Genomic DNA, 56,946 nt, shown 5'->3' on the forward strand with positions numbered 1-56,946 from the left:
AAGCAATATCCGTCAATCATGACGGGGTCATGCATGTATCTATCTCATGCACTGGCTTTTAACACACTGTTGAGTTCTCAAGAAACGGACGCGTATTTCCTCACTCCAAGCCGTTCAGGCTTTTCGCTCGGAGGCGTTCATTTCGTTGTGTCTTAATTCTTTCAGCCGTTCAAGTCCCTGTCAAATTGACCCGACTTGCTCGACCTGCTGGAATTAATCCGCGCCCCGCTTCCGGGACAACCCCTCTAACTTACCAGCCCCTCCGGAGTGATACGAACACCGAAGGACGGGCCTGAAGGAAGTGGGATCCGCCGGGCATCTCCGGAGTTCGAGGAACCCCTTGACCGCCCTGCGCGAAGCAACTCTAGCAGCCCGCAGCGCCCACTTCTGCCTCTTAGGTAACCCCTAGACCCTTCCCTCACCACGCAACGCTCAAACCTTCCCAAGAACCCCCTGGTCGGCACCCGCGCTATCAAGCCGACAGCAAGTCATCCGCAATCGTCACCCGGTACGAAGTAGCTACGAGCAGACTGCGCTCTCGGAGGTGTCCGCTATGACCCGCTCGGAGTTCGACGACATCCGTGCCTTCCTCGCCGATGAGGCGACCCATGCCGGAGACCTGCTGAGAATCGCCAGAACCCTGATCGACGATCTCGAGCACGCCCGCCTGCGCGAGGCCGTGCTCCGCACCCACTACCTGCGCCTCCTCACGGCCGCGCGGGCGACGGTGGCGGCGGACGCACTGGGCGCGCCAGACCCCCTGGCGTTCGTCAAGCACGAGCTGGGCGAGCGCGGCCAGCTGCCGGAGGACGGCGAGGCCGCTCAGCGCATCCTGTCAGACGCCCGGACGGCGGCGGCGCTGCTCGAGTGCCTGGAGAGCGCCACCCCGCAGCGCCCGCGCGGAGTGCGTCTGCACCGCCGCTGCGTCACCATGAGGCGGACACTCCCGCGTTAGCCTTGCGGACACTCCCGCGTTAGCCGCTGACTTGATGACGACTCAGGGCATACTCCGCCTTGGCCACCCGGCTGTAAGACTGCGCATATGTGGCAGCGGGGGTTGAACTGGGCGGCAGTCGCACTGGTCGGGATCTTCGGCCTCATGTGGGTCGGCGTCGTGGTCTACGCCGATCAAGGCTCATCCCTGCCGATCCGGATCGTGCAAGTGGTCTTCGGGCTCGTGCTCTTCGGCTGGGCCGGCTACAAGGCGTTCTCGATGGTCAGCAGGACCTACGACGAAGAAGGCTCGAACCGGTAGCCCCCCGGGGGCTCGGTACGGTGACGCCCGGAGCACGCAGGATCTGCTGCGGCTCGGCGCGGCCGTGGGTCTCGACGAAGCCCACGACCACGTCCTTGCCGCGTTCGCGGGCGCGGGCGCGGTACGCCTCGCCCAGCACAGCGTTCGTCTTGCCCACTCCGGGCGCCGTAGCCAGGCAGACGCGGAGCATCCCGCAGGTTACGGCTGGTACGGCGGCGCGACCCCCCAGCCCCAGTGCGGCACGGGAGCTTCAAGCGGAGGCGTGGCGTCCGGCTGGGAGTTGTGCCTGGCCAATCTGGTGCCCCACTCGATGTAACTCGCGAAAGCCGCCCTGAACTCGGGGTCGTCCGGCAGGCCCACCTCGTCGGCCGCATCCATGAGCAGGTTCACCCACCTGCGGCGCTGCGGCTCGGTGATGGCCTTGCCAAGGTGGTGGCGGAGCATGTTCGGATAACCGCCGCGCTCCTTGGTGTAGCGGTCCGGCCCGCCGAACACCTCGCTGAGCCACATGGCCACGTGTTTCGGATGATCCGGGTCCATGTGCGCGAAGAGCGGGCCGACCACCTCATCCTTGACGACGGTGCGGTAGAAGACCTCGGTCAGCCGCTCGAACGCCTCGCTGCCGCCTGCCCACTCGTACAACGTCGGCACTGATTTGTCAGTCATGTAATGATGTAATCATTGATGCCGCGAGCAGGGCAAGGTCCGGAAACGCCGAAGTCCCGGCTACCGGATGATCCGGTGGCCGGGACTTCGGCGGTTAGTAGCGGGGACAGGATTTGAACCTGCGACCTCTGGGTTATGAGCCCAGCGAGCTACCGAACTGCTCCACCCCGCGTCGGTGTGTCTTCAATAACTATACAGGCTCCCAACCCGTGCTTGGTACGCCACGTGATCCTTGCCGGGAGATACACAGAAGCCCGGGTTCCGTTTCGGAACCCGGGCTTCTGGGAGTGGTAGCGGGGGCAGGATTTGAACCTGCGACCTCTGGGTTATGAGCCCAGCGAGCTACCGAACTGCTCCACCCCGCGTCGCGTTGTGTCTAAAGACTATCGGCGGCGTGGGGTGGGCGCAAACTGAATGGCTAGGACGTGCCTCCCGCCTGCGATCCCGTAGGCGTCGGCGACGGCGAGACCGAGGTGGAGGGCGTGGCCGGCGGCGAGGCGGACGGGGTGGCCGAGGGCGTCGTCGAAGGCGTCGCCGATGGCGTCGGCTGCTGGACGTTGCTCCCCTCGAGCGCCTTCAGCGCCTCCTCCAGCCGCTTCTGCGCCTCACCGTAGGCGTCCCAGTTGGGCGGGCTGGCCTGCAGGGCCTTCTGCGCGTCCTCGTACGCCTTCTTGGCGTTGGCGATCGCCGTGTTGAGCGCCGAGTTGGCCTGGTTGGGGACGGTCGCCTGCTGATCAGTTGGCGGTTTCTGCTGCTCCTGCGGGCCGCCGAAGACCTCGCGGAGCGCCCCGTCCAAGGTCGGCGCGACGCCGATCTTGCTGCCGTAGGACACCAGGACCCGCTGCAGGATCGGGTACGGCTCCTGCCCGCCGCCCGCGGTCGTCTGGACGTACACCGGCTCGATGTAGACCAGGCCGCCCGCGTACGGCAGCGTCAGCAGGTTTCCATAGCGCAGCGACGAGCTGCCCACGCCCATGACGTTGAGCTGGCCGGCGAGGCGGCTCTGGAAGGCGTTCTGGATCTGCCCGGGGCCTGGGATGGGCGGGTTGGACGGCATGCGCAGGATGCGCAGCCGGCCGTACCCGGAGCCGTTCGACGAGTCGACCGCCATGAACGCCGACAGGTTGGCCCCGCCCTGGCGCGGCACGAACGTGGTCGTCAGCGAGAACGTCGGCGTGGCGCCCGGCCCCGGCATCGTGGTGGTGAGGTAGTAGGGCGGCTGCTTGATGTTCTTGTCGCCCTGCGTCGGGTCGCCCGGGACGTTCCAGAAGTCCGTGCCGTTGTAGAAGGCGGCCGGGTCGGTGACGTGGTAGCGCGACAGGGTGTAGCGCTGCACCTTGAACAGGTCTTCCGGGTAGCGGACGTGGTTGCGCAGATCGGCGCTCATCTCCGAGGCCGGGCGGATGACGCCGGGGAAGGCCTTGCTCCAGGTCTTCAGCATCGGGTCGTTGGTGTCCCAGCCGTAGAGCTTGACCGTGCCGTCGTAGGCGTCGACCGTCGCCTTGACGGAGTTGCGAATGTAGTTGATCTTGTCGGTCGGCTGCTGGGCGATCACGCGGCGGTCCGTGGACGTGTCGCGCGTCATGTCGCCGAAGCTCTCGCTCTGCGAGTACGGGTAGTCGTTGGACGTGGTGTAGCCGTCGATGATCCAGGTGATGCGCCCGTCGACGATCGCCGGATAGGGGTTGCCGTCGAGCGTGAGGAAGGGCGCGACCTTCTGCACCCTGTCACGCGGGTTGCGGACGTAAAGGATCTTGGAGTTGTCGTTGATGTCGCCCGACAGGAGGATGTTCGCCTCGCCGTACTTGGCGGCGTAGAAGAGCCTGTTGACGAACGACCCGACCTGGACCCCGCCGCCGGTGTAGGTGGTGTTCTCCTGGCCCGTTCCGGTCGTCTTCGGGTAGTCGAGCTCCTGCGGGTTCTTCGGGTTTCCGCCCGCGATGACGTAATCGTCCCCGGCCGGGGCCTCGCCGAAGTAGACGCGTGGCTCCCGCAGCTTGGTGGTGGTCGCCAGCGGGCCGGTGACCGGCATGTCCTTGGCGTCGTACGCGGGCTGGCCGCTGGTGTCGACCTGGTTGCCCGGCGCGGCGACGAAGCCGTAGCCGTGGGTGTAGACCAGGGCCCGGTTGATCCAGTTGTTCTGGCCCTCGGGCGGGCCGGTCAGCTCGCGGACGCCGACGACGTGGTCGATCAGCTTGCCGGTGCTGTCGGGGTAGCGGTCGACGTCGAGCGTGTCGCCGAAGCTGTAGAAGCCGCGGATGCGCTGCGTCTGCTCGTACGTCGACGAGACCAGCGCCGGGTCGAGCAGGCGGACGCCCGAGACCGAGGTGTCCCCGTCCTTCTGGACCTTGGCGGGGTCGGACTCGGCCTGGTAGGTCTCCACCTCGGTCTTGTCGACGTTGTACGCCTCCCGTGTGGCCTCGATGTTGCGCTGGATGTAGGCGGCCTCCTTGCCCTGCTGGTTGGGCTTGACCTGGAACTGCTCGACCAGCGCCGGGTAGACGCCGCCGATCAGGATGGCCGAGAGCACGAGCAGGCCGGCCGAGACGCCGGGGAGCATGCCGCCGGGGCGCACGACGCCGGCGAAGAACAGGGCGGCGCAGATCAGCGCGATGATCGCGAGGATGGTCTTGGCCGGCAGGACGGCGTTGACGTCGGTGTAGGAGGCGCCGTTGACGAAGCCGCGGTCGGAGAAGACCAGGCCGAAGCGGTCGAACCAGTAGGCGACGGCCTTGAGCAGCAGGAAGACGCCGAGCAGCACCGACAGGTGGGTGCGCGCCGCCCTCGAGGCGTGCACGCCGGGCGACTGCAGCCGGAACCCGCCGTACAGGTAGTGCGTGATCGCCGCCAGCACGATCGAGATGATCACGGCGGTGAATAGGAAGTTCAGCACCATCCGGATGAACGGGTAGTCGAACATGTAGAACGAGATGTCGAGCCCGAACAGCTTGTCCTGCTTGCCGAACGACGCCCCGTTGACGAACTCGAGCCACGTCTGCCACTGCCCGGCGAACGAGGAGCCGGAGAAGAGCGCGAGCAGGCCCATGCCGACAATGAAGATCAGCTTGCGGTGGGGGTCGAGCGCCATGCGGTAGCGGTCGGCGCCGCTGCCACCGCCGAACATCGCCGGCCCGAACATCGGGCGCATCCGGAAGGCCAGCAGCATGTTGCCACCCGCGATGCCGACCATCAGCACCGCTCCGACCAAGAACAGCACGATCTGGGTCAGCAGCACACCGGTGAAGACCGACGTGTAGTTCGTCGCGTCGAACCACAGATAGTCGGTATAAAACCCAGAAAATAGGAAAAACAACGCCACGATCGCCACAAGGGCGATCGCCACAGGCAGAAGAAGTCGGGGTCGGCGGGGCAAGCGCATCGCCCTACCGGCTCCTGGGGTCCGGAAGCTCAAGGCCAACCCCTCGTCGTGATGAAAAAACGGTCCGTGTCTGGCAACCTACACCGCTGTGCCAGCCCTACGGCTAACGCACGGCAAGCACCGAAAGTTTCACCCGGCCTCACACGCGGGCACGTTTCCCTTGCCCGTGCGCAGCGCGTCGAGCGCCAGCACCGCGTCATGCATCGTCTCGGCCTTGACCAGCCGGAGCCCGTCGGGCACGGCTTTCATGGCCTCGGCGCAGTTGTCGGCGGGGGTGAGGAAGACGGTCGCGCCGGAGTTCTTGGCGCCCACCATCTTCTGGGCGATGCCGCCGATCGCGCCGACCTGACCCGACGGCTCGATCGTGCCGGTGCCGGCGATCTTCTTGCCGCCGGTGAGCTCACCTGGCGTGAGCTTGTCGAAGATGCCGAGCGAGAACATCAGCCCCGCGCTCGGCCCGCCGACGTCGCCGACGTTGATGTCGACGTCGAACGGGAACTTGTACTTCGCCTGCATGAGCACGCCCACGAGGGGCTGTCCCTTGGGGCCCGCCACCGTCGGCACGGTGACGTCGAGCTTCTTGCCGGCCCTGGTGACGTTGAAGAGCACGTTATCGCCGGGCTTGTGCGCCTTGACCGCGTCGCCCACGACGTCGACGTTCTTGGCCGGTTTGCCGTCGACGGCATTGATCTCGTCGTCCTTGGCGAGCTTGCCGTCGGCGGGCTTGCCCTTCTCCGTGGAGACCACCGTCACGACGGTGCTGTAGGGGATCTTGAGCTCGTTGAGCGCGGCGGCGGTGGCGGAGTCCTGGGAGTTGGTCATCTCGACCGTGTTCTCCTCTTCGACCTCTTTGGGGTCGCGGTTGGGAGCGAAGATGGTCTCCTGCGGGACCACCGCGACAGTCGGGTCGATCCAGCCGCGCAACGCCGTCAGCAGGTCGATCTGGGCGGCCGGACCGCCCTGGTAGGCCACCGTGACGAGACTGAGCGCACCGCCGGTGGGATAGGTCTGCCGCCCCTTGATCGTGATCACGGGCTTCTTGTCGACCTCACCGATCGTGTTCTCCGTCGGGCCGGGGCTCAGCACGACGTACGGGACCGGACTGAACGCGCCCACCACGCCGAGCGCGAGCACCAGGAAACCCGCGATCAGCAGGGTCAGGGCGCGTCGTGACATGTCGATGAGCTTATTCGCCGGCGCCGACCCATTCGGTCTCGCCGTCGGCGAACACCTGATGTTTCCAGATCGGGACCTGTGCCTTCAGGTCGTCGATCAGCCGGCGTGAGGCCTTGAACGCCTCGTCCCTGTGGGGCGCGGCCACCGCGACGACGACGGCCGCCTCGCCCAGCTCCAGGTCGCCCACGCGGTGCACGGCGGCCAGAGCCGTCACGGGGAAGTCGGCGGCGATCTTCTCGGCCACCCGCCGCAGCTCCGCCTCCGCTGAGGGGTGCGCCGAGTAGGAGAGCTTGGTCACCGGCTTTCCGTGGTCCTGCTCGCGTACGGTGCCCACGAAAAGGGTGGTGCCGCCGGCGGCGTGGTCGCCCACGGCGGCCAGCACCTCGTCGACGGAGAGCGGCGTGTCACGAATGCCGAGCAACCGGATGACGTCCACGGAAAGGGAGCCTACCCAATGAGAAACCCGTTCGTTCGGCTGCCGCTCATAGGCGTCGCTTCTTACGCACCTGCCGGACGATCGCGGCGGTGCCGATGACGGCGACGGTGGCGCCCGCGGCGGTGAGCGTGGCCTCCTTGACGGGCAGCCGCCGGCCGACCACGGTCGTCCTCTTCTCGCGCAGCTCGAGCAGCTGGGTGAACGCGGCCTCGTTGGTCCACAACGGCTTCCAGCCCGCCTCGCGCAGCGAGGCGCAGTCGACGACCCACGGATAGACGACGTAGTGCAGGTCCGTCGCGGGCGCCGGGGTGACGCCGAGCCGGTGGAGCCGCTGCGCCGTGCCGAAGGTCAGCCCCGCGGGCAGCTCGAGGCTGCGGATGCCGGACAGCTCCTCGATCTGCTCGTGCTCCAGCCATCCGTCGGAGCCGACGGCCACCACGCCGGTGACCGCGCCGCGCGCCGCCAGCTCCAGCGCCGAGATCAGGTCGTCGATGTGGCAGAACTGCCAGTGCGGGCTGCAGCCCTTGACGGTCAGGAGCCTGGGCGACTCGAAGTGGCGGGTGATGACCGTGTCGACTCCCGGGCCGACCACGGCGGCCGGGCGGAGCACGGTGACCTCCAGGCCGGGGTGGGCGCGCAGCGACCTGCGTACCAGGGACTCGATCTCCAGGTAGTCGCCGACGACGCCGGTGTCGGGCTCGGCCGCCACCGGGGCGCCCTCGGGCAGGGGGACCTGGTTGTCGGGCGCGGCGCCGTACACCATCGCGCTTGTGACCAGCACCACTCTGCGCACGCGCGCCGCGGCGCTGGCCGTCAGGACCGTCTGGGCGGCCCGGAGGTTGTACGCGCGCCGCTCACCTGGGTCGGAGTCGACGGCGTAGTCACCGGCCAGATGGACCAGGACGTCGATGTCGGAGATCCGGTTCGCCAAGAGCGGATCCCGTACGTCGAGCACTCTCCACGTGGCTTCCCGAACGTCGCCGCGCTGCTCGTCGATGGCCACCACCCTGCGGAAATCCGCGGAGGATACGAGCCTCGCGAGCAGCTCGCGGCCCAGGCCGGAAGCCGCTCCCGTGACGGCTACTACGGGTTGGCGCGGGCGTTTCGAGGTAGGCACCAGGTCCTCACTTTGCACTGATCCGCCGTAGGACGACTAACGTGGCGGATGTGGACTCCTCCATCCTGCACGAGGTAGAGCGGTGACTGACCTGCCAGGTCGCGAAAACGACCCTAACGAGAACCCGTTCGCCATGTTCGGCAACCCTGAGCAGATGGCTCAGGCGATGCGCCAGTTCGCCGACATGCTGTCGGCGCCGCAGGGTTCAGGCCCTGTCAACTGGGACATGGCCAAGAACATCGCCCGCCACGCCGTGGTCGCCCAGGGCGACCCGAGCGTCATGGAAGGCGAACGCCGCCAGATCGCCGAGGCGCTGAGCCTCGCCGACCTCTGGCTCAACGAGGCGACGACGCTGCCGAGCGGCGTGTCCAATCCGCAGGCCTGGAGCCGGTCCGAGTGGATCGAGAACACCGTCCCGATCTGGCGAAAGCTCTGCGAGCCGATCGCGGAGCGCATGGTCCAGACCATGGGCGGCGCTCTCGGCGGCTCCGGGCTGCCTCCGGAGGCCCAGCAGATGGCCGGGCCGCTGCTCGGCATGCTCAAGCAGATGGGCGGCATGATGGTCGGCCAGCAGATCGGGCAGGCGCTCGGCTCGCTGGCCCGTGAGGTGGTCGGCACCACCGACATCGGCCTGCCGCTCTCCGACACGGCCGCGCTGCTGCCGGGGGGCATCGCCTCCTTCAGCGAGGGCCTGGAGATCCCGTCCGACGAGATCAGGCTCTATCTGGCGCTGCGCGAGGCCGCGCACCACCGGCTGTTCCAGCACGTACCGTGGCTGCGCTCCCACCTGCTGGGCGCGGTCGAGGAGTACGCCAAGGGCATAACGGTCGACACCTCGGCGCTCGAAGAGCAGATCCGCGGTCTCGACATCAACAACCCCGAGGCGATCCAGGAGGCGCTGAGCGGGGGCAACCTGCTCAAGCCCGAGGAGACCGAGCGGCAGAAGGCTGCGCTGTCGCGGCTGGAGACGATGCTGGCCCTGGTCGAGGGGTGGGTGGCCACCGTGGTCGACCGGGCGGCCGAGGGCAAGCTGCCCTCCGCCGTGGCGCTGGCCGAGACCGTACGCCGGCGGCGCGCGACCGGTGGGCCGGCCGAGCTCACGTTCGGGACGCTCGTGGGCCTGGAGCTGCGGCCCCGGCGGCTGCGCGAGGCGGCGGCGCTGTGGCGCGCGCTGGAGAACGCGCGCGGGCTCGACGGGCGCGACGCGCTGTGGGGCCACCCCGATCTCATGCCGACGGCCGACGATCTCGACGACCCGGACGCCTTCGTGCTCGGCGAGACTGCCTGGGACATCTCCGAGCTGGAGAAGAAGCCGGACGACAAGGGCGACGAGAGTTGAGCCTGCATGCCGACGCGGTGGCGGTGCTGTCCGCGTGGGACGCGCCGACGCCCGAGGAAGAGGCGTTGCGGGCGGAGTTCCTGGAGCATTTGCGCTCCTATGACGACGCGATGCTGCGGGAGTGCGTACCCGGGCATCTGACGGCCACGACGGCGGTGCTGTCGCACGACGGCTCGCAGGTGCTGCTCACGCTGCATCCGAAGGCCAAGATGTGGCTGCCCATGGGTGGCCACTGTGAGATTTCCGACATGTTGCTCACAGAGGTTGCTCTGCGGGAGGCGTGGGAGGAGTCCGGAATTTCCGGGCTCGAGCTGCTGCCCGGCCCGCTCGCGGTGGACAAGCACGTCGTGTGGTGCCATCCACCGCACAGCTGGCATCTCGACGTCGAATACGCGGCCGTGGCACCTCCCGGCGCCGAGGCCGTGATCAGCGAGGAGTCGCTGGACCTGCGCTGGTTCCCGGTCGACGGCATTCCCGAGCCCTCCGACGAGGCGACGCGGCGATTGGCCGCACGTGGACAGGCGAAGCTCCGGTCGGGCTCACGCGCCCTCGGTTAGAGTCCGTTGCGTCGTTCCAATAGGGGGTGGCGTGGAGACTTCTGCCGTCGGCGGCACGATCGTGACACCTGGGCGCAAACGGGTGAAGTTCCCCGGGACGGCGTTGACCTGGCTGGCGGTGACCCCGTTCGCCGCCTGGGCCGTGGCCAGGGTGGCCGGGCTGGAGCGGGGGTCGCTGCCCACGCAGATCATGACCGCCACGCCGTACGCCGCGGCGGGGTCGCTGGTCCCCCTCCTGATCGCCGCGGTCGGGCGCAAACGCGCCGCGACCGCGGTCGCGCTGCTGGCCACGACCGCGCTCGGCTTCAGCGTGCTGCCCAGGGCGCTGGGCGGCGCCGAGACGACGACCGGCAGGCCCCTCCGGGTCATGACGATCAACATGCTGTTCGGCAGGGCCGACGCGGTGACGATCATGAAGCTGGTACGCGAGTTCAACCCCGACGTGCTGAGCACGCAGGAGCTGACGCCTGGGGCGGTCTCCGACCTGGACGCGGCCGGCCTCGAAGAGGTGATGCCGCACCGCGTCCTGCTGCCCGAGTGGAGCGCCGGGGGTAGCGGGCTCTACTCCAGACATCCGCTGGAGCCGCTGAGGGGCGTGATGCCGCCGGTCGGGCATCAGATGCCCGCCGCGCTGATCTCTCTTCCCGGCGGGAAGCCGGTCGAGTTCATCGACGCGCATCCCTTTCCGCCGCTGGGGGGCTACGTCACCGAGTGGAATGAGGCTCTCGCGGCCTTCCCGTCCGCCTCGCCCGACCGGATCCGGATCATCGCGGGCGACTTCAACGCTTCCCTGGACCACGCCGCCCTGCGCGGGCTGCTGGCCCGCGGCTACAAGGACGCGGCCGACACGGTGGGGGCCGGGCTGATACCGACGTGGCCGGCGAACAAGCGGGTGCCGCCGATCATCACGATCGACCATGTGCTGGTGGACCGGCGGGTGGGGGTGAAGGAGGTCAGCGTGCGGGACGTGCCCAGGACCGACCATCGCGCCGTGCTGGCCGAACTCACCGTGCCGTGACCAGGGCTCTCGTGTTCTCCCAGCCTTCGAGGCCGGGGTCGAGGCGTTCGACGTCTTCGCGGGTGCGCAGGCGGTGCCAGCCCGGGGTGGTGGCGACTCTGCGGGGGCCGGGGGCCTGAGCGCGCAAAGTGGTCACGATGTCCGCGTCGTCGAGGTCGGGGTCGGCCCAGGCGGGGGCGGGGAGCGCGCAGGCCATGGCCACCGCGCCGCCGTTCTCGGCCGGGCAGATCGTGATCTCGGCCCTGCCCAGCTCCCTGAAGAGCTTGCCGACGAGCAGGGGTGGCAGGTCGGGCGCGTCGGCGCTGATCACGGCCGCCTGGTCGGCGTTGAGGCGCTGGAGGATGATTTTTAGCGGTTCATCGTCTTTTATCGTGATCACTTCGGTGCCGGGCCAGACGATCTCCTCCAGCTCCGGGATACTGGTGATCAGGACGGGAGTGACGAGCTCCAGCCCCGCGACCATCTCATAGGTGTCCTCTGCCACCGCTTCGAGGAACTCACGGGGATCCACGCCCGGGGGCGCCGCCTGTGCCATGCGCTGTCGTACGAGAACCGCGGCGATGCGCGTCAACACTCCTCCGGTGCCGTATGGGCCGCGGCCGAGAATCCCTCCAGAAACCCGCGCGCGCGTTCTGCCTTGGGATACTGTTCTACCAGCGCCCAGAACTTGGCCCCGTGGCTGGGCACCAGCAGGTGCACCAGCTCATGGATGATCACATAGTTGATGACCCATTCGGGCAGGCCCTTGAGCCGGGTCGAGATCCTGATCGTGCCGTTCTCCGGGGTGCACGAGCCCCAGCGGTGCTGCTGGTTGTCGACCCATCGCACGCTCACCGGCTCCGGCATGCCGTCCAAATATCTCGCCGACAGCTCCTTGGCCCGCTCGAGCAGCGCCTCGTCGGTGGGCCTTCGCCGGCGTTCCTTCTCGGCCAGCCGATCCAGCATCCGGCTCACCCACTCATCCGCGTCTTCACCGCTCAGCCAGGCGGGCAGGAGCACGATCGTCTTGTCGCCGTCGCGGTAGGCGGAGACCGTACGCCGGCGACGAGAACTGCGACGAACCTCGACTGTCTCGGGGGGCACATATGCACGGTAGCCGACCCCGGCGAAATTCCACAGAGGGTGGACGTTGTTTCTGCTGGTCAGATGATTAAGAGCGGGTGAATTTGGGCAAGCGCGGTTTCCCGATCTGCGGCCTGACCTGGATCGACCTGCTGGAGGATGTGATCACGGGCATGTTGGGGATTCCCGCATCAGCACGGCTTCCTGCTGTTGATGGCCTTGGTTCTGAGGTGCTTTGGCGGGCCTTGTGGGGGTTGGCACGTTCTAGGCGATCTTCACTGCGATGGCGCCCGCTTCCGCATTGGGCGATTTCTCGGGAAAGATTGATTTACCAGAACTTTATCTCTGAGCATCGCTTCCTGGGCTCCTCGCGCGCCCGTGGAGCGCCCGTCTCGACCCGTCTGTGACCGACCTGAGCGGGCTCGCCCTCTCAACGGCGGATACGCCCGATCATTAAGCCCCTGACCTGCTTGTCCGGGCCATCTCTGTCCACAGGCACCGGCCGGGGTCCTTGGTTATCCACAGCCACCGCTGAACCGGCTCGGGATCTTGCTCGAGCATGGAAACCTTCCCGCCATGAGGCCACGTGTGAAGCCCGCCCTCCGGCGCATCATCCGCGACGAGTACACCCTCCAATACGGCGTGCACCCCCTCAGAGCCGTCATGCTGAGCGGCCTGACCCCGGCCGTCCGACAGTGGGTGGAGAGGCTCGACGGCACTCGTGAGCTGGAGTGCGTCCTGGCGGAGGCGGCCGCCGCTGGCTTGGACGAGATCAGCGCTCGCTCGTTGCTGGAGCAGCTCGCCGCACAGGGCGCTCTTCATGACGCCGCCACCAGCCCCACGCCGCTCGCCGATCTCTCGCTGGCCGAGAGAGACCGCCTGAGACCGGACATCGACGCCCTCGACCTCGCCTCCACCGCCCCGGACGGCGCGATCGCCCGTTTCGGCCGCCGCAGGGAGCAGCGGGTGCGCGTCTATGGGGCAGGCCGGGTGGGCGCGCAGGTGGTCGCCCTCCTCGCCGCCGCCGGGGTCGGCAACATCCGCGTGTTCGACCCAGGCACAGCCCGGCCGTGCGACATCACACCCGGCGGGCTGACGTGGGCGGAGGTCGGTCTCTCGCGGGAGGTTGGCGCGGTGGCGGTCGTCAGGAGGCTCACGACAGGCGGGAACACGCCGGTGGAGGCGGCGGGCCCACCGCAAGCCGCCGGCTCCCGGGGCACCGCGCCTCCGCCGGCCGCGCCACCTGGCCGATCACCGCAGACCGCACGGGTCACCAACCAGCCACCAGCGCCGCGCTCCGGCCGTCCAGCACCGTCCTCGCGCTCTGGCAACCCGGGACAAGCCACACGCTCCGGCAACCCGGGACAAGCCGCATGCTCCGGCACTCCCAGCCAAGCGGTGCCCTCCGGCACTCCCAGCCAGGCGGTGCCCTCCGGCGGCACGGCGCAGGCGGCGCGCTCAACCCCCGCCCCGTATCAGCGCTCCACCGCAGCCACCGCGGCAGCCGCCACGGGTGCCGCGGCCCCTCCCACGAGCGCCGTGACGTCCGCCACAAGTGTGGAGGCTTGCCACACCACCGCCGGGTCATCGCAGCAGGTGCGCGCCTCTGAGAGGCGGGCGGCCCGGTCGGGTGGGCCGCCTGTCGCGACGCCCGCCCGGCAGCGGCCCGAGGCTGGCGGCGGCAATGGCGGCTGTTGCGGCGGCGGCGGTGGCGGTGGCGGCGGTGGCGGTGGCGGCGGCGGCGGTGGCGGCGGCGGCGGCGGCGGCAATGGCGGCTGTTGCGGTGGCGGCGGTGACGGTGGTGCGGGGGCGAGGCCGTCGGTCAACGCCTTGGCCGGAGGTCCGTATCTTGGGGACAAGTCGGATCGACCCGATCTCGTCATACTCACGCCCGTCACACCCCTCGACGGAGTACTGGTCAACGAGCTGATCTCGCTCGACATCCCGCATCTTCTGGCGTCGGCGTTCGAAGGGCACGGTACCGTGGGGCCGCTGGTGATGCCGAGGAAGACGGCGTGCCTGCACTGCCTGGACCTGACGCGCCGGGACGGTGATCCCGGATGGCCGATCGTGACCGCCAGGCTGGGTGGTTATCCGCCGGGCGAGATCGCCTGTGACGCCACGCTGGCGACGCTGGTGGCGGCCGAGGCGACCGGCCATGCGCTCGCCTACCTCGACGGCAAGGAGTCTGCTGTGACCAACGGCACAATGGAAGTTACGCCTGATTGGCGCTGGAAAAGGCGGTCGTGGAAGGCACATCCGCAATGTCGTTGTATGCGAAACAATCCGTATTCGCTAAGAATGGTCATGTCTCCTAACCGCGACTGACGTGCTCAGAGGATGACCATGAAGGGGGGAAGCGGTATCTCGCCGAGGTTCCGCGCATCAGTGTGAGCGATCTTCCGCGTCGTGCTGTCACGCGCTCCGCCAAGCTGGCCGCCCTTCCGCTCGGCTTCGCCGGCCGCGCCGCCCTCGGGCTGGGCAAGCGGCTCGGGGGCAAGTCCGCCGAGATCGTGGCGCAGGAGGTCCAGCAGCGTACGGCCGAGCAGATCTTCAAGGTGCTCGGCGAGCTCAAGGGCGGCGCGATGAAGCTCGGGCAGGCCCTGTCCATCTTCGAGGCGGCACTGCCGCAGGAGATCGTCGGCCCCTACCGCGCCACGCTGACCAAGCTGCAGGACGCCGCTCCCCCGCTGCCCGTGTCCACCGTCCACAAGGTACTCACCGAGCAGCTCGGCGACGACTGGCGGGAGAACTTCCTGTCGTTCGACGACCAGCCGACGGCCGCCGCGTCGATCGGCCAGGTGCACAAGGCCGTGTGGCATGACGGCAGGGAGGTGGCCGTCAAGATCCAGTATCCGGGGGCGGGCAAGGCGCTGCTCGGCGACTTCGCGCAGCTGGCGCGGCTGGGCAAGCTGTTCGGCGCGCTGCTGCCCGGTCTCGACATGAAGGCCGTGCTGGCGGAGCTGCGGGAACGGATCGCCGAGGAGCTGGACTACCTGCGGGAGGCGGAGGCCCAGCACGCGTTCGCGCTCGAATTCGACGGCGATCCCGACTTCCATGTCCCCGACGTGGTCGCGGCCAACGAAATGGTGCTGGTCAGCGAGTGGATGGACGGCATCCCGCTCTCCCGCATCATTGCCGACGGCACCAAAGAGGAGCGCGATCACGCCGGCTTACTCTTCGTCCGCTTCCTCTTCTGCTCCCCCGCGCGGGTGGGCATGCTGCACGCCGATCCGCACCCCGGCAACTTCCGGATGCTGCCCGACGGGCGGCTCGGCGTGCTGGACTTCGGCGCGGTCAACCGACTGCCCGACGGCTATCCCAAGATGTTCGGCCAGCTGACGCGCATCTTCAACGAGGGCGACATGGACACCGTCATGGCCGGGCTGCGCCGGGAAGGCTTCATCCGCGACGACATAGAGATCGATCCTGACGCGCTGCGAGCCTTTCTGGCGCCGTACGTGGAGCCGACGGCGGTGGAGGAGTTCACGTTCAGCCGGGAGTGGCTGCAGGCTCAGGCGGCGAGCGTCACGGACCTGCGCCCCACGAACGTGGTCCGCCAGCTGAACCTCCCGCCTTCGTACGTGCTCATACACCGCGTCCATGCCGCGGGGATCGGCGTCCTGTGCCAGCTGGGCACCACGGCCCGCTTCCGCGATGAGGTGATCCGCTGGGTCCCCGGCTTCTCCGACGACCCCGACGACGAGGCCCTGGCCGTCAATTAGCCTGTCCGCGGATCACCCTGTCGTTGGCGAGCCCACCAGTGGCTCGTTGCCGGACACAGGGATTTTACTGACGCCGTATTGATTTTCGACTGCACTGTGTAATGATACGAGTGCAAGCCGTTACCGAACCGAGGGGATCCGGATGCGTCGATCCGCGCGCCTGCCCATCGCCGCCGCACCGCGGGCAGCAGGCATGGTCATGGCCGCCTCCGCCGTCGCGAGGGCGCGGGTGTCGCAGCAGGTATCGCGGGCGTGGGATCCGTACGTATGGGCTCCCGCTCGGTTCGATTTAGCGATGCCCGTAGCCGATATAGGTCCGTGATCCGACAGCCCGAAGCGTGACACCGCGTGGCCGGTGGGAGGCGGTGACGTCTCGTGACCGACTCACGGCCGTGACATCCCGAGGCCGATCCCCAGGCGGTGGCACCCCAAGGCCGGTCCCAGGTGGTGGCCTCCCGACGCCGGTCCCAGGTGGTGACCTGCCGACGCCGGTCTCAGGCGGTGACAGCCCCGGGACGGTCGGAGATGCACAGCTTCTGTGGCCTGTTCAGGGCTGTGGCACTCCGAGGCCGATCCGAGATGGTGACTCCACCCGTGGCCGGTTGCGGGTGAAATGCCCGTGCACGCGCGAGTGCTCGTGCACGGTGGGCCCACCGGCGCCGATGGTCAGCGCACTCCCCTCCAGGGTGCTGAACAGGCGCCGGTGGGCTCACAAACAGATGTGACAAGCCGCAGCCCGGCCGACCGTTGTGGGGCGGGCGTTCAGCTGAGGCTTGAGAGCAGGGTTTGGGCGCCGGTGGTGAGGACGCGTTCACCCTCCTCCCGCGAGTCGTGTGACCAGGCGAACTCGCATGGCCGCGTCGAGAAGGGCGAACAGCCCGAGCGCCTGCAGCAGCCAGATCGTGGGCACGATCTGACGCACGTGCGCCGGGTTCTTTCGGGCTGCTTACGTCTCCCGGCGCGCTCTCACCATGTCTGGCGAGAAGGCGGATCATAACGAGCGTTGTCGCTCGATGTCGCCGAGGGAGAAGAGGCTCCAGACATGCGCGTCCACAGGGTCATGGCGGCGGCCGGGTTCGTCTGCGCCGTGCTGCTCGTGGTGAACTCCGGCCGCCGCGCCGGGTTCCTGCCGGAGACGGCGTTCACGCACGCCATCGCGCCGTTCGCGGCGCTGACGGGCTTGCTCGCGATCACAGGCGTCTACCTGCTCGTCCGGAATACGGCTGGTGGTCTCGGACTCGTCGGGTACGTGCTCAACTCGGCCGGTCTGGCCGGAGCGTTCGCGATCGAGTACATCCTGCACTTCGTCTTCCCCTACCTCGGTGGGGGCACGGTGAACGGGTTGCTGGCCGGGGGCACCGGGCGGGCGTTCCTGGTCACGTCGGTGGTCCTGCTGGCTGGGGTGCTGACGTTCGGCGCGGCGGCGATCAGGAGCGGGGCCATGCCCGTCCTCGGCGTGGTGCTCTATGCGGTGGGGATGGTTCCCGGGTCGCTGCGGAGCGTGGTGCCGCTGCCGGTGTATCTGATCGGGCTGGTGGTGGCAGGGGCCGGGGTCGCCTGGATGTCGGCTCGGCTGTGGGCCGTCGAAGAGGAAGTCGTCGCGAGTTCACCGCGAACGGGCGTACGTCCGACGGCTTGATGCGGGACGTACGCCTCCGGAAGAGGTGGCCCTACGAGCCGAGGAGCGAGCGCGGCAGTCGGTCTCTCGGAGAACGGGCTTGCACATGGAAGAGCCGGGCGCTGGGAGCGCCCGGCTCTTGTGGAGGATCGCGGGAGATCCTGCGCCGGCGGCAGGATCTCCCGGATCAGATCTGGCGGCTCAGGGCCTCGCGGAGGCGGTCGTGCGCCCGCTTGACCTCGCGCCGCGCTCGCTGCACGCGACTGACGCGCAGGATGAGGCGTTGGTGCTCCGCCTCGCGGTGGAGCGTTTGTATTCGGTCATTTACCAGGTCATGGATGAGATCCTGCACGGCTCGGCTCCTGGTGATCTGAGTGCTCATTGGTCTGTTCGCTTTCTGGTGGTAGATGCGGTGGTCAGGCAGCGACCGGGTGCTTGCGGGGACGCCCGCGCGGACGCTTGCGGGGAACGATCGTTCCCCTGAGGATCAGTTCGCCGCCCCAGACTCCCCACGGCTCCTCGCGCTCGAGCGCGCGGGCCAGGCAGGCCTTCTGGATGGGGCAGCCGCCGCAGAGCGCCTTCGCGAACTCCACGTCGTCCGGCGACTCGGCGAACCACAGGTCAGGGTCGGTACGGCAGGGGATCTTGGCTTCGTCGATCAGGTCCATGATCGTCTTCGCCCCCATCTGCTTCTCCTTTTGATCGATCTTTTTGATCTTGGTCGGGCACCTCGTGGGTGGTCGGGATCACGGACAAATAAGTAAGGCCGCGGATCCGTCTGCGGATCCGCGGCCTGGGGGGCTCTATGTGCCGGTCAGGTTATGACCGGTACATCCCTCCAGGGTTGCGGACCCAACAGTCCACCCTTGGTGAGCTGGTTGGCCGGCAGTTCGATACGTGCGGTGTAGGCAGGGGCAGCTTGCACAGCGGCACCGAAGTGGACGCGCGGGTTGTAGGCAGCCGCCTGGCTACGGGCAGACCTCTCCTGCCGCAGCTTGGTGGGACCGTCGACGAGCCTCACCGAGTCACGGCATGCGGAAGCGAGCCACTGCGTGGCCGGCATCTTGATGCTCATCACTGGTGACTCACCTCCACTCTCGAGATCGTCGGAACTGTGCGTCCCGACTCGCTTGACCATGACCCTAAACCGGGAACCCAGGAACCGGCAACATATTTTCTACCTGCGATTTTGTAACAAGTGGCCGCGTCTGACGGCCGTCGCAGGCGGTGACTTCGTGCCTACTTCGTCAGGCGGATCATGGCCTCTTGAACGACCGAGACCACGAGCTCGCCCGACGCGGTGAACATCTCACCGCGAGCAAGTCCCCGGGCTCCCCCCGACCAGGGGGATTCCTGAGCATAGAGCAGCCAGTCGTCGGCCCGGAAGGGGCGGTGGAACCACATGGCGTGGTCCAGCGAGGCGCCCATGACGTTCGACGCGCCCCAGGCCATCCCATGCGCCAGCAAGATCGTGTCGACCAGCGTGAAGTCGGAGGCGTACGCGGCCAGCACCACGTGCAGGAGCGGGTCGTCGGGCAGGTCCGCGTGATAGCGGAACCACACGTTGGTCTCGGCGCTGCGCAGCTCGGGGTTCTTGACCGCCTCCCAGGTGAGCGGCGAGACGTACCTGGCGTCCACGGGGCGAGGCCGCGAGAGCCAGTCCCGGAGGCCGGGGTTGTCGCCGGCCAGCTCGTACATCCTGTCCTGGAACGTGGGGAGCGTCTCAGGGTCGGGCACCTGCGGCATCACGGACGCCTGATGCGTCACTCCCTCCTCGGGGATGTGGAACGACGCCGACATCGTGAAGATCGCCTTGCCGTGCTGGATGGCGACGATCCTGCGGGTGGTGAACGAACGGCCGTCGCGCAGGCGCTCCACGTTGTAGACGATCGGGACGGCGGGGTCGCCGGGGCGGATGAAGTACGCGTGGAGGGAGTGCACGTTACGGTCCTTGGGGACCGTACGGCCGGCCGCCACGAGGGCCTGGGCCGCCACCTGGCCACCGAAGACGCGCTGGATGCGTTCCTCCGGGCTTCGTCCCCGGAAGATGTCGAGCTCGATCTGCTCCAGGTCGAGCAGGTCCAGGAGCTCCTTCAGCGCCTCGTTCACGTGTCCGTCCCCCCTTTGTGCTGTGCAGTATTTGGGACAAGTCTGACGTGTCTCCCGTACGCGGCCAAAGGTGGGCCGGGCGTTGTCCGATGATCCCGGGCGCTGGTTGCCCTCCTGTTACGGCGCTGCGGCCTTTCTGCGCCTTCCCCGGAGGGTTGCGGGCGAGGGGGCACGGCGGGGCGGTGTGGGATGAGGGCGGGCGAGAGACCGGTGCGGGATCAGTCGGTGCGGCAGAGGGCGAGGACGGCCTCGCCGTAGCGGTCGAGTTTGACCCTGCCGACCCCCGCGATCGACAGCAGCTCCTGCTCGGACGCCGGCGCGCGCTCCGCGATGGCCTGGAGGGTCACGTCCGTGAAGATGACGTACGGCGGGATCTTGGCCTCCTTGGCCGCGGCCGTGCGCCAGGCCTTCAGGCGCTCCAGGAGGGCCTCGTCGTAGTCCGCCGGGCACGTCGAGCAGCGGCCCAGCTTCTGCTCGGCGGCCGCCACCAGGGTCTTGGCGCACACCCGGCAGCTCACCGGGGCCGCCACCGGGCGGCGTTCGCGAGACGAGGGCGAGAGGCGGGACGGGGACGGGGCGCGGCCGGTGAGGCCGTCGAGGAAGCGGGAGGGGCGGCGGGTCTTGCGGGCGCCCGGGGCGCGGGCTCCGGCCCAGGAGAGGGAGAGGTGCTCCCTGGCGCGGGTGATGCCGACATAGAGGAGGCGGCGTTCCTCCTCGATCTGCTCCGGAGTCTCGGCGTAGATGATCGGGAGCATGCCGTCGGTCAGGCCGACCAGGAAGACGGCGTCCCACTCCAGGCCCTTGGCGGCGTGGAGAGAGGCCAGGGTGACGCCCTCCACGGGCGGGGCGTGCTGTTCGGAGGCGCGGCGTTCCAGCTCGGCCACGTAAGTCGGCAGGTCGGCGCCCTCGGCGGCCATGTCCTCCGCCAGGTCGGCCAGGGCCTTCAAGGATTCCCACCGCTCCCTGGCCTTGCCGCCACCCGGAGGGACCGGCGTCAGGCCCACGCCGCTGAGAATGTGGTGGACCTCCGAGGCCAGCGGCTCTCCGGCTGAGGAGCGGGCGGCGCCGCGCAGGAGCACGACCGCCTGGCGTACCTCGGGGCGGTCGAAGAAGCGCTCGGCGCCGCGGAGCACGTACGGGATCTCGGCCTTGGACAGCGCCTCCTCGTACGACTCCGACTGCGAGTTGACGCGGAACAGGATCGCGATCTCTCGCGAGGGCACGCCCTTGTCCAGGAGCTTCCTGATCGCGCGGGCCGCCCCCGCGGCCTCGGCGGGCTCGTCGTCGTAGTCGGAGAAGACCGGCTTGGGGCCGTCGGGGCGCTGCGCCACCAGGTCGAGCCGGTGCGGCGACCTGGCGACCATCCGGTTGGCGAGGTCGACCACCTGCGGGGTCGAGCGGTAGTCGCGGACCAGCTTGATGACGGTGGCGTTCGGGTGCTCCACGCCGAAGCCCGTCAGGTAGCGCGGGGAGGCGCCGGTGAAGGAGTAGATCGTCTGGTTGGGGTCGCCGACCACGCAGATGTCGTCGCGGCCCCCGAGCCAGGTGTCGAGCAGGAGCTTCTGCAGCGGGTTGACGTCCTGGTACTCGTCCACGACGAAATAGCGGTACTGCTGGCGGATCTGCGCCGCGACCTCCTGGTGCTCGGTCATCACGGCCGCGGTCAGCTCGAGGATGGTCTCGAAGTCGACCAGGTGGCGCTCGCGCCGGATCTGCTCGTACGTCTCATAGAGCCTGGCCACCTCCTCCGGAGGGACCGGGGGCGTGCGGTGGTGTTTCGCGGCGGCGGCCACGTAGTCCTCCGGGCCGATCTGGGTGACCTTGGCCCATTCGACCTCGGCCGCGATGTCCCGCAACTCGGACCGATCCGGATTTTTCCGGATCTGGCGGCAGGCCTCCACCAGCACCGGCAGCTTGGACTCGATCACCGACGGCGCCTCGCCGCCGATGACCCGCGGCCAGAAGTACGTGAGCTGCCGCAGGGCCGCCGCGTGGAACGTGCGGGCCTGCACGCCCGGCGCCCCCAGCGCGCGCAGGCGCTGGCGCAGCTCTCCCGCCGCGCGAGTGGTGAACGTCACAGCGAGCACGCTCGGCGCGTCGACCACCCCGCTGCGCACCGCGTACGCGATGCGATGGGTGATCGCCCTGGTCTTGCCCGTGCCCGCCCCGGCCAGCACGCACACCGGCCCGCGCACGGCCTCGGCCACCGCGCGCTGCTCGGGGTCGAGGCCGGCCAGGACGTCATCCATGTTGTTCACCCGTACATACTCCCAGGTGTAGCGGAAAGACTCTTTATTCTGGCAACATGCGGGCCGACGTATGTTGACTGCCAGCAAGATGCAAAGTAGTGGTCTCTTCCCCCACAATGGGGCCGACCATCTGCATGGGGGAAAGGAAAGCCGTGCGAACAGCGGTTTCCGCGAGCGTGCTCGCGCTCGCCGCCGTCGTGCTCACACCAGTCGCCGCCAGTGCGAACAAGGAGCCGACGCCTGCCCCCACCTCCGTCATCGACCAGGAGGGCCTGGGCGGCTTCGCCAATGAGACCATCTCGTACGGCTCCCACGTACGTCAGAGCATGGACGTCTGGTGGACCCCCGACGGCCAGCAGCGCCCCGGTGTCTTCCTGATCCACGGCGGCTGGTGGTCGGGCGGCGACAAGCGCTACATGAAGGAGATCGTCCGCCAGTACGCCGACCTCGGCTACACGGTCTTCAACCTCAACTACCGGCTCTCCGGCGACGCGGCCTGGCCCGCGCAGCGCACGGACGCGCTGGCCGCGATAGCGCTGGCCCGCAAGCACGCCGACCGGTGGGCGTTCGACCCGGGCAACTACGTGGTGGTCGGCTTCTCGGCCGGGGGCCACATCGCGGCGGCGGTGGGCACGTACGGCGACGGCATCCACGGGCTCAAGGGCGTCGTGGGCCTGTCGCCGATCATCTCGCCCCTCCGCGCCTACTCCGACGGCGAGAAGTCCACCGACGCCAGCAAGCGCAAGCTCCGTACGGCCGCCATCCGCCTGGCCGGAGGCTGCGAGCCCAAGGGCAAGTGCTCGCGGGTCTGGGCCAGCATGGAGGTGGCCTGGCACGCCAGCAGCAAGGACGCTCCGATGCTGACCGTGCACTCCCAGGACGAGTTCGTGCCGCCGGTGCAGAGCCAGCTGCTCAAGACGATGCTGGGACAGGTGGGCGTGCCCGTGACCGTCATCACCCAGCCGGGCGTCAACCACAGCAACCCGCTCTACCGCGAGCCGGGCGTGGCCGAGCGCGTGCAGGCCTGGATCGCCGAACGCCTCGGCGGGTGAAAGCCGCGCGCCGGGGGGATTAACCCGGCACGCGGCGTTGTTGCACCGAGCGCCTGAATTCCTGACCTTGGAGGGATCTCCCACATGGCGCTCACGGTCTACAGCACCACCTGGTGCGGCCCCTGCAAGCGGCTCAAGTCTCAGCTCACCCGCGAGGGCATCAGCTTCCGAGAGATCGACATCGAGCGCGACCCGTCGGCAGCAGAGTTCGTCATGAGCGTCAACAACGGCAACCAGACGGTGCCGACCGTGGTGATCGACACCCCCAACGGCCGCATCGTCCGGACCAACCCCTCCGCCCTCGAGGTCAAGGCCCTGCTCGAAGCGGCCTGATCACCAGTCGCCGGTCAGCTCGCCGCCGTACCAGGTCTCGATCAGGCGGCGGGCTATCGACACCGGCGGCGGCAGGCGCAGCTCGCCGGAGTCCAGCGCCCGCGCCAGCTCCTCACGGGAGTACCAGCGGGCCTCGGCGATCTCCTCCGCGTCGGGCGTGAGGTCGGTCGAGGTGGCCTCGGCGAAGAAGCCGAGCATGAGGCTGCGCGGGAACGGCCAGGGCTGGCTGCCGAGATAGCGCGGGTTGACGACGGTGATGCCGACCTCCTCGGCCACCTCGCGCGCGACGGCGTGCTCCAGCGACTCCCCCGGCTCCACGAACCCCGCCAGGATCGACAGCCGCCCCTCCGGCCACTGCGGGCCGCGGGCGAGCAGGCAGCGGTCGGCCTCGTCGCGTACCAGCATGATGACCGCGGGGTCGACGCGGGGGAAGTGCTGGCTGGAGTCCTGCGGGCAGACCCGGATGTGGCCTCCGGCCCGGATGTCCGTACGGGTGCCGCAGCGCGGGCAGTATTCGTGGGTTGTGTGCCAGGCCTCCAGCGCCACGGCGTAGACCAGCAGGCCCGCGTCGCGGTCGCCGAGCAGGCCGCCCACCTGGCGCAGCCCGGCCGCCACCGGCTCGCCCTCCGGCGTGTCGACCAGGCTCATCGGGATCGTCACGCGGCCGTTGACGTCGCCCGTGGTGATGCCGGGCAGCGGCGCGGCGACCGCGAAGTACGCGACCCCGTCCTCCAGCCCGAGCAGATAGCGCGGCCCGGGCGGCGCCTCCCCGGGCGGGAGGAGCACCGCGTGCACCTCATCGCCCGTCCGCCGCACCAGCGTGTGACCGTTGTCGATCACCAGCACCCGGCTCGACGGATCGGACCACGCCCGCTCGAGCCACCCCTCGTTGGCACGCAGCGCCGATGATCTGTCGATCGTGCCGCGCGCCAGAAGCAGGGGTCCGATGAGTTGCTCTTCCGCGGTCGTCTCCACAGCCCGCCCCCTCCCCAAATCCCCTGTCATCCTATGACCTCGCAGTTAGCCGCCGATTACGGTATCCGCGCACCGGGGCGATCTTTCTGAGGCTAGGATCGGTGAGTTAGGTTAGCCTTACCTGATTATCCGGGGGTGCCTTGGCGTTGCGGCTCTATCTGACCGCGCTCAAACGAACTGATTCCGTGACGGATGGCTTCCTGCCCGCGGCTCAGGCGCTGGGCTGTGAGGTGACGATCCTGACGGATCGGCCGGAGCAGCATCCGCACGCGGTGGCGTGCGACGTACGCGATCCGCGGGCCGTGATCGACGCCGTCGAGCACCTCGGCAGGCCGGACGCGATCTTCACCAACTCCGACCACCTGCAGGCGGAGACCGCGCTGGCGGCCGCCTATTTCGGGCTGCCCGGCAAGGACTGGCGGGCGTGCCTGGCCGTCAAGAACAAGTTCCTGATGCGTCGCAGGCTCCTCGAGGCCGGGATCGAGCACGTGTGGTCGACGCGGCTCGCCCCCGGCGACCCGGTGCCCGCGGACGTGCCGTACCCGGTCGTGCTGAAGCCGCGCGAGGGCGTGGCCAGCGAGGACGTCATGCTCGTCGAACGCGATCTGGCCGGGGCGGTCGCCGAGGTCAAGAAGCGGCGGCCCGGGGAGGCGCTGGTCGTCGAGGAGTACCTCGAAGGGCCGCTGCGGACGCTGGAGACGCTGGGCGACTCCTCCGGCCCGCGGGTGCTCGGCGGGTTCGGGACGACGTTGGGGGCGCTGCCGTACTTCGTCGAGGAGCGGCTCGACTGGGCGCCGCCGGACGGGTCGCAGGAGCACGTGCTCGGGGCGCTGCGGGCGCTCGGGGTCGGGTTCGGGGCCTGTCACACCGAGTACGTGGTCACGTCGCGCGGCCCTCGGATCGTCGAGGTGAACTACCGGGTGATCGGGGACCACTGCGACTTCCTGCTCGGCGACGTGCTCGGCGTGCCGCTGTTCGAGTGGATCCTGCGGGTGCATCTCGGCGAGCCCGTGCCCGACGTCCCGGGGACCTCCGCGTACGGGAGCGCGGTCAGCCTGGTCGCGGAGCGGCCGGGGACCGTCAAGGATGCCCCCGGCACCGAGGCCCTGGACGAGGGCGACGTGCGGCTGTGGCACCGGCCCCTGCGGCGCGTCGGGGACGTCGTCTCCCTCACGCACACCAACCGGGACTATCTCGGCGTGGTACGGGCCGTCGGCTCCAGCCGGGAGGCCGTGGACTCGGCGATCGAGGCCTACCGGGTCTCGCGGCCGTGGGTGATCGAATGAGCGGTCGGGAGGCCTATCTGGCCGCCCGGGTGCTGAACGCGCTGCTGCGCGAGGACTACGGCGGGCTGTCGTCCCGGGTCAGCCGGACCAAGGACGGCACGGGGCTGCTGCTGGCGGACGGGCGATGGGTGCGGCTGGTCCCCGGGGCTCTGTTCCAGGACTTCGTGGTCGCTGAGGACGAGCGGCTGGGGCTGGAGCAGGTGCTGGAGACGCTGGCGGAGGTCGCGGACCCGGCGGACGCGGAGGGGGTGTCGGCCTTCTTCGAGGAGTGCCTGGCCGCGCTGGGGGCCCTGGAGCTGCATGATGCGCACGCCGCCGAGGTGCTCGCGCGGAAGCCCTCCTATGAGGCGCTCGCCGCCTTCGTGGATCACCCCGTCTATCCGACCTCCCGGGCCCGTGTGGGGCTGTCCGAGGCCGAGCTGCCGGCCTACGCGCCGGAGTTCGCGCCCTCCTTCGAATTGCGCTGGGCCGTGGTGCCCGGCGCGGCCGCCCGTCTTCCCGCCGACGTGGCGCCCTGGGAGAGCGACGAGGTGCTGTTCCCGGTGCATCCGCTGACCGTCGGCGAGGTGCGGAAGATCGACGGGGTACGGGTCCTCGACGAGGCCCGGGTGACGGTGCGACCCACCTTGTCGATGCGGACGGTCGAGCTCGATCCCCGTACCCATCTCAAGCTCCCGCTGCCGATCAGCACCCTGGGCCTGCGGAACCGGCGCTCGATCAAGCCCGGCACGCTCGCCGACGGCGCGAAGGCCGAGCTGCTGCTGCGCGAGCTCGCCGATCCGGACGTCCTGCTGGCCGACGAGCAGACCTACGCGCACGCCGGGCACGAGTACCTCGCCTGGATGGTCCGGCGGCTGCCCGAGGGCGAGATCGTGCCGGTGGCCGCGCTGGCCGCGCCCGGCGTGCTCGCCGACCTCGGCGACGTCGTCCCCGCCTATCTCCGGCTGCTGCTGCGGTGGAACGTGCGGCTCTTCGTGCGGTACGGCGTCGCGCTGGAGGCCCATCAGCAGAATCTCGCCCTGGTCTTCCAGGGCGACCGGATGCGGCTGCTGGTCAAGGACAACGACGGGCTGCTGGCCTCGCCCGCGAGGCTGCGCGCCGCCGGGGTCGCGGTGCCGGACTTCGCCGACGGGCGGATGCTCGACGACGACCCGCACGCGCTGGCCGACGTGTTCGTGACCATCACGCTCCACCTCGCCGCCGCCGCCGTGGCGTTCGCGGCGATGCCGCACGACCGGGCGGCCGCGCTGCTGCGCGCCACGCTGGCCGAGGCGCTCGACGAGTACGGCGACGACCCCATGGCGAGGATCCTGCGCGCCAGGACCCTGGACGCCGCCAGGCTCACCGGCAAATCCATGATCACCGCTGGGACGCTCGTGGCGAAGGAACGTTCCGGTGCCCGCGACGTCAACAAGTTCTACGGCACCAGCGGGCCCAACTACCTGAGGAGAGCTTGATGCACGGTCTGGCCATCGACGCGGCCCCCGCGCTGGCCGAGGAGGCGACGCTGGCTGCGCTGCTGCGCTGCTGCGTGCGGGAGGTGGCCGGGCCGCGCGGGCTGGTGTGGCCGGCTCCGCCGTACCTGCTGCTGCGGGTGGCCGGCACGCTGCTGCGGGCCCGCACGTACGGAGGTGCGGCGCTGCGCTTCGACGGCCCGCCTGAGCGCCTGGAAGGCGGCGCCTGGCAGCGGTTGACGACCGACGAGCTGGTCCGGCTGGCCGAGGCGGACCTCCACGGGGAGAACGGCGAGTTCGGCGGGCAGGTGGCGGCCAGCCGGGAGGCCGTGGCGGCGATCCTGCGGGCCAGGGAGGAGGCCGTGCCGCCCGCCGATCCGTGGCTGGCCTCGGAGCAGGCGCTGGTGTACGGGCATCCGTTCCATCCCAGCCCCAAGGCGCGCGGTGGGGACGGCTGGCTGCGGTACGCGCCCGAGGCGCACGCCCGGTTCCCTGTCAGGCTGCTCGGCGTGCGCGAGGACGTGCTCGCGGAGGACGGCGACGTGTCGGTGCTGGATGCGATGGGCGCGGCGCCCGCCGGGTACCGGCTGCTCCCGGCGCATCCGTGGCAGCTCGAGCTGCTGCGGCCGGCGTTCGGGTCCGAGCTGGTCGACCTGGGGCCGGGACCGGCGGTCATGCCGACCTCGTCCGTGCGGACCGTCTACGCCCCCGAGGCGGAGGTCTGTCTGAAGTTCTCCCTGGACGTGCGGATCACCAACTGCGTGCGCAAGAACGCCTGGTACGAGCTGGCCGGGGCCGTCGAGCTCACCTCCCGGCTGACGCCGATTTTTGAGGAAATATCCGTCAAGCACCCCGCCACCCGCTGGCTCCCCGAGCCCGGCTACCGCTCGGCCGCCCTCGGCCCCCGGCTCCACGAGGGCCTGGGAGTGATCGTCAGGCAGAGCCCCTGGGCTGTCTGCGACCCCGGCGTGACCCCCGTGCTGGCCGCCGCGCTCGCCCTGGACGTGTCGGCGAAGGAGCCGCTCGCCTGGTGGCACGCGTACGTGACGGCGGTCGCGCTGCCCGTGCTGGAGCTGTACTTCAGGCACGGCGTGGTGCTCGAACCCCATCTCCAGAACGTCCTGGTCGGCCTGGACGCCGACGGCCTGCCCGCGCAGGCCGTCTTCCGCGACCTGGAGGGCACCAAGCTGGTCGCGGGCCGCCACGACCTCACCGGCCTGCACCCCGAGGTGGCCGGGGCGCTCACCTACGACGCGGAGCGCGGCTGGGGGCGGGTGGTCTACTGCCTGCTCGTCAACCACCTCACCGAGATCGCCGCCACGCTGGCGGGGCCGGACGACGGGCTGCTGCGCGAGCTGTGGGGGACCGCCCGCGACCTGCTCGCCCGCCAGGCCGAGGAGCTCGGCCGGCCGCTGCCCCTGTCGGACCTGCTGGCCGGGGCGCCGCTGCCCGCCAAGGCGAACCTGGGCGTCCGCTGGGCCAGGGCCGCCGACCGCGCCGCCGGTTACGTCCCGATCGCGAACCCGCTCGCATGATCGCCGACCGCGTCCGGGACGCCGCCCTGCGCCTGCCCGAGGCCCCCGCCTACCTTTACGACCTGTTCGCGCTGGACGAGCACGCCGCGTCCGTACGGCGGGCGCTCCCAGGCATCGAGCTGTACTACGCCGTCAAGGCCAATCCGGACGCCGAGCTGCTGCGCGTGCTGGCGGGCCACGTGGACGGGTTCGAGGTGTCGTCGGGCGGCGAGCACGCGCATGTCACCGCCCTGTTCCCGGGCAAGCCGCTGGCGCTCGGCGGCCCCGGCAAGACCGACGCCGAACTGCGCCTGCCCCACCACCGCGTCCACGTCGAGTCCCCGAACGAGCTGCGCCGCCTCCTCGACACCGGTCTGGAGGCCGACGTGCTGCTCAGGCTCAACCCGGACCTCCCCGTCGAGGGCGCCGCGCTCACGATGAGCGGGCCGTTCGGCATGGACGAGCAGGGCGTGGCCGAGTGCCTGCCGCTGTTCACCGATCGGGTACGGCTGCGCGGCCTGCACACCCACCTGGCCAGCGGCCTGGCCGCGGCCCAGCTCCTCTGCCTGGCCGAAACCCTGCTGGACAACGGGTACGACGAGGTCAACCTGGGCGGCGGCATGGCGGTCTCGTACGCCTCGCCCGGGTCGCGCTTCGACTGGGCGGGCTACGGGCGCGGGCTGGCGGCGCTCGGCCGGGGGCGGACGCTGCGGATCGAGCCCGGCAGGGCGCTGACCGCGTACTGCGGCTACTACGTGACCAGAGTCGTGGACGTCAAGCGGGTGCGCGGCGAGGCGTACGCGGTCCTGCTGGGCGGCACCCACCACCTGCGCACGCCGGTGACCAAGGGCCACGACCAGCCGTTCACGATCCTGCCGACGGGCAAGGGGCAGGGCGTGGCCGACGAGCCGATCACTTTCGTCGGCCAGCTATGCACCCCAAAAGACGTTTTCTCCCGAAAAATCGTGAGCTCGGCGTACATCGGGGACACGGTGGTGTTCGAGATGGCTGGCGCCTACGCCTGGAACATCTCGCACCACGACTTCCTCATGCATCCGAAGCCGGCGTTCCACTATCTAGGAGCCTGACGCCCTCGATGAGCGCGACCAGGCCGTCGGCGTCGAGCAGGTTGACGGGCCGCACGGTGCGGTTGGCGCGTACGTAGTGGAAGGCCGCCCGCACCTTCTCCAGCGGCACGCCCGCCAGGTGCGACCAGGCCAGCCGGTACGCGGCCAGCTGCACCGACGCCACCCTGGCGGCCTTGCCCTTGGGCGGCTGGCCGGTCTTCCAGTCGACCACCTCGTAGCCGCCGTCGGGCAGCTCGAAGACCGCGTCCATCCGCCCGCGCACCAGCCGGTCAGCGATCATCGTCTCGAACGGCACCTCCAGGTCGAGCGGCCGCCGATCGGCCCACTCGCTCGCCTCGAACCGCTCTTGCAGCTCCGCCAGGCGCACATCGGCCTCTTCGAGCTCCTCGTCGTACAGCTCCAGGTCGTCGATCAGCCGCTGCTGGTCCCAGCGCGTCTCCAGCCACTTGTGGAACGACGTGCCCCGGCGCGCCAGCGGCGCGGGCTTGACCGGCACGGGACGGCGGATCCTGCGGGCCAGCTCGCGCGGGTCGCCGGCCAGCGTGACCAGCGACGACACGGTCAGCTTCGTCGGCAGCTCGACGACCGTGGCGGGCCGGCGGCGGTTCAGCTCGCGCTCGCGCAGCAGCAGGTCGGTGTCGCGCTCCCAGGCCCGCAGGCGCTCCTCCTCGAACGCCCGCAGCGGCTCGTCCTCCTCCTCCGGGAGCGTGCCCGCCAGCGCGTCCTCGACGAGCCTGGCGCCGTCCAGCACGGACTCGTAGCGCAGGCCCTCGGGCGTGACCGGCCAGACGGCCTCGGCGGGCTCGGCGAGCAGCGGGTTGGTGGCGCCCTCCGCCTGCTGGTCGGCCCAGAAGGAGACGCGGTCGGCGGTGTCGCGGATCTCCAGCAGGAAGTCGGACGGCTCCAGGGGCTTGGTGGCGCTGCCCCAGCGGTAGCCGGAGGCGATGAGGTGGTAGTGGGCGCGGGTGACGGCCACGTACGCCAGCCTGCGCTCCTCCATCAGGTCGCGCTCGCGGCAGAGCTCGTCGAACGCGGCCAGCTCCTCCTTGCTCAGCCCGCTCAGCCGGGGCAGGTCGGCGGCGTCGCCGCGCAGGGCATAGGGGAGCTTGCGCGGGTTTTCGGTCCAGCGGCTGTTCATGACCGGTGTGGCGGGGAAGATGCTGCCGGTCGCGATCGTCCCCTTGGAGCTGACGAGCTGCGACAGGCCCGGCACGACCACGACCGGCCACTCCAGGCCCTTGGAGGCGTGCACGGTCATGAGCTTGACGCTGTTGCTCTCGCCGACCCGGCCCGCCTCCAGCCCGAACTCCTCGCTCTCCGCCGCCTGCAGGTAGGCCAGGAACGCCCCGAGCGTCGGGTCCTCGGCGTCGCCCGCGAACCTGGACGCCGCGTCGATGAACGCGTCCAGGTCGGCCCGCGCCGCGAACGCGCTCGCCGTCCCGCTGCGCGCGGCCACCTCGACGTCGAGCCCAAGCGTCCGCTCGACCTCGGTGATCAGGTCGGGGAGCGGCTGCGCGGTGTGCGCCCGCAGCCGGCGCAGCTCCTGGGCGAGCGCGACGAGCCTGGTGCGGGCCAGCGGCGAGAACGGCTCCAGCCACTCCTCCCTGTCGGGCAGCTCGTCCAGCGCGTCGACCAGGCTGCCGCGCTCCTCGGCCAGGTCGGCCACCACCTGGTCGAGCGGGTCCTCCTCGCGCCCGCTCTCGCTCAGCTCGCGGGCCAGTTGCCTGGCCTGCTCCCCCAGCACCCGCAGGTCGGCCGGGCCGATCCGCCAGCGCGGCCCGGCCAGGAGCCTGGCCAGCGCGTCGCCCGCCGTCGGGTCGTACAGGACGCGGAGCGTGGCCACGATGTCGGTCACCTCGGGCACGGTCAGCAGGCCGCCGAGCCCGACCACCTCGACCGGGATGTCGCGCTCCTCGAGCGCCCTGCGCAGCGCGGGGAACTGCGATCGCTTGCGCGCGAGGATCGCCACGTCCTGGGGCTGGATGGCCAGCGTCTTCTTGCGCTCCTTCTCGCCCCAGGGCATGCCGTCGGGCGCCACCTCCTGGCCGAGGATCTTGGCGATGCCGTCGGCGATCCACTTGGCCTCGTCCTCGGCGGTCTCGTGGAAGGCGCACGTGACGCGGCCCCGGTCGACCCGGTTGGGGCCGGGGACCAGCACCGGCACCTCGCGGGCCTCCATGCGCAGCGGGAGCTGGACGCGGGCGGCGACGTCGAGGACGCGGTCGCCGTTGCGGAAGCTGACGCTGAGCTGGCGGACCTCGGCGGCGTCACCGGTGCTGGTGCGGAAGTCACGCGGGAAGCGGCGCAGGTTTCCCGCGGAGGCGCCGCGCCAGCCGTAGATCGACTGGCAGGGGTCGCCCACGGCGGTGACGGGGTGGCCGCCGCCGTACAGGGAGCGGAGCAGGACGAGCTGGGCATGGCTGGTGTCCTGGTATTCGTCGAGCAGGACCACGGAGTAGCGGGCGCGCTCGATCTCGCCGACCTCCTTGTGGTTGGCGGCGATCCGCGCGGCCAGCGACATCTGGTCGCCGTAGTCGATGACCTCCCGGGCACGCTTGAGCCGTTCGTACGCCTCCACCAGCGGCAGCAGCTGCTCCCTGGCGGCCTGCACGCCGAGCGGCTTGCGCTGGGCCACGGTCGTCCTGCCGGTCAGCGCGTCGTGCCGGTCCTGGAGCCACTCCCCCACCCGGCGCACGTCGCCGGACGTGCGCAGGTGCTCCGACAGCTCGCCGGCGAGCTCCAGCACCGCCGCGGTGACCGACGGCGGGCCCAGCTCGATGCGGTCCATCGGCCCGTCGTACATCGCCACCACCCGCGAGGCGAGCTGCCACGACACGGCCGGCGTGACCAGGCGCATGGTCGGCTCGAGGCCCTCGCGCAGGGCGTGGTCGGTGACCAGGCGGGCGGCGTAGGCGTGGTAGGTGGACACCGTCGGCTCGTTGTCGAGCGCGCCCGGCTCGACCAGGCCGGCCTCGGCCAGGCCGGTCAGCCGCTCCCTGACCCTGGTGGCCAGCTCGGCGGCGGCCTTGCGGGTGAAGGTCAGGCCCAGCACGTTCTCGGGTTTGACGAGGCCGTTGGCGACGAGCCAGACCACGCGCCCGGCCATGGTCTCGCTCTTGCCCGAGCCCGCGCCGGCCATGACGACCATCGGCTCCAGCGGGGACTCGATGACCGCGGCCTGCTCACGGGTGGGCGGCAGGATGCCGAGCTTGCCGGCGAGTTCGGCGGGGGTCAGCACACCTGGCCCCCGTTGTCGTTGACCGGGCAGCTCGCCCTGGCCGCGCACGTGCGGCAGCCGTCGTTGACCTTGGCCTGGAAGAACGGCCCCGACATGCCGGTCGCCACCGTGTCGACCAGGTCCTTGGCCCAGCCGGGATTCTTGTCCTCCGACAGCGGGGGCTGGCTCTGCTCCAGCGCCTCCTTCTTGCCCGCCGCCTTGCCGACCTGGACCAGCGCGGCGCCGCCCGGCTCGGTCATGCCGTGCCGCGCGAACGCGCCGAGCAGCGCGGCGAGCTGGTAGACGCCGAGCTGGGGATGGCGGTCGAGCTCGCCGGCCCTGGGCTTGGAGCCGCCGGTCTTGAGGTCGATGATCACGGCGCGGTTGTCGGAGTCGCGCTCGACCCGGTCGACGCGGCCCTTGATCTGGACGCCCTCCGACACCATCGCCGTGAACGCCTCCTCCATGGCCACCAGCTCGCGCGGATTTTCCTTGTGCCAGCGCAGGAACTTGCCGATCATCTGCTCGGCGACCTGGCGCTGCTTGCGGTTGTACCAGACGCCGCCGAAGTCGAGGTCGTTCCAGACCTGGTCGAGGCGGTCGCCCAGGAGGTCCTCGCTGGGCAGGTCGGTGGCGGCCAGGACGGCCAGGGCGTGGATGATGTTGCCGAGGCCCTGGGCGGTGCTGGTGCCCGCGGCGCCGACGGCCGTCTCGAGGAGCCAGCGCAGGCCGCACTTGGTGAAGCTCTCGACCGCCGAGGGCGAGATGTTCACGATGTCGTCGGGCCAGCTCAGGGGGCGGTCGTCGGAGATGGGCGTGAGGGCGTACCAGTCGTTGGGGTGGGCGCCCTGGACGCCGGCGGCGGCGAGCCGGGCGAGCTGCTTGGCGGCATTTTGGCGGATTTTTCGGGGCTTGGTGGGATCGGTCACCGCGCTGCGGAGGTCGGCCACCAGCGCGGACATGTTCAGCCACCGGGCGCGGTCGTCGACCGTGGCCGACTCCACCGCGCCCGGCATCAGCTCCGACAGGAACCTGGACGGCCGCTCGTCGGTGTCCTCGCCGCCCACCGCGGTCACCACGAGCCTGCGCCTGGCCCGGGTGACGGCCACGTAGAACAGCCTGCGCTCCTCGGCCAGCAGCTTGGAGACCAGGGAGGCGGCGTTGGGCTCGGTGCCCTCGACCACCTCGACGAGGTCCTCCACGCCGAGCAGGGAGCCGCGCAGGCGCAGGTCGGGCCAGACACCCTCCTGCACGCCCGCGACGACCACGACGTCCCATTCGAGGCCCTTGGAGCGGTGGGCGGTCAGCACGCGTACGGCGTCGCCGTCGGGGGCCCGGTCGGCCAGCGTGTCGCCGGGGATCTCCTGGGCGGCCAGGTCGTCGATGAACACCTCGGGCCCCGCCATGGGCATCCGGTCCACGAACCTGGCCGCGTGATCGAACAGCGCCACCACGGCGTCCAGGTCACGGTCGGCCTGCGCCCCCCTGGGGCCGCCGTGCATGCTCATCTCGGTCCAGCGCTCGGCCAGGCCGCTGGCGTGCCACACGGTCCACAGGAGGTCTTCGGCGGTGCCTTCCTGCGCCGCGGCCTCGCGGGCGGCGGCGAGCAGCCTGGCCACGCGTTCGGCAGGCAGGGCGATGTGGGGCTCCACCCGGGTCAGCTCGCGGACGTCCTGGAGGGCCGCGACCAGCAGCTCCCCTGACGACCGGGTGCCCTCCGCCTCGTTCTCAGCGATCTTGAGTGCGCGGCGGAGGCGCCGTACGCCGATCATGTCCGTGCCACCGAGCGGCCCCGTCAGCAGCTCCTCGGCGACGCCCTCGTCGAGCTGGGCCGGATCCAGGGCCACCCGGAGCATGGTGAGCAGCGGCCGCACGCCGGGCTCCTGCGCGATCGGCACCTCGTCGCCCGCGATCATCGTGGGCACGCCCGCGTTGAGCAGCGCCCGCCGCAGCAGCGGCACCTGGCGTTTGGCCGAGCGCACCAGCACGGCCATCCGGTGCCACGGCACCCCCTCGATCAGGTGGGCGCGGCGCAGCGTGTCGGCCACGATCGCCGCCTCCTGGCTGGTGCTGTCGGCCAGGAGGACCCGTGCGTCACCGGGGTCGGACTCGGGCAGCGGCACCAGGTCGCGGTGGTCGTGCTCGTGCCCGTACGCGTGGTCGGGCATGGGGGCGACGGGCAGGCGGGCCGCGACCCGGCGGGAGGCCTCGAGCAGGTCGGCCCCGCTCCTGCGGCACACCCGCAGCGCCAGCACCGGCGCGTCGCGGCCGTCACGGGTCTTGAAGCGCTCGGGGAACTTCATGATGCCCTGCACGTCGGCGCCCCTGAACCCGTAGATCGACTGGTCGGGGTCGCCCACCGCGACCAGGTCGCGGCCGTCTCCCGCCAGGTGGGCCAGCAGCAGCTCTTGGGCGGGGTCGGTGTCCTGGTATTCGTCCACGAACACCACGTCGTGCGCCGCCCGCTCCCGCTCCCGCACCTCCGGCCTGGCCAGGAGCGCGGAGGCGGCCCCGATCAGCTCGGCGTAGTCGTAGGTCTCCTCCGGGTCGAGGTCGAACCTGTCCTGGTAGCGCTCGGCGAACCGGCCGGCCGCCACCCAGTCGCTCCTGCCGTGCAGCCTGCCGAGCGCGACCAGCCGCTCGCCGTCGAGCCCGCGCTCGTTGGCCCTGGACAGGAAGTCGCGCAGCTCCTCGGCGAACCCCCGGGTCTTGAGCGGCTCGCGCAGCGACACCGGCCAGTCGAGCGCGCCGCTCTCCAGCTCGCCGTGGAGCAGCCGGCGGATCTCCAGCAGCTGCTCGGGGCCGGTCAGCAGGCGCGGCGGGGCCTTGCCCTCGAGCACGGACTCCCGGCGCAGCAGCGCGTACGCGTAGGAGTGGAAGGTGAGGGCCAGGGGCGTGCGGGTGGTGCGGCGCAGGCGGGCGGTGACGCGCTGCCGCAGCTCCTCGGCGGCCTTGCGACTGAAGGTGAGGATGAGCACGCGCTCGGGGTCGAGGCCGCGCCGCTCTATCCTGTCGACCACGCTCTCCACGATCGTGGTGGTCTTGCCGGTGCCGGGACCTGCGAGAACGAGCAGCGGGCCGCTCCCGTGGGCGACCACGGCACGCTGGTGCTCGTCGAGCACAGGGGGCACAACAGGGCCATCGCTGCCACGCCGCACCAAACGCCAGGTCTGACCACTCACAGCACTAGATTCCACCAGACCACAGGGACAGATCGTGCCGACTTGCCCGGTCTCCCCACGCGATCCGCCTACCGTACCGGGGCAAATCTCCACTTCCTCGCGCGACACGCCGCCCGATTTTCGCCATGGGCGTCTCGAGATATGTCTTGACAGCGCTCATACGCGATATATCGTGTTTGTCATGACGAAGAACGACAAGGGATACAAAGGCGTAGGCATGGAGGGCCCGATCGCCCGCTGGTACGCCACGAACACCGGCAGATCGCCCGACAGGTTCGCCGAGCAGGCCGTCCAAGTGCGGGAGCGCACCGCGCCTGGGAGCGAGATCCTGGAGGTGGCCCCCGGGCCCGGCTACCTGTCGATCGCCCTGGCCAGGACCGGCGACTACACGGTCACGGGGCTCGACATCAGCGAGACGTTCGTCGAGATCGCTCGCGAGAAGGCGGCCGAGGCCGGGGTCGAGGTCGACTTCCGGGTCGGGAACGCCTCCGCGATGCCGTTCGAGGACGAGAGCTTCGACTTCGTCGTCTGCTGCGCGGCGTTCAAGAACTTCTCCGATCCCGTCGGGGCTCTCCAGGAGATGCACCGGGTGCTGCGGCCCGGCGGCCGCGCCCTCATCAACGACCTGCGCCGCGACGTGTCGAAGGAGGCCGTGGACGAGGACGTGGACCGGATGGGGCTCGGCGGGCTCTCCAAGGCGTTCACGAAGTACGTGTTGCGGTCGTTCCTGCCGCGGCAGGCGTACACCAAGAGCGAGTTCGAGGGTCTCGTCGCGCAGACCCGTTTCCGCACCTGCGACGTCCGTCTCTCGCCGCTGTCGCTGGATGTCGACCTGCGGAAATGACCGCCGCGGACCTCTCGCGTACGGAGCGTCGACCCTTGTAACGTAAGGTCAACATCTCGCCTTGGCGCGGAGGTCGGTCGCATGCGGTGGGAGGTCCACTCCGAGAGGTCGCTCTATGCCGACCAGTGGCTGGACATCCGCGTCGCCGATGTGGAGCTGCCCGACGGGCGCCGCCTCGACCACCGGCTCGTCCGCACGGCACCCGGCGCGGGCGCGGTCGTCACCGACGGCCGGGAGCAGGTGCTGCTGATCTGGCGGCACCGCTTCATCACCGACAGCTGGGGGTGGGAGATCCCGTTCGGGCGGGTGGAAGAGGGCGAGATGCCTCGCGACGCGGCGGCGCGCGAGGTCGAGGAGGAGACCGGCTGGCGCCCCGGGCCGCTGCGCCCGCTCCTGTCGATCCAGCCGGCGAACGGCATCGCCGACAATCTCCACCACGTCTACCGCGCCGACTCGGCCACCCGCATGGGGCCGCCCACGGACCCGTGGGAGGCGGAGCGGGTCGAGTGGGTCCACGTCTCGGGGCTGCGCAAGCTCATCGAGAACGGCGAGATCGTCTGCGCCACCACCATGTCGTCGCTCCTCTACCTCATGGTGGAGAACGTCCCCGCCGTCGGCCTGCGCCGGACCGAGGACCTTCCCGGCGACCTGGACTACGACCCCGATCGCCGGTTCCTGCTACCGGACCTCCCGGACCTCTTCTGAGGCCGCGGGCTTTTCACCACCCAGCCGGTCGAGAAGACGCGTCGTCACGGCGGGCGACCCGTGAGCCTTCACGACCGGCCATGACGGACGGCCACTGGCGTCGGCGCGTGCGGCCCGCCGTGCGGAGCCGTACGGGATGGTCAGGAGAAGAGGTGGTCGACGACGCGTGCGGTGGCCTTGCCGTCGTCGCGGGGAGCGAACGTCGCCCGGAAGGACTCGTAGCGGTCCCGGTGAGCGGCGGCGACGGAGTCGATGGAGCGCAGCGCCTCGACCACCTCGGCCGACGTCGACAGCACCGGCCCCGGCGCCAGCTCCGCCAGATCCAGGTAGAGGCCCCGCTTGGAGGAGTATTTCGCCAGGTCGTAGCCGTAGAACACGATCGGCCGGCCCGTGCACACGAAGTCGAACATCACCGACGAGTAGTCCGTCACCAGCACGTCGGCCACCAGCAACAAGTCCGCGATGTCGGGATAAGTGGTGACGTCGTGGGCGATATCGGGGACGGCGGGCATCGCCTGCATCGGGTGCGCCCGCACCAGGATCTCGTGGTCGGCGCCCAGCGCCTCACGCGCCTTGGCCAGGTCGAGCTTGACCATGGCGTTCTTGCGGTCGTAATCCCGCCACGTGGGCGCGTACAGGACGACCCGCTTGCCCTCCACGAGCCCCAGCCGCCGCCGCACGGCGGCCGCCAGCTCCTCCCTGTCGGGAGAGTGGAGCACGTCGTTGCGCGGCAGCCCGCTCTCCAGGACCTCGCCCTTGTAGCCGAAGGCCTTGCGCAGGACCGGCGTCGCCCACGGCGACTGCGACAGCAGCAGGTCCCAGCCGCGCACCTCCGCCGCCTGCCGGTGCCAGATCGGCGGCCTGGGGTCGCGGGCCATGTGGGGCAGGTCGTTGCCGATGCGCTTGGCCGGGGTGCCGTGCCAGGTCTGCAGCACCACCTGGTCCTCCCGCGCCCGGAACCAGGCCGGCAGGAACGAGTTGGTCACGATGTGACGGGACCTGGCGAGCGCGGCGTGGTGCTCGCGGCTGCCCGCGCGGACGACGGTCGCGCCGCCGGGCGGCACGAAGGCGCCGTCCTTGACGATCCAGATGTGCTCGCGGTCGTCGCCCCGGCGCAGCCGCTCCTCGTAGATCGCGCGGACGCTGTCGGCGTAGAGCCGCCCGTCGTTGACGACGTAGACGGTCGCGTCCGTCAGCGGCTCGGTGCGCTGGGCCGGGTAGAAGACGCGGCGCAGCACGTGGGTGCCCGCCACGCCCCGCTCGTCGGCGGGCCGTGCCTCCTCGACCGTCACGACCGGCACGTCGAAGCGGGTGGAGATCATCCGGTAGGTGCGCCCGTCGAGCGTGCGCGGATCCTCGTCCAGCCCCGGCAGGGCCGCGTGGTCCATGCGCAACGGCACGATCTCACCCGACGGGTGGCGGATCGACATGTTCCAGGTGCCGGAGGCGAGCGGCACGGACTCGCCGAAGCGGTCCATGGCCGACGGCTCGACGCGTACGGAGAACTCCTCGCCGGAGCGCTCCATCGGCAGCCAGTAGCACAGCCCGGACCGGTGCCGCAGCGTCAGTGTGCGGGGGCCGGGAGCGTCGGGATAGCTGCCGCGCAGGACGAGCGCGGAGCCCTCCCAGACCGCGGAGGTGATCACCGGGCGGATGCGGTGCGCCGAGACGACCACGCGGTCACGGCGGTCGCCGAGCACGGTGATCTCGCGGTCGCCCACCGGCGTGCGGGTCTCCACCAGGTCGCCGAGCATGACGGACGCCGCGGGATCGCCCTTGGGCTCGACCCAGAGCCGCCGCCCGTCCTTCTCCTGCAGCAGCGCCGGCACGGCGAAGCCCACCACGACCTGCGTGCCGTCGCCCGCGGGCGTGAAGTCGGCGGCGATGCGGTGGCCGCCCAGCCGGGCGTGCCCCTTGGTCACCGTGCGCCCGGGCAGGAAGATCTTCAGCTCGAGGTGCTCGCCCTCGACGGACACGCCTGTCAGCTCGGCCCTGTTGGGCTGGAGCACGATCTGCAGCGCCCGGTCGGACGTCCACACCGGCCTGATCCACCAGCCCGGCTTGACCTTGAGCCCGGCCGGGCGCTCCGGCCGGCCGATGGAGGAGCCGCGCAGCAGGCCCGTGGCCCGCGCGCCCCGGCTCCAGAACACGATCTCGGCCCGCCACGTCGTGGCGTCGGGCACCGACGGCCGGTGGCGCATCCGCCGCCGCACGGCGGACACCACGCTGCGCACGGCGCCGCGCCAGCGCAGCGGCCACGGGCTCAGCTCGGCGCTGAACCCGGACCAGTCGTAGTTGCAGCCGGGCTCGCGCGCGCCGTGCGTGGCCTCGGGCGCGAGCACGCGGCGCGTGCGCATGCGAATGGGCGGCAGCCAGCGCGGCCCGCGCAGGACCACGCTCGCCCGGTTGAACCTGCGGCTGCGGACGGAGAGCCCCGCCAGATAGGCGAACCCGGTGACGCGCAGCCTGCCGTCGACCCAGACGATGTCGTCGATGTGGGTCACCGGCACGAGGTCGGCCCGCCGCAGACGGTAGAGGCCGGCCGGGAGCTCGTCGCGGAAGGGCAGGTCGGCGTACCAGCTCAGCCCCTTGCGGATGCGCTTGGACGGCTCGGCCGCCGCGGTCACGACCTTGACGAGCGTCTCACCCTCGACGAGCTCCTCGTCGGGCCGGTGCTCGATCAGGTGGACGATGACGCGCCGCGCGACCGGCAGGTCCCGCTTGACGCGCGCGTCGACGGCCGCCAGGTAGGGCCGGACGAGATCGAGCATCTCACGCCGCCGCGCGGCACCACGCTTGACCGCGAGGTCCATGCGCGCCCCGAGCGGGCCGCTCAGGACCTCGGTGTCGAACGCGGCGTCGCGACCGCCGGGGCCGACCGCTCGCATGACCGCTTCGAGAGGCTCTCCACGGTCGCAGAGATCCTGGACAGCCTTGAGGCGGTCGGCGAGGGAGTCGCCGCCCTGGCTCTGGGCTGTGACGCCGGTGGCCATAGGGAGGCACCGCCTTTCGGGCCGCCATCAGTGTTCTGCCCATGGTAATGGGAGTCACATGTCATGGATTCGCCGGTTCGGCAAAACAGCAGGTCAGACCCCTTACTGAAAATCCGCTGAACGCCCGTCCCAGCGTGCCCGGCGCATGTCCACCCGCTCGCCCCGCAACGGGGTGCCCTCCTCGCGCCAGTGCGTCAGGCAGCGTTGCACGTGGTCAGGGGCCGCGCCGGTGCCGTCGGCGTGCACGACGCGCCACCACGGCACGCCGCCGCCCCACGTGGACATCACCTTGCCGACCTGCCGGGGGCCACCCTCGCCGAGATATTCGGCGATGTCGCCGTACGCCATGACCTTGCCGGGCGGGATGCGCTCGACGAGCTCGAGCACCCGCTCGGCGAACGGGTTCAGGGGGTCCATGCCGCGGGACCCGCGTCGATGATCTCGTCGAACTTGCCGATCTCCATCGCGCTCCCGCCCGTCAGCACCTCGATGACGCCGTCGCGCAGCGCGTAGACCTCGCCGTCCTCGCCCACGAGCCGGGCGCCCAGCGCGGCCGACAGCCGGAGCAGCTGTGCGACGTGCCAGTCGGAGCCCGGCTCGCCGACCAGCTGGCCCCGCCAGCTCGCCACCGCCTGCGTGCCGCCCCGGTGTGCGGCCACGATCTCGTCAGATCCGCGCAGCTCGAAACCGGCCGGCGCGATGGCCTTCGCAAGCTCCGCGAAGGCGAGTGGCGACTCGCGCACCACCCGCAGCTCGTATCCCATGACGGGGGACCATAGCGGAACTTTACTGTTCGCGCGGATCGTAAAGGTTCACTCCCTGCGCTGATTGAGCACGATGATCGCGCCGCAGAACATGACCAGCGCGACCAGCACCCCTCCCCCGTACAGCCACAGCCGCAGCGGGTCGGGCCCCGGCCGCGTGGGCACGGGCGAGTCCTCGCCCTGCCCGAAGTGCTCCTTGCCCGCCACGACACTGCGCTGCTCGCCGGTGAGCCGCTCGGCGGCGTTGAGCGCGGCGGCCGCGTCCACGACCCCGTACCCGGTCTGGTCGTCGTACCCCGCGGCGGGCCTGCCCCGCGCGCTCGACGCCAGCGCCTGGGCGACCTGCTCGGGCGCCAGATCAGGATATTTCGCCTTGATGAGGGCGGCCACGCCCGCCACGAGCGCTGCGGCCGAGCTCGTGCCCTCCGACAGCTCGTAACCGCTCTTGCGCTTGACCACGGGCACGCCCACGCCGGGCGCGGCGACCAGCACGGAGAGGTTGTCGCTGCTGAACGCGGCCCGCTTGCCCTGTTTGTCGGTGGCCGCCACGCCGATGACCCCCGGGTAGCCGGCCGGGAAGCTCCAGTAGGAGGTGCTGTTCTGCCTGGCGTACTCGGTCAGGCCGTCGTTGCCCACGGCGGCGACCAGGACGACGCCCTTGCCGAGCGCGTACGAGACGGCCTCGCGCTCGGACCTGAGCGGGCCGTAGGAGCCGATGGACATGCTGACGACCTTGGCGCCGTGGTTGGCCGCGTAGCGCAGCGCGCGGGCGAGCGGGCTCTCCATGACCTGCTCCTCGTCCTGCACCGGTGGGACGCCCACTTGGGGGTCGTCGTCCGTGAGCATGGGGAGCGACAGGATGTGCGCCTTGGGCGCGACGCCGATCAGCCCGTCGTCCTCGCCCGAGGCCGCGATCAGGCCGGCCATGGCGGTGCCGTGCCTGCCCGGCGGCAGCTGGCGGCTCACGGCGCCCGAGGTCATGTCGGGGCCCGCGCTCACGCGGCCCTTCAACTCCTTGACCTGGGCGTCCACGCCGCTGTCCACGACGGCGACCGTGACGCCCTCGCCCTTGGTGACGGTCCACGCCTGCTCGACGTTGAGCGCGTCGAGCACCCACTGCTGCTGGTCCCGCACGGGCGCGGCGGACGGCCCGGCCAGCACGAGCAGCGCGGCGGTGAGCGCGCGCACGCCGGCTAGCACACGTTCCCCTGGGTGCAGGGCGGCACCTTGGGCGGGTCCGCGAGGAAGTAGGCGATCTGGTTCCCGACGGACTTGGCGGCCGGCCAGAGCTCGCTGTGCAGGATCTCCTCGGGCGGGATCGCGGCCCTGGTCCGCCCGTCGGCGTAACCCGCCGTCGAGAAGACGATGTACGGCCCCGCGCCCACCCAGCCGGTGCGTTGACGCTGGTCGGGGCCGAAGCGCTCGGTGATCGTGCCGGGGAAGGCGACGGGCAGCACGCCCACGCGGTCGTCCTGGGTGAGCTCCTCGGTGGCCGAGACCCTGGACTCCTCGTCCTTCAGCACGGCGACCCCGACGGTGATCACGAAAGAGGCCGTCTGGTCGATGTACGTCGCCCGCAGCATCGTGAGGCAGCCGTGGCTCTGCAGCACCCCGGCGACGGAGGCGTCCACACCCTTGCCGCACTCGGTCTCGGGGGCGATGCCGACGCGCCTGGCGTACTGCTGGGCGCGGTCGAGCCCCAGGTACTTCACCTCTTCGGGGAAGACCCCCGTCGCCGGCCACGCCTGCCAGCGCCTGGCGATCTCCTCCTGCTGGTACCGGCTCTGCTCCGTGGGGGTCAGCGGGCGCGAACGCGTCTCGGCGAACAGGCCGATCGTGCCGAGCAGCACGACCACGGACGACACGACCACGATGACGCTGAGCAGGGTCACGAACATCCGCCTGTACCGGACGCCCTGCTGGAGCGCGTCCAGGTCCGCGCGCTGCCTGACGGCCGCGCGCGTACGGGAGTTCGCCGCCGGCCAGGCACGGACGCGCGAGCGCCGGCCGGCGGGGGTGCCGAGCGGGTTCGCGTGTCCCTGCGTGGCCTCTCCCCCGGCGCGGGGAAGCCCTGACGTCGACCTACGAGCCTTCACCACCACCTCTTCCCAGCTGCATGTCTATTTCGTCCCCCTTGATGGGCGGATCATGCACCTTGCGAGCTGTGTGCCCTGCGGACGCGCCTGACCAGGATGAATATGACTGCCAGTGACGTCAGCGCGCCGACGGTGGCCGCGGCGGCGATGGCCGCGTGGATCGCGACGCGCCTCTCGTCCCTGGCGATGACCTTGATGGGGGCCGCCCGGCCACCGGCCGGCGGCTTGGCGGGGTCTTGTGCCTGGGGGCCCGCGGCGGTCTCGGTGTAGCCGGCCAGCTTGCCGGCCTCCGACAGGGCCCTGGCCGCGTTCACGACGCCGAAGCCGGTGGCGATGTCGTACCCTCCCGGCGGCCGGTCGTTGGCGCCGGCGGTGAGGGCGCGGGCGACCAGCGGCGGCGACATATCCGGATATTTCGCCTTAATGAGGGCGGCGACTCCGGAGACCAACGCGGTCGCCTGCGAGGTGCCCCGCCCGACCCAGTACTCGTCGTTGGGCCCGGCGCCCATGATGTCCACGCCCGGCGCGGCGACCAGCACGGAGGAGTTCCAGTTGGAGAACGTGGCCCGGCGCATTCGCCGGTCCGTCGCCCCCACCGAGACGACGCCGGGGAACGCGGCCGGATAGGAGTAGGGGGCGTAGTCCGTGTCGACCTTCCTGTCGCCGTCGTTGCCCGCGGCGGCCACGAGCACGACCCCCTTGGAGATGGCGTAGCGGATGGCCGCCCGCTCCTCCTCGGTCGCCAGCTCCTTGGAGATCGACATGTTGATCACGTCTGCCCCCTCGTCCACGGCGTAGCGAATGCCCCGGGCCACCACGTTCTCGAACCGCTCCGCGGTGTTGAACTCGCGGAAACCCGGCTCCTCGTCCTCGAGGATGACCCTTACTGACAGTACGTCCGCTTCGGGCGCGACGCCGATGATCCCCAGATTTCCCCCGGGACCGTGACCGTGCCCGGCGATCAGCGAGGCCATGTACGTGCCGTGCAGGCGGAGCGGGGCCACCCCCGGAGGGTTCGCGCCCGCGGTGAAGTCCTTGCCCACCCGCACCGAGCCGACCAGGTCGCGATGGCGCGGATCGACGCCGGAGTCGAGCACCGCCACCGTCACGCCGCGGCCCTTGCTGGTGCGCCACGCGTGGGTCAGCTCCAGCGTCCTGATGACCGGCCGCTGCCCGCCGCGCACGTCGTCCGCCTGCGCGGGCGCGGCCGTGCAGAGCAGCATCCCGGCCGCCGCGACCGCCGCGCCCCTCGTCAGCATGGTCCGCGTACTGCCCGGGCTCAGCACCGCCACTCCTCGGCCGCGCAGTCGGGCGTCTTGGGCGTGCTCAGGTCGGTCAGCACGTGCTCGGCGATCTCGGTGGCGAACGCGAAGATGGCGGGCCGCTGCTCGTCCGCCGCGTTCGCCGGCCGCCCGTCCACCTGGCCCGCCGTGGTCAGCACCAGGTACGGGCCGGCCTGCCGTACCGAACCGGCCTGCCGCACGCCGGGAGTGAACCGGTCGGCCACCGTGCCGCTGAAGGCCAGCGGATAGAGGCCCGGCACGGGTTTGCCGCTGTCGGAGAAGGCGGCCCTGGCGCGTACGGCGCCCGGCTCGTCACGCATGGCCACCACGCCGATCGTGACCAGCACACCGCGCAGCGCGTCGATGTAGGTGGCCCGGAGCAGGCCCCGGCAGCCTGCCCTGCGCAGCGCCTTGACCGCCTTGGCGTCGACGGGGTCACAGGAGGTCTGAGGCGAGATGCCGATCCTGCTCGCGCGTTCCTGCCCGCCCTGCTCGGCGGAGTACGGCAGTGTGGCCGGGAAGATACGTCCGCTGGGCCAGGTGCGCCAGCGCTCGGCGACCTCGTGCCTGGCCGCCGCCTGAAGCTCCGCCGGAGTGGGGCCGCGGGTGAGCTCCGTGACGGCCGCGCCGCCCGCCACCCCGGCGGCCACCGCGCAGACCAGGGTCAGCGCGGAGGCCACCACGAGAGTGGGCCAGGGCCGAGCGGAGTTCACCCCATCGACCTTAATAGGGGCGCCAATGGGAGCGCCCCGGGAACATCCCCAGAAACCCGTCAGTAGGTGGGCAGGCTCGGGTCTATCGTCTTGATCCAGCTCAGCACGCCGCCGCCGACGTGGACGGCGTCGGAGAACCCGGCGTTCTTGACCACGGCGAGCGCCTCGGCCGAGCGCGCCCCGGACTTGCAGTGGAGCACGATGCGCTTGTCCTGCGGCAGCTTCTCCAGGGCCGAGCCGTTGAGGAACTCACCCTTGGGGATCAGCGTGGCGCCGGGGATGGAGACGATCTCGTACTCGTTGGGCTCGCGGACGTCGACGAGGAAGATGTTGTCGCCGCGGTCCTGCATCTCCTTGAGCTCCAGTGCGGTGATCGTGGAGCCGGTGGCGGCCTCGGCGGCCTCGTCGGAGATCGCGCCGCAGAACGCCTCGTAGTCGTCAAGCAACTGGGTGACCGTGGGGTTCTTGCCGCACAGGACGCACTCGGGGTCCTTGCGGACCTTGACGTCGCGGTACTTCATCTCCAGGGCGTCGTAGATCATCAGCCGCCCCACCAGCGGGTCGCCGATGCCGGTGAGCAGCTTGATGGCCTCGTTGACCTGGATGGAGCCGATCGACGCGCACAGCACGCCGAGCACGCCGCCCTCGGCGCACGACGGCACCATGCCGGGAGGCGGGGGCTCCGGGTAGAGGCAGCGGTAGCAGGGCCCGTGCTCGGCCCAGAACACGCTGGCCTGCCCGTCGAAGCGGTAGATCGAGCCCCAGACGTACGGCTTGCCGAGCAGCACCGCGGCGTCGTTCACCATGTAGCGCGTGGCGAAGTTGTCGGTGCCGTCGACGATGAGGTCGTAGCCGGAGAAGATCTCCATGACGTTCTCTGTGCTCAGCGCCGTGTTGTGGATGACGACGTTGACCAGCGGGTTGATCTCGCGGACCGACGCCGCGGCGCTCTCGGCCTTCAGCCTGCCCACGTCGGACTGACCGTGGATGATCTGGCGCTGCAGGTTGGACTCATCGACCACGTCGAAGTCGATGATGCCGAGGGTGCCGACGCCCGCCGCCGCGAGGTACATCAGCGCGGGCGAGCCCAGGCCCCCGGCGCCCACACACAGCACCTTGGCGTTCTTCAGCCGCTTCTGCCCCGCCATGCCCACATCGGGGATGATCAGGTGGCGCGAATAGCGGCGCACTTCGTCGACGGTCAGCTCTGCGGCCGGCTCGACCAGCGGTGGCAACGACACGTTCTACGCTCCCGTTCCAGGGGGTCCTATCTCACCTTGAAACCTAGCTGGCGAGTGGGGCATTCCCCAATCGAGTCTCACCGATCAGACGGCGTGCTTCCGCCGCCACGACCTGCGGCATCTCCATCATCGCCACGTGACCCGCCGTCGGCAGCAGCACGAGCCGGACCTGCGGGAACGTACGGTACGCCTTCGCGGCCATCGCGGGCCGGACGAGGCGGTCGTGCCTGCCGTGCACGATCAGGGTCGGGGCCTTGACCTTGGCCGCCTGGCGCCACAGGTTCTCCTCGCCACGGCGGAAATACTCGGCCACGATGCCCCTGGCCGAGCCGATCATGGCCTCGCCGGCGTACGGGAGGTCGTCGCGCCGGCGGAGCTCGTCGATCGCGTCGCGCAGGCGTACGGGATGGACGCTGCCGGTGTTGGCCCAGACCATCGACATGGAGGCGTTGATGCGCTGCTCGGCGGGGACCAGGGAGAGCCTGCTCGCCACCCATTCGCCCAGCACGGGGATCGCGGCGGCGGCCACGCGGACGGGGCCGTACCTGGGGAGCAGGTCGGGCAGGGCCGGGGAGACCAGCGTGAGCGAGCGGACGAGGTCGGGGCGGGTGGCGGCGACCCTGACGGCGATCGCGCCGCCGAGCGAATTGCCGAACAGGTGGGCCGGGCCGGTCTGCTCCATCAGCCCGGCCACGGCTCTGGCGTGGCCTGCGACGGTGTAGTCGCCGTCGGAGGGGGCGGGCGAGAACCCCGCGCCCGGCAGGTCGATGGCGTGACCGGTGACGGTGTCCTTGAGCTCGTCCATGAGGTCGGTCCAGTTGGTGGCCGAACCGGCCAGACCGTGCACGAAGACGGCCTGCTCCCGGGGGCCCTCGCCCGTCGATCGGACGTAGACCGAGCCGATCATGCGTCCCGGCCAGTGCGGGACCGGTTCCGCCGTCATGTGTCCCCCTTGTCGTCGCGCGTACGTCTCTTCTCGTTCGTTCAACGATAACCATCGGGTCTTGGTGGGGTCTGGGTTCCGTACAGAGCTGCCCTCTCAGCCATCTTCCGGACATCCGGCGCAGACAGCCCGCTCGGGGACGTCACGCCACGAGACGCCGCCCCCCGCCAATGCGGACATATCGACCTATTTAGTTTCATAAATGTTTAATGGATCTCATGCCAGACCAAGAGTGAGGCAAAAGCTGCAGTCCGCCGTTTGTGGCAGTCAAGGCCGGAAAACATGACAACCAAGCGGTACTCAGCGTGACAGCACGGGCACTCACCGTTTACGGCGGGCGAGTCGAAGCAAGCGGCATCGCCGGGCATCGCGAAACGCGGAAGACATCCTCCGGGAAGGCGCAGCGCCTTCCCGGCCAATGATGGCCGCCGTGGCGCAATAACGCATCCAGCCGGTGACACCGGTGCGCGTCAGCATGCCTGCCCTCACAACCATGGCGAGATGCGAAACGCCACCACCACCGGCGCGAGCAAGGCGGACCCTGCGTCAAGGCAATGCATATGTTCGCGGTTTTCCGCGCCTGGGAGCGACAGCGCAAGCGAGGGACATCACGGGCGGCGACGCCGGAACGGCCTACCACAAAATGCCCGGTCGGCGCGACGGTCGTGTCATCTACGTTTCCATAGCGGAACAATCGGACATATCGAGCCATTTCATTGGATAGATGTCTAATGCGAGCAATAAGAGTGTTAATGCATAGCAAAATAGGGTGATTCCTGTTTGCCTGCCCACCGCCCAGGAAATGACTTTCGGCGGATGACTCTTCAGCAGCCGTCCAGGAACCTGTCTCAGGTATTCCGAAAACGTCGAGAACGGGGCAAGATCCTTTAGGGGGAAAAAGAAATGCCCAACCTCAAGAGTGTTATGGCGGGCCTCGCCTTCAGTACGCTGCTGACCGGCGGCGTTGTCGGCCTCGGCGCCACTTCCGCCGACGCGTTCACCGGCACCATCCTCAGCGGCGACGACGACGACGACCACATCTTCTTCGACAACGACGACGATGACGACGACGACGACAACAACTTCGCGGAGTTCCTGCCCTTCTTCGCCAACAACGGCTTCAACAACGGCAACAACGGCTTCTTCGGTGGCCGTCGTTGCGGCCGGGGCGGCGGCGGTGGCGGCTGGAAGTCCAACCGTCGGCACGTCTGCGTCACCGTCTTCAACGACAACCAGAACTTCAACTTCGACCACAAGAGGGACAAGCGGCGGGAGTTCGAGAACGACCACCGCGAAGTCAAGTTCAAGAAGCACAAGAACCACGACGAGGACTGACGCGCGGCAATTGTCCGTGCGCTGACAGTGCAGGGATGAGTGCCCGTCTTCACGGGTGGCCACGGTTCACGTGAAGTGGATTCGGCCGGTGAATGGCGGGCTCTCGGGAGCGGTCCGCGCTTCCTTCGCGGTTCGGCCTGAGATTCATTCTCCTCGTCTTCACGACAATCCTGGTGAGGGCTCCGTCGGTATCGGCCCGAAGGAGCCCTCACTTGGCCTCGTTCCGTTTCTCGCCCATCTGCGATTCGGGGGGATGGCGGCCATCCGATGGCATTTTCCTCCGAACCATGGAAACGCCTGTCGTCGGGCAGGACTGAATATTTCGTTTCCTGGCCATCCGACCGGAAACAAAAAGGATACGAATGGTTTACTCAGCGGCCATTCCGAGTTGCTTCCCGACATCCAGGCTCTGCCGTCTCGGGAAATGACGAGAACGGGGCAATCGATCCTTTAGGAGGAAAACGCAATGCCCAAGCTCAGAAGTGTTATGGCGAGCCTCGCCATCGGTACGGCCATGTCCGGCGGTCTGTTCGCCGCAAGCGCGACGCCCGCGGCCAACGCCGGCACCCAGGTCAGCGCCGGCGCCCCCGTCCTCATCGGGGGACACGGCTGCGGCTGGCGTTCGTGCTGGGGCTGGGGCGGCTGGTGGCGCAAGCACCACCGCAACGACCGCATCGACATCCAGATCTTCAACAGGAACCACAACTTCAACCTCAAGCACGACAACAAGAGGTTCCGTGAGTTCGAGAACGACCACGACGAGTGGGACTTCAAGGACGAGGAGCACGGCAAGAAGGGCAAGGACGGCGAGGACGGCGAGGACGGTGAGAACGTCATCGGCGGCAACGGCGGTGGCGGCGGTGGCGGCGGCAACGGCGGCAACGGCGGCAACGGCGGCGACAACTGCAACGGGAACGCCAACTGCTCCGGCGGCAACGGCGGCAACGGCGGTGGCGGCGGTGGCGGCGGCAACGGCGGCAACGCCGAGGACTTCTGAAAGCCGACGCCTCAGCCTGAGCCTGTGGCGCGCTTCCCTGCACCACTGAGGAGTCCACCGACGCGATGGACTCCGCTCGCACCGACAAGTGCCCCTGTTCGCTCCAGCAGCGAACAGGGGCACTCGACTTGTCTCCCCCTCCGGCGAGGACGGACGTGCCGCGCACCCCAGGCCGTGAGGCGGAGCGCGTGGGCCGGTACGCATCCGAGACCCCTAGAGCGACGACGGCAGCATGTGGCGCGTGACGGCCTACGGCTCGCCAGGCGTCATGGGCGCGGCAGCGCGTCACCGTCCGCCGGCACCGGCCGCTTGCTGTGGTGAACGCCGTCAGCAGCGGGCAGACGCACCCGGGTCGGCGCTCCGCCGGCATCGGCGGCTGCGACGGCCCAGTGGGGCGAGTCGCCGGAGTCGCGCCATCCACTGTCGCCGGGCGCTACAGGCTCGGTCTCCCACGAGCTGCGTGACACGGCGACGCCCCGGCCCCCCACATCTTGAAGGACGCTGGGCACAAAGGAAGTGCCCGTATTCGCTTGTGGAGCGAATACGGGCACTCGCCGGTGTGAGCGGAGTTCAACGCGTCAGCGGACTCCTGACTGGCGCAGGGAAATGCGCCACGGGCTCAGCCCGAGACCTCAGTCGTCATCGTCGTCGAAGAACCGGTCGCGGAAGTTGCGGAAGCTGCGGAAGCGCTGGTCGTCGAACCTGTGCCGGTTGACGTTCCAGTTCTGGTTGTTGTTGTGGATGAGGATCCGGATCGTTTGGGGACGCTGGCGCCGCCAGCCCCAGCCGCCGCCGCCGCGTCCCCAGCCGCAGCGACGCCAGCGGCCGCAGCGGGTGACTCCGGTGAGGACGGGCGTCCCGGCGCTGATCTGCGTGCCGGTGCTGGCGTTGGCCGCGGTCGTCGAGGCGCCCACGGCGACCACGCCGCCGGTCAGTGCCGTGCTGATGGCGAGGCCGGCCATAACATTCTTGAACGTTTTGGGCATTGCGGTTCCCCCCTAAAGGATCGATTGCCCCGTTCTGAGCGCTCCCCAATCCTGTACGAACGGATTATCGGAAACGCCCCCGGATGCTCGCTAGGCGAACCATCCGTACCGTGCATATTTCCGGCTGAATACACAACAAACCGACATTGTCTACTCTTGCCCGACACCAGGCATTCACATGGCTCAGCGGCAACCGGCCGTGACATATAACCGCCGCCCCTTCCCGGACATGACACAGCGAGGGCTCCATGGCAGATGCCAGTGGAGCCCTCGCCAGGAATTGCCCGTGCTGTCAGCACACGGTCACATCAGAGCACGTCAGTCGTCGTCATCGTCGTGGTCGTGGTCGTTGAAGAAGTGCTTCTGAATGTCGAATTCCTTGTGGTTGTTGCGGTCCCTGCGGATGTTGAAGTTCTGGTTGTTGTTGTGGACGAAGACGTTCGTCCGGTTGTTGTTGTGGTGACGACGCCAGCCGCCACCCCAGCCCCAGCCACCGCACCGCCAGCCGCAGCCGTTCCCGATGAGGACGGGCGCGCCGGAGGTGGCCTGGGTGGTGCCGGCGCTGGCCGAGGTCGTCGTCGCGCCCAGGGCGAGCAGGCCGCCCGTAAGACCCGTGCTGATGGCGAGGCCGGCCATAAGACTCTTGAGCTTGGGCATTGCGTTTTCCCCCTAAAGGATCTGTTGCCCCGTTCTGGACGCTTCCGGATTACCGGAAAACGTCTTGGACGCCTGCTGAGAGCCATCCGGTGAATGTCATTGCCGAGGACGTAGGGGTACAAACGGGAATCGCCCCATTTTGCTATGCAATAACCATGTTATTGCTCGTATTAAAGATTTATCTCATGACATGTTATGAATTATCCCGATATGTCCCTTTTGGTGGATCGCGGGCACGACGCACGCACGGCCGTACGCGGTCGACATGGGCATGCTTCATCGCGGGAAGGCACCGGGGACGGTGCAGCGGAAATCAAGTCAGACGGCGTGACATTGAGACACCCACCATGGGGCGTGCCTCATACGCGTTCCATCGCCCATGCCCTGAGAGAGGCCCTTCAGCAGGCCTCAGTGGTACTCAGGCGGATTTGCGGGCCTTGCGCTTGGCGGGGGCCTTCTCCTCGTCCTTGGACTTGCCCGCGGCCTTCTTCGCCTTGGCGGGCGCGCCGGCTTCCCGCTCCCGCTTCGCGGCCTCCACGCTGGCCCTCAACGCGGCCATGAGGTCCACCGCCGGGCGTGCCTCCTCTTCCTCCCTGGGAGGAATGACCTCCTGGCCCGCTACCTTCGCCTCGATCACCTGCTGCAACGCCTCACGGTAGGCGTCGTGGTACTCGCTCGCGTCGAAGTCCGACTCCATCGTGGTGATCAGGGACTCGGCCATCTTGAGCTCCTGGGGCCGTACCTCGATGTCCTCGTCCAGGAAGGCGAAGTCCGGCTTGCGGATCTCGTCGGGCCAGAGCATGGTCTCCAGGACGAAGACGCCGTCCCGTACCCGGAGCGTGGCGAGGGACTCGCGCTGGCGCAGCGCCACCTTGACCACCGCCACCTGGCCCGAGCTCTCCAGGGCGTTGCGCAGCAGCACGTACGGCTTCGCCCCCTGCGCGTCCGGCTCCAGGTAGTACGACTTGGCGAAGTAGATCGGGTCGATCTGTTCGGCGGGGGCGAACTGGAGGACGTCGATCCGGCGTGACGTGGTCAGCGGCAGGCCCTCGAAGTCCTCGTCGGTGAGCACGACCATCTCGCCCGACGCCAGCTCGTACCCCTTGGCGATGTCGGAGTACGGCACCTCCTCGCCGTCCACCGTGCACACGCGCTTGTAGCGGATCCGGCCGCCGTCATCGCGGTGCACCTGGTGGAACGACACGTCCTTCTGCTCGGTCGCGGAGTAGAGCTTGACGGGGATCGTGACCAGCCCGAAGGAGATCGCACCCTTCCAGATGCTGCGCATGGTCACTCCTCAGCTCGCATGGGTTTGCCATGGGGCACATACCCGTCATGGGGCAACCAATGCCATACCCGGTCGAACCGATGCTGGCCGTACCTGGGGAACTTCCGCCCGACCGCGAGCTGTACGGGTTGGAGGTCAAGTGGGACGGCATCCGCGCCATCGTCCACCTTGACGGTGGGCTGAGGGTGACGGGCAGGCATGGGGTGGAGTACACGCGGCGGTATCCGGAGATCTCCGGGTTCGGGATCAAGAATGCGATCATCGACGGCGAGGTCGTCGCGCTCGACCAGGGCGGCCGGCCCAGCTTCGTGCGGCTGCAGCACCGGATGCATCTCACCGATCCCGAGCCGATCATGCTGGAGCTGTACCCCATCACGTACATGCCGTTCGACCTGCTCTATCTCGACGGCACTCCGCTGTTCGACCTCCCCTACCGGGACCGGCGGGCACTGCTCGACGAGCTGGACGTCGGCGCTCCTCCGTACTTCCCCGGCGACTCCGACCTGCTCACGGCCACGTACGAGCAGGGGCTCGAGGGGGTGGTCGCCAAGCGGCTGGACTCGCCCTACCGGGCGGGGACGCGCTCCCCCTGGTGGATCAAGGTGAAGAACCTGCTCACCAGGGAGGTGGTGATCGGCGGCTGGAAGCCGGGCAAGGGGCGCCGGGCCGACGGGATCGGCTCGCTCGTGATGGGGGTGTTCACCGAGCGGGGGCTCACGTACGTGGGGCACGTCGGCACCGGGTTCACCGACGCCCTGCTCGACGATCTCCACCAGCGGATCCGGCCTCTGGAGACCGCGCGCAGCCCGTTCTGCAACGAGGTCCCGTGGCGGAACCGGTGGGTTAGGCCGGAGCTGGTCGGGGAGGTGGCCTACACGATGTGGACGGACGAACAGCGGCTGCGGCACCCCGTGTGGCGCGGGCTGCGGCCCGACAAGCTCCCCGCGGAGGTGACGCTATGAAGGTGCCGGTCAGGGTCGACGGGCGCGAGCTGACGCTGAGCAACCTGGACAAGGTCCTCTACCCGGAGTACGGCTTCACCAAGGCCGAGGTCATCGACTACTACAGCCGGATCGCACCCGTGCTCCTCCCCCACCTCCAGGGCAGGCCCCTCACCGTCAAGCGTTACCCGAACGGCGTCGCCGGCCAGTCCTTCTTCGAGAAGAACGCCCCCGACCACACCCCCTCCTGGGTGCGGCAGGTCACCCTGCCCGCCCCCGGCAGCACCAAGAACCGCGAGACCATCGACTTCGCCGTCGTGGACGACCTGCCCACGCTGGTCTACTACGCCAACCTCGCCGCGCTCGAGCTGCACGTGCCCCAGTGGCGCGTCGACGAGGACGGGGAGGCGCTGCCGCCCGACACGCTCGTGTTCGACCTCGACCCCGGCGCCCCCGCGACCATCGTCGAGTGCTGCGAGGTGGCGCTCATGCTGCGCGAGGTGCTGGCGGGCGAGGGGCTCACCGCCAGGCCGAAGACCAGCGGGAGCAAGGGCATGCAGCTGTACGCCGACTGGGACTGCCGCGAGGAGCCCTCCGCGTACGCCAGGAGGCTGGCCCGGCTGCTGGAGAAAGAGCATCCCAAACAGGTGGTCAGCGTGATGACGAAGGCGGCCAGGCCTGGCAAGGTGTTCATCGACTGGAGCCAGAACAACCCGGCCAAGACCACCGTGGCGCCTTACTCGCTGCGGGCCAGGGAGCAGCCGACCGTCTCGACACCGCTGCTGTGGAAGGAGGTCGAGAGCTGCGAACGGCCCGAGGAGCTGGTGTTCACGGCGCCGGACGTACTCGCCAGAGTGGAGAAGCGCGGCGACCTTTTCAGCCGGGCGTAGGCTGGTGGCGTCCGCACCTTAAGGGGGACCAGAAGATGTCGGAGATGGACATACGCGGGGACGAGCTCTCCTACGACGTGGAAGAGGAGGCCGAGCTGTCGATCGAGACACCCGAGGCCGACGCCGCCGACCAGCACCACGAGATACGCCAGAGCGCCGCCAGGCTCCGCTACGAGCTGCCGCTCGACGTCGATCCCGCCGACGCGGCCGATCAGCACCGCGTGGTGGACCTCGACGACGACGAATATCGCTGAGTACGGCTCCGCGACGACTCGGCTGACTCGGCATCCGGGCGACCGAGCCCGCCTCACGGAGTGGAGTAAGGCCAGGAAGAGGGGACCTACTCGCACGTAGGATGTCCGCACAGCCCGCTGAGAGACCTATGGAGACCCGTGTGACCGCAACCCCGGATGCGAAGCCCCGGGGCACCCGGCTGCCCCGACTGGCGCGCCGCCGGCAGCTGCTGAGCGCCGCGCAGGAAGTGTTCGTGCAGAACGGCTATCACGCGGCCGCCATGGACGAGATCGCCGACCGCGCGGGCGTCAGCAAGCCGGTGCTCTACCAGCACTTCCCCGGCAAGCTGGAGCTCTATCTGGCGCTGCTCGACCTCCACGTCGACGACATGGTCAACCGCTGCCGGGAGGCGCTGGCCTCCACCCACGAGAACAAGCTCCGCGTGCAGGCCACGTTCAGCGCGTTCTTCGACTTCGTCTCCACGCAGGGCGAGGCGTTCCGGCTCGTGTTCGAGTCCGACCTGCGCAACGTCGCGCCGGTGCGGCAGCGCGTGGAGCGCTCGCTGCAGGAGTGCGCCGAGATGGTCAGCGCGGTCATCCAGGAGGACACCGGCTGCACCAGCGACGAGGCGCATCTGCTCGGCATCGGCCTGGTCGGCATGGCGGAGGTGAGCGCCCGCTACTGGGTGACCACGCACGGCTCGATCCCCAAGGATGCGGCCGAGCAGCTCATGGCGCGGCTGGCCTGGCGCGGCATCAGCGGTTTTCCGCGTACGGCATAACCCGTTCGCTGCCCGCGATCATTTGCGTCGTTCCCGGGTGCGAGCCGCCACGATGGGAGTGAGCCACCCCGTCGACTAAGGAGCCCACGATGGAAATCAAGATCGGCGTACGCTCCGTACACCGCGAACTCGTTGTCGAGACCGACCTCACCGCCGAGCAGATCGAAGAGGAGATCAGAAGCGCGCTGTCGGTCGAGCGCGGCGTGTTCGCCGTGACCGACGTCAAGGGCAGGCGGGTCGTGGTGCCGGTGGCCTCACTCGGATACGTCGAGATCGGCGAGGACGAGACGCGGCCCGTCGGGTTCGGCGGCACTCTCTAGGCTTTCCTCATCTGGGGGTACGGCTCTCGAGCCGTACCCCTTTCCTGGGCGCTCTCCTTGTCGACGTGCTGCGCCGGCTGTGCGGGAAGCGCCGCCGCCCGCATACCGGCCACCGTCGAAGGCCCGTCGGCCATCGGCGCGGACGCACCACACCTCCGCGTCAAGGCACTGGCCGAGAGGCGTGGGCAGGGAGGCGCGGTGCGCCGCCGCCCTGCGCCGCCACGAAGGGCGTCACCCCCGCGACCGCCCGCCCGGGGGTACGTCAGTGGAAAGTGCCGAGGCGGCAGGCGCGGGGTGGCCGGGGGTGGCGGACGGCGTGTCCGGGCTTGGCGGTCGGGCAGCGTGCGCTCTCCCTCCGCAGCACCGGGCGCGAGGTCCAGCGGTTCGGCCTACATCTCGTCGTCAAAGAACTGCCGTAGCGGCGCGAGGCCCTCATGTCTGGCACGGTACAACCGTTCCGCGCCCCGCGCCGCCCCATGGGCGGACCCGTCCTCGGGAGCGGGCGTCGGTCAGAGGCCCATGGCGGCCATGCGCTTGTTGTGCGCCTCCGTCAATGTCGCGAAAAGTCGGGAAATATCGGTGGCGCCCTCGCCCGACACCAGCAGCAACGCCAGCTCGGGCCGGGCCGAAGCCACCTGCTGCCCCTGGCTGAGCGCCTCGCCGACGAGCCGACGGGCCCACAGCGCCAGCCGGCCGGCCTCCACGGGCGCGGCCTCGATGCCCGCCCTGACCCGCTCGACCGCGAACTGCGAGCGCCCCTCGTCCACGATCACCTCGTCCACCAGTTCGGCGATCGACGGATCAAGGTGCCTGGCCGCCTCCCGGTAGAAGTCGAGCGCGATCCCGTCCCCCACGTACGTCTTGACCAGCGCCTGCAGCCAGTCGGCCGGTCTGGTCTGCGCGTGCCAGGCGTCCAGCGCGCCGACGAACGGCGCCATCGCCTCGTCGGGATCGGCCCCGAGCTCGGCCAGCCGGTCGCGCAGCAGGCGGAAATGGGCGTACTCGGTCACGGCCAGCTCGCTCAGCGCCGCACGGTCGGCCAACGTGGGCGCCAGCGTGGCGGCGTCCTCCGTCATCCGCGCGTAGGCGCTGAGCTCCGCGTACGCGAGCACACCGAGAAGGTCGACG

Annotated in this window: 52 protein-coding genes and 2 tRNA genes (1 of these 54 only partly in view); 23 read left to right on the top strand and 31 right to left on the bottom strand. The window is 69.8% G+C overall.

The window, feature by feature from the left end:
• The first annotated feature begins 553 nt into the window (after positions 1 to 553).
• The gene (locus AB0H84_RS09950; protein WP_357600994.1) at positions 554 to 955 is read left to right on the top strand and encodes a hypothetical protein; all 402 of its coding nucleotides are present in this window, start codon (positions 554 to 556) and stop codon (positions 953 to 955) included.
• Positions 956 to 1,057: 102 nt separating this feature from the next.
• Entirely contained in the window at positions 1,058 to 1,255 is a 198-nt protein-coding gene (locus tag AB0H84_RS09955; RefSeq protein ID WP_357600997.1) for a hypothetical protein, read from the top strand.
• Here AB0H84_RS09955 and AB0H84_RS09960 read toward each other — a convergent pair.
• The 8 genes from AB0H84_RS09960 to AB0H84_RS09995 all read right to left on the bottom strand — a co-directional run bounded on the left by AB0H84_RS09960 (position 1,218) and on the right by AB0H84_RS09995 (position 8,032).
• Entirely contained in the window at positions 1,218 to 1,445 is a 228-nt protein-coding gene (locus AB0H84_RS09960; protein ID WP_357601000.1) for a hypothetical protein, read from the bottom strand. The genes AB0H84_RS09955 and AB0H84_RS09960 overlap by 38 nt on opposite strands.
• An 8-nt stretch (positions 1,446 to 1,453) precedes the next feature.
• Entirely contained in the window at positions 1,454 to 1,921 is a 468-nt protein-coding gene (locus AB0H84_RS09965; protein ID WP_357601003.1) for a group II truncated hemoglobin, read from the bottom strand.
• Between the two features lie 98 nt (positions 1,922 to 2,019).
• Positions 2,020 to 2,093 (bottom strand) — tRNA-Met (locus tag AB0H84_RS09970).
• 116 nt (positions 2,094 to 2,209) lie between these two features.
• Positions 2,210 to 2,286 (bottom strand) — tRNA-Met (locus tag AB0H84_RS09975).
• 53 nt (positions 2,287 to 2,339) lie between these two features.
• Positions 2,340 to 5,300 carry a UPF0182 family protein gene (locus AB0H84_RS09980; RefSeq protein WP_357601006.1) on the bottom strand — a complete coding sequence of 987 codons (2,961 nt, stop codon included), beginning with the start codon at positions 5,298 to 5,300 and terminating at the stop codon, positions 2,340 to 2,342.
• A gap of 129 nt (positions 5,301 to 5,429) precedes the next feature.
• Positions 5,430 to 6,476, bottom strand: a complete 1,047-nt coding sequence (locus AB0H84_RS09985; RefSeq protein WP_357601009.1) for a PDZ domain-containing protein — start codon at positions 6,474 to 6,476, stop codon at positions 5,430 to 5,432.
• A 10-nt stretch (positions 6,477 to 6,486) separates the two neighbouring features.
• Positions 6,487 to 6,912, bottom strand: coding sequence for a molybdenum cofactor biosynthesis protein MoaE (locus tag AB0H84_RS09990; protein WP_357601012.1), 426 nt, complete (start codon positions 6,910 to 6,912; stop codon positions 6,487 to 6,489).
• 46 nt (positions 6,913 to 6,958) lie between these two features.
• Complete coding sequence (locus AB0H84_RS09995) at positions 6,959 to 8,032, bottom strand: NAD-dependent epimerase/dehydratase family protein (RefSeq protein WP_357602010.1); 1,074 nt, start codon at positions 8,030 to 8,032, stop codon at positions 6,959 to 6,961.
• 130 nt (positions 8,033 to 8,162) lie between these two features.
• Between AB0H84_RS09995 and AB0H84_RS10000 the strand changes: the two genes are divergently transcribed.
• From AB0H84_RS10000 to AB0H84_RS10010, 3 genes are read left to right on the top strand one after another with little or no spacing between them, the layout of a single operon-like run.
• Positions 8,163 to 9,368, top strand: a complete 1,206-nt coding sequence (locus AB0H84_RS10000; RefSeq protein WP_357602013.1) for a zinc-dependent metalloprotease — start codon at positions 8,163 to 8,165, stop codon at positions 9,366 to 9,368.
• Positions 9,365 to 9,925 carry an NUDIX domain-containing protein gene (locus tag AB0H84_RS10005; RefSeq protein WP_357601015.1) on the top strand — a complete coding sequence of 187 codons (561 nt, stop codon included), beginning with the start codon at positions 9,365 to 9,367 and terminating at the stop codon, positions 9,923 to 9,925. Before AB0H84_RS10000 ends, AB0H84_RS10005 begins: the two co-directional genes overlap by 4 nt.
• Before the next feature lie 31 nt (positions 9,926 to 9,956).
• Complete coding sequence (locus AB0H84_RS10010) at positions 9,957 to 10,943, top strand: endonuclease/exonuclease/phosphatase family protein (protein ID WP_357601017.1); 987 nt, start codon at positions 9,957 to 9,959, stop codon at positions 10,941 to 10,943.
• Here AB0H84_RS10010 and AB0H84_RS10015 read toward each other — a convergent pair.
• Together AB0H84_RS10015 and AB0H84_RS10020 are read right to left on the bottom strand one after the other, a co-directional pair.
• On the bottom strand, positions 10,930 to 11,514 hold the full coding sequence (locus AB0H84_RS10015; RefSeq protein WP_357601020.1) for a hypothetical protein: 585 nt from the start codon (positions 11,512 to 11,514) through the stop codon (positions 10,930 to 10,932). The genes AB0H84_RS10010 and AB0H84_RS10015 overlap by 14 nt on opposite strands.
• On the bottom strand, positions 11,511 to 12,026 hold the full coding sequence (locus AB0H84_RS10020) for a M48 family metallopeptidase (protein WP_357601023.1): 516 nt from the start codon (positions 12,024 to 12,026) through the stop codon (positions 11,511 to 11,513). Before AB0H84_RS10020 ends, AB0H84_RS10015 begins: the two co-directional genes overlap by 4 nt.
• Before the next feature lie 555 nt (positions 12,027 to 12,581).
• Here AB0H84_RS10020 and AB0H84_RS10025 point away from each other — a divergent pair.
• From AB0H84_RS10025 to AB0H84_RS10035, 3 genes are all read left to right on the top strand, one after another.
• Entirely contained in the window at positions 12,582 to 14,333 is a 1,752-nt protein-coding gene (locus AB0H84_RS10025) for a hypothetical protein (protein ID WP_357601025.1), read from the top strand.
• Between the two features lie 62 nt (positions 14,334 to 14,395).
• On the top strand, positions 14,396 to 15,730 hold the full coding sequence (locus tag AB0H84_RS10030; protein ID WP_357601028.1) for an AarF/UbiB family protein: 1,335 nt from the start codon (positions 14,396 to 14,398) through the stop codon (positions 15,728 to 15,730).
• 1,042 nt (positions 15,731 to 16,772) lie between these two features.
• Entirely contained in the window at positions 16,773 to 17,369 is a 597-nt protein-coding gene (locus AB0H84_RS10035) for a hypothetical protein (RefSeq protein WP_357601030.1), read from the top strand.
• A gap of 166 nt (positions 17,370 to 17,535) precedes the next feature.
• Here the strand turns inward: AB0H84_RS10035 and AB0H84_RS10040 are convergent, their stop codons facing one another.
• From AB0H84_RS10040 to AB0H84_RS10060, 5 genes are all read right to left on the bottom strand, one after another.
• Positions 17,536 to 17,700, bottom strand: coding sequence for a hypothetical protein (locus tag AB0H84_RS10040; RefSeq protein ID WP_357601033.1), 165 nt, complete (start codon positions 17,698 to 17,700; stop codon positions 17,536 to 17,538).
• A gap of 64 nt (positions 17,701 to 17,764) precedes the next feature.
• The gene (locus AB0H84_RS10045) at positions 17,765 to 18,034 is read right to left on the bottom strand and encodes a WhiB family transcriptional regulator (RefSeq protein ID WP_344992332.1); all 270 of its coding nucleotides are present in this window, start codon (positions 18,032 to 18,034) and stop codon (positions 17,765 to 17,767) included.
• A 128-nt stretch (positions 18,035 to 18,162) separates the two neighbouring features.
• Positions 18,163 to 18,423, bottom strand: a complete 261-nt coding sequence (locus AB0H84_RS10050; RefSeq protein WP_357601036.1) for a hypothetical protein — start codon at positions 18,421 to 18,423, stop codon at positions 18,163 to 18,165.
• A gap of 164 nt (positions 18,424 to 18,587) precedes the next feature.
• The gene (gene tesB, locus AB0H84_RS10055) at positions 18,588 to 19,457 is read right to left on the bottom strand and encodes an acyl-CoA thioesterase II (RefSeq protein ID WP_357601039.1); all 870 of its coding nucleotides are present in this window, start codon (positions 19,455 to 19,457) and stop codon (positions 18,588 to 18,590) included.
• A gap of 218 nt (positions 19,458 to 19,675) precedes the next feature.
• Entirely contained in the window at positions 19,676 to 21,706 is a 2,031-nt protein-coding gene (locus tag AB0H84_RS10060) for an ATP-dependent DNA helicase UvrD2 (RefSeq protein WP_357602015.1), read from the bottom strand.
• A gap of 152 nt (positions 21,707 to 21,858) precedes the next feature.
• Between AB0H84_RS10060 and AB0H84_RS10065 the strand changes: the two genes are divergently transcribed.
• Positions 21,859 to 22,758 carry an alpha/beta hydrolase gene (locus AB0H84_RS10065; RefSeq protein WP_357601041.1) on the top strand — a complete coding sequence of 300 codons (900 nt, stop codon included), beginning with the start codon at positions 21,859 to 21,861 and terminating at the stop codon, positions 22,756 to 22,758.
• Positions 22,759 to 22,842: 84 nt separating this feature from the next.
• Positions 22,843 to 23,091: a mycoredoxin gene (locus tag AB0H84_RS10070; protein WP_357601044.1), complete on the top strand. Its 249-nt coding sequence runs from the start codon at positions 22,843 to 22,845 to the stop codon at positions 23,089 to 23,091.
• On the opposite strand, the gene nudC is transcribed toward AB0H84_RS10070, so the two are convergent.
• Positions 23,092 to 24,066 (bottom strand): NAD(+) diphosphatase, encoded by a 975-nt coding sequence (gene nudC / locus AB0H84_RS10075; RefSeq protein WP_357601047.1) that lies wholly within the window; start codon positions 24,064 to 24,066, stop codon positions 23,092 to 23,094. It lies immediately after the preceding gene.
• Positions 24,067 to 24,251: 185 nt separating this feature from the next.
• Here nudC and AB0H84_RS10080 point away from each other — a divergent pair, with 185 nt between their 5' ends.
• Genes AB0H84_RS10080 through AB0H84_RS10095 form a run of 4 tightly spaced genes read left to right on the top strand, consistent with a single transcriptional unit; the run spans position 24,252 to position 29,408 of the window.
• Positions 24,252 to 25,352 (top strand): siderophore biosynthesis protein, encoded by a 1,101-nt coding sequence (locus tag AB0H84_RS10080; protein ID WP_357601048.1) that lies wholly within the window; start codon positions 24,252 to 24,254, stop codon positions 25,350 to 25,352.
• Positions 25,349 to 26,809: an IucA/IucC family protein gene (locus AB0H84_RS10085; protein ID WP_357601051.1), complete on the top strand. Its 1,461-nt coding sequence runs from the start codon at positions 25,349 to 25,351 to the stop codon at positions 26,807 to 26,809. The genes AB0H84_RS10080 and AB0H84_RS10085 overlap by 4 nt, the downstream gene beginning before the upstream one ends.
• Positions 26,809 to 28,341 (top strand): IucA/IucC family protein, encoded by a 1,533-nt coding sequence (locus tag AB0H84_RS10090; RefSeq protein ID WP_357601054.1) that lies wholly within the window; start codon positions 26,809 to 26,811, stop codon positions 28,339 to 28,341. Before AB0H84_RS10085 ends, AB0H84_RS10090 begins: the two co-directional genes overlap by 1 nt.
• On the top strand, positions 28,338 to 29,408 hold the full coding sequence (locus tag AB0H84_RS10095) for a type III PLP-dependent enzyme (RefSeq protein WP_357601057.1): 1,071 nt from the start codon (positions 28,338 to 28,340) through the stop codon (positions 29,406 to 29,408). The genes AB0H84_RS10090 and AB0H84_RS10095 overlap by 4 nt, the downstream gene beginning before the upstream one ends.
• On the opposite strand, the gene AB0H84_RS10100 is transcribed toward AB0H84_RS10095, so the two are convergent.
• Positions 29,368 to 32,646, bottom strand: a complete 3,279-nt coding sequence (locus AB0H84_RS10100) for an ATP-dependent DNA helicase (protein ID WP_357601060.1) — start codon at positions 32,644 to 32,646, stop codon at positions 29,368 to 29,370. The two genes, AB0H84_RS10095 and AB0H84_RS10100, sit on opposite strands and share 41 nt — an antisense overlap.
• A complete protein-coding gene (locus AB0H84_RS10105; RefSeq protein ID WP_357601063.1) occupies positions 32,640 to 35,747 on the bottom strand; it encodes an ATP-dependent DNA helicase in 3,108 nt (1,035 codons plus the stop codon). Before AB0H84_RS10105 ends, AB0H84_RS10100 begins: the two co-directional genes overlap by 7 nt.
• Positions 35,748 to 35,988: 241 nt before the next feature.
• Here AB0H84_RS10105 and AB0H84_RS10110 point away from each other — a divergent pair, with 241 nt between their 5' ends.
• Positions 35,989 to 36,651: a class I SAM-dependent methyltransferase gene (locus AB0H84_RS10110; protein ID WP_357601066.1), complete on the top strand. Its 663-nt coding sequence runs from the start codon at positions 35,989 to 35,991 to the stop codon at positions 36,649 to 36,651.
• Positions 36,652 to 36,732: 81 nt separating this feature from the next.
• Entirely contained in the window at positions 36,733 to 37,356 is a 624-nt protein-coding gene (locus AB0H84_RS10115) for an NUDIX hydrolase (RefSeq protein ID WP_357601069.1), read from the top strand.
• Between the two features lie 140 nt (positions 37,357 to 37,496).
• Here AB0H84_RS10115 and AB0H84_RS10120 read toward each other — a convergent pair whose 3' ends face one another.
• From AB0H84_RS10120 to AB0H84_RS10160, 9 genes are all read right to left on the bottom strand, one after another.
• Positions 37,497 to 40,349 (bottom strand): CDP-glycerol glycerophosphotransferase family protein, encoded by a 2,853-nt coding sequence (locus AB0H84_RS10120; RefSeq protein WP_357601072.1) that lies wholly within the window; start codon positions 40,347 to 40,349, stop codon positions 37,497 to 37,499.
• A 102-nt stretch (positions 40,350 to 40,451) separates the two neighbouring features.
• Complete coding sequence (locus AB0H84_RS10125; protein WP_357601075.1) at positions 40,452 to 40,766, bottom strand: MGMT family protein; 315 nt, start codon at positions 40,764 to 40,766, stop codon at positions 40,452 to 40,454.
• On the bottom strand, positions 40,754 to 41,113 hold the full coding sequence (locus AB0H84_RS10130; RefSeq protein WP_357601078.1) for a hypothetical protein: 360 nt from the start codon (positions 41,111 to 41,113) through the stop codon (positions 40,754 to 40,756). Before AB0H84_RS10130 ends, AB0H84_RS10125 begins: the two co-directional genes overlap by 13 nt.
• 48 nt (positions 41,114 to 41,161) lie before the next feature.
• Complete coding sequence (locus AB0H84_RS10135; RefSeq protein WP_357601081.1) at positions 41,162 to 42,301, bottom strand: S8 family serine peptidase; 1,140 nt, start codon at positions 42,299 to 42,301, stop codon at positions 41,162 to 41,164.
• A gap of 5 nt (positions 42,302 to 42,306) precedes the next feature.
• On the bottom strand, positions 42,307 to 43,209 hold the full coding sequence (locus tag AB0H84_RS10140) for a hypothetical protein (protein WP_357601084.1): 903 nt from the start codon (positions 43,207 to 43,209) through the stop codon (positions 42,307 to 42,309).
• 50 nt (positions 43,210 to 43,259) lie between these two features.
• On the bottom strand, positions 43,260 to 44,495 hold the full coding sequence (locus tag AB0H84_RS10145; RefSeq protein ID WP_357601087.1) for a S8 family serine peptidase: 1,236 nt from the start codon (positions 44,493 to 44,495) through the stop codon (positions 43,260 to 43,262).
• A complete protein-coding gene (locus AB0H84_RS10150; protein ID WP_357601090.1) occupies positions 44,489 to 45,205 on the bottom strand; it encodes a hypothetical protein in 717 nt (238 codons plus the stop codon). The genes AB0H84_RS10145 and AB0H84_RS10150 overlap by 7 nt, the downstream gene beginning before the upstream one ends.
• A gap of 59 nt (positions 45,206 to 45,264) precedes the next feature.
• A complete protein-coding gene (moeZ, locus tag AB0H84_RS10155) occupies positions 45,265 to 46,446 on the bottom strand; it encodes an adenylyltransferase/sulfurtransferase MoeZ (RefSeq protein ID WP_357601093.1) in 1,182 nt (393 codons plus the stop codon).
• Positions 46,447 to 46,489: 43 nt separating this feature from the next.
• Positions 46,490 to 47,389, bottom strand: coding sequence for an alpha/beta hydrolase (locus AB0H84_RS10160; protein WP_357601096.1), 900 nt, complete (start codon positions 47,387 to 47,389; stop codon positions 46,490 to 46,492).
• A 903-nt stretch (positions 47,390 to 48,292) separates the two neighbouring features.
• Between AB0H84_RS10160 and AB0H84_RS10165 the strand changes: the two genes are divergently transcribed.
• On the top strand, positions 48,293 to 48,724 hold the full coding sequence (locus AB0H84_RS10165) for a hypothetical protein (RefSeq protein ID WP_357601099.1): 432 nt from the start codon (positions 48,293 to 48,295) through the stop codon (positions 48,722 to 48,724).
• 466 nt (positions 48,725 to 49,190) lie between these two features.
• Positions 49,191 to 49,721 carry a hypothetical protein gene (locus AB0H84_RS10170; RefSeq protein WP_357601102.1) on the top strand — a complete coding sequence of 177 codons (531 nt, stop codon included), beginning with the start codon at positions 49,191 to 49,193 and terminating at the stop codon, positions 49,719 to 49,721.
• Positions 49,722 to 50,353: 632 nt separating this feature from the next.
• Here the strand turns inward: AB0H84_RS10170 and AB0H84_RS10175 are convergent.
• From AB0H84_RS10175 to AB0H84_RS10185, 3 genes are all read right to left on the bottom strand, one after another.
• The gene (locus AB0H84_RS10175) at positions 50,354 to 50,707 is read right to left on the bottom strand and encodes a hypothetical protein (RefSeq protein WP_357601105.1); all 354 of its coding nucleotides are present in this window, start codon (positions 50,705 to 50,707) and stop codon (positions 50,354 to 50,356) included.
• A 318-nt stretch (positions 50,708 to 51,025) separates the two neighbouring features.
• Complete coding sequence (locus tag AB0H84_RS10180) at positions 51,026 to 51,364, bottom strand: hypothetical protein (RefSeq protein ID WP_357601108.1); 339 nt, start codon at positions 51,362 to 51,364, stop codon at positions 51,026 to 51,028.
• 418 nt (positions 51,365 to 51,782) lie between these two features.
• A complete protein-coding gene (locus AB0H84_RS10185) occupies positions 51,783 to 52,652 on the bottom strand; it encodes a Ku protein (RefSeq protein WP_357601111.1) in 870 nt (289 codons plus the stop codon).
• Between the two features lie 59 nt (positions 52,653 to 52,711).
• Between AB0H84_RS10185 and ligD (AB0H84_RS10190) the strand changes: the two genes are divergently transcribed.
• The 5 genes from ligD (AB0H84_RS10190) to AB0H84_RS10210 all read left to right on the top strand — a co-directional run bounded on the left by ligD (AB0H84_RS10190) (position 52,712) and on the right by AB0H84_RS10210 (position 55,818).
• Positions 52,712 to 53,614, top strand: a complete 903-nt coding sequence (ligD, locus tag AB0H84_RS10190; protein ID WP_357601114.1) for a non-homologous end-joining DNA ligase — start codon at positions 52,712 to 52,714, stop codon at positions 53,612 to 53,614.
• Positions 53,611 to 54,483: a non-homologous end-joining DNA ligase gene (ligD, locus tag AB0H84_RS10195; protein WP_357601117.1), complete on the top strand. Its 873-nt coding sequence runs from the start codon at positions 53,611 to 53,613 to the stop codon at positions 54,481 to 54,483. The genes ligD (AB0H84_RS10190) and ligD (AB0H84_RS10195) overlap by 4 nt, the downstream gene beginning before the upstream one ends.
• A gap of 44 nt (positions 54,484 to 54,527) precedes the next feature.
• Complete coding sequence (locus tag AB0H84_RS10200; protein ID WP_357601120.1) at positions 54,528 to 54,737, top strand: hypothetical protein; 210 nt, start codon at positions 54,528 to 54,530, stop codon at positions 54,735 to 54,737.
• A 140-nt stretch (positions 54,738 to 54,877) separates the two neighbouring features.
• Positions 54,878 to 55,498: a TetR/AcrR family transcriptional regulator gene (locus AB0H84_RS10205; protein ID WP_357601123.1), complete on the top strand. Its 621-nt coding sequence runs from the start codon at positions 54,878 to 54,880 to the stop codon at positions 55,496 to 55,498.
• An 89-nt stretch (positions 55,499 to 55,587) separates the two neighbouring features.
• A complete protein-coding gene (locus AB0H84_RS10210) occupies positions 55,588 to 55,818 on the top strand; it encodes a DUF3107 domain-containing protein (protein ID WP_357601126.1) in 231 nt (76 codons plus the stop codon).
• A gap of 509 nt (positions 55,819 to 56,327) precedes the next feature.
• Here the strand turns inward: AB0H84_RS10210 and AB0H84_RS10215 are convergent.
• On the bottom strand, positions 56,328 to 56,946 hold the 3' portion of the coding sequence (locus tag AB0H84_RS10215; RefSeq protein ID WP_357601129.1) for a ferritin-like fold-containing protein. Its footprint extends 20 nt past the window's final position; 619 of the gene's 639 nt are visible here — the last part of the coding sequence; its start codon lies off the right edge, out of view; it ends in the stop codon at positions 56,328 to 56,330.

Source organism: Nonomuraea sp. NPDC050786, assembly GCF_040654115.1.
Classification (GTDB): Bacteria; Actinomycetota; Actinomycetes; order Streptosporangiales; family Streptosporangiaceae; genus Nonomuraea.

Excerpts from the sequence above, each read along its gene's own strand:
- AB0H84_RS10050 (WP_357601036.1), bottom strand. The coding sequence starts at position 18,423 with ATGAGCATCAAGATGCCGGCCACGCAGTGGCTCGCTTCCGCATGCCGT.
- AB0H84_RS10025 (WP_357601025.1), top strand. The coding sequence starts at position 12,582 with ATGAGGCCACGTGTGAAGCCCGCCCTCCGGCGCATCATCCGCGACGAG.
- AB0H84_RS09965 (WP_357601003.1), bottom strand. The coding sequence starts at position 1,921 with ATGACTGACAAATCAGTGCCGACGTTGTACGAGTGGGCAGGCGGCAGC.
- AB0H84_RS09980 (WP_357601006.1), bottom strand. The coding sequence starts at position 5,300 with ATGCGCTTGCCCCGCCGACCCCGACTTCTTCTGCCTGTGGCGATCGCC.
- AB0H84_RS10115 (WP_357601069.1), top strand. The coding sequence starts at position 36,733 with ATGCGGTGGGAGGTCCACTCCGAGAGGTCGCTCTATGCCGACCAGTGG.
- AB0H84_RS10070 (WP_357601044.1), top strand. The coding sequence starts at position 22,843 with ATGGCGCTCACGGTCTACAGCACCACCTGGTGCGGCCCCTGCAAGCGG.
- AB0H84_RS10035 (WP_357601030.1), top strand. The coding sequence starts at position 16,773 with ATGCGCGTCCACAGGGTCATGGCGGCGGCCGGGTTCGTCTGCGCCGTG.
- AB0H84_RS10120 (WP_357601072.1), bottom strand. The coding sequence starts at position 40,349 with ATGGCCACCGGCGTCACAGCCCAGAGCCAGGGCGGCGACTCCCTCGCC.
- AB0H84_RS09950 (WP_357600994.1), top strand. The coding sequence starts at position 554 with ATGACCCGCTCGGAGTTCGACGACATCCGTGCCTTCCTCGCCGATGAG.
- AB0H84_RS10130 (WP_357601078.1), bottom strand. The coding sequence starts at position 41,113 with ATGGGATACGAGCTGCGGGTGGTGCGCGAGTCGCCACTCGCCTTCGCG.
- AB0H84_RS10165 (WP_357601099.1), top strand. The coding sequence starts at position 48,293 with ATGCCCAACCTCAAGAGTGTTATGGCGGGCCTCGCCTTCAGTACGCTG.
- AB0H84_RS10210 (WP_357601126.1), top strand. The coding sequence starts at position 55,588 with ATGGAAATCAAGATCGGCGTACGCTCCGTACACCGCGAACTCGTTGTC.
- ligD (WP_357601114.1), top strand. The coding sequence starts at position 52,712 with ATGCCATACCCGGTCGAACCGATGCTGGCCGTACCTGGGGAACTTCCG.
- AB0H84_RS10095 (WP_357601057.1), top strand. The coding sequence starts at position 28,338 with ATGATCGCCGACCGCGTCCGGGACGCCGCCCTGCGCCTGCCCGAGGCC.
- AB0H84_RS10185 (WP_357601111.1), bottom strand. The coding sequence starts at position 52,652 with ATGCGCAGCATCTGGAAGGGTGCGATCTCCTTCGGGCTGGTCACGATC.
- AB0H84_RS10045 (WP_344992332.1), bottom strand. The coding sequence starts at position 18,034 with ATGGGGGCGAAGACGATCATGGACCTGATCGACGAAGCCAAGATCCCC.
- AB0H84_RS10170 (WP_357601102.1), top strand. The coding sequence starts at position 49,191 with ATGCCCAAGCTCAGAAGTGTTATGGCGAGCCTCGCCATCGGTACGGCC.
- AB0H84_RS10000 (WP_357602013.1), top strand. The coding sequence starts at position 8,163 with ATGTTCGGCAACCCTGAGCAGATGGCTCAGGCGATGCGCCAGTTCGCC.
- AB0H84_RS10110 (WP_357601066.1), top strand. The coding sequence starts at position 35,989 with ATGACGAAGAACGACAAGGGATACAAAGGCGTAGGCATGGAGGGCCCG.
- AB0H84_RS10125 (WP_357601075.1), bottom strand. The coding sequence starts at position 40,766 with ATGGACCCCCTGAACCCGTTCGCCGAGCGGGTGCTCGAGCTCGTCGAG.
- AB0H84_RS10090 (WP_357601054.1), top strand. The coding sequence starts at position 26,809 with ATGCACGGTCTGGCCATCGACGCGGCCCCCGCGCTGGCCGAGGAGGCG.
- AB0H84_RS10180 (WP_357601108.1), bottom strand. The coding sequence starts at position 51,364 with ATGCCCAAGCTCAAGAGTCTTATGGCCGGCCTCGCCATCAGCACGGGT.
- AB0H84_RS10060 (WP_357602015.1), bottom strand. The coding sequence starts at position 21,706 with ATGGATGACGTCCTGGCCGGCCTCGACCCCGAGCAGCGCGCGGTGGCC.
- AB0H84_RS09960 (WP_357601000.1), bottom strand. The coding sequence starts at position 1,445 with ATGCTCCGCGTCTGCCTGGCTACGGCGCCCGGAGTGGGCAAGACGAAC.
- ligD (WP_357601117.1), top strand. The coding sequence starts at position 53,611 with ATGAAGGTGCCGGTCAGGGTCGACGGGCGCGAGCTGACGCTGAGCAAC.
- AB0H84_RS10175 (WP_357601105.1), bottom strand. The coding sequence starts at position 50,707 with ATGCCCAAAACGTTCAAGAATGTTATGGCCGGCCTCGCCATCAGCACG.
- AB0H84_RS10160 (WP_357601096.1), bottom strand. The coding sequence starts at position 47,389 with ATGACGGCGGAACCGGTCCCGCACTGGCCGGGACGCATGATCGGCTCG.
- AB0H84_RS09985 (WP_357601009.1), bottom strand. The coding sequence starts at position 6,476 with ATGTCACGACGCGCCCTGACCCTGCTGATCGCGGGTTTCCTGGTGCTC.
- AB0H84_RS10085 (WP_357601051.1), top strand. The coding sequence starts at position 25,349 with ATGAGCGGTCGGGAGGCCTATCTGGCCGCCCGGGTGCTGAACGCGCTG.
- AB0H84_RS10200 (WP_357601120.1), top strand. The coding sequence starts at position 54,528 with ATGGACATACGCGGGGACGAGCTCTCCTACGACGTGGAAGAGGAGGCC.